The organism is Agrobacterium burrii (genome assembly GCF_017313405.1).
Taxonomy (GTDB): Bacteria; Pseudomonadota; Alphaproteobacteria; order Rhizobiales; family Rhizobiaceae; genus Agrobacterium; species Agrobacterium burrii.
This window is the reverse complement of sequence record NZ_JAFLNA010000002.1, coordinates 285621-343291: the sequence shown is the minus strand read 5'-3', so window position 1 is coordinate 343291 and position 57671 is coordinate 285621. Positions and strand designations below refer to the sequence as shown.

General features: G+C 59.6%; 49 protein-coding genes and 2 tRNA genes (2 of these 51 cut by a window edge). 12 read left to right on the top strand and 39 right to left on the bottom strand.

Annotation, left to right across the window (positions count from 1 at the left end):
- The 3 genes from JZX89_RS05090 to JZX89_RS05080 all read left to right on the top strand — a co-directional run.
- Positions 1 to 211 carry the 3' portion of an acetyl-CoA carboxylase carboxyltransferase subunit alpha gene (locus JZX89_RS05090; protein WP_142841505.1) on the top strand. Its footprint begins 743 nt before the window's first position, so only the last 211 of its 954 coding nucleotides appear in the window; its start codon lies off the left edge, out of view; the stop codon is at positions 209 to 211.
- A 293-nt stretch (positions 212 to 504) separates the two neighbouring features.
- Positions 505 to 1803 carry a L,D-transpeptidase family protein gene (locus JZX89_RS05085; RefSeq protein WP_207133286.1) on the top strand — a complete coding sequence of 433 codons (1299 nt, stop codon included), beginning with the start codon at positions 505 to 507 and terminating at the stop codon, positions 1801 to 1803.
- Positions 1800 to 2036 carry a sulfurtransferase TusA family protein gene (locus JZX89_RS05080; protein WP_174373826.1) on the top strand — a complete coding sequence of 79 codons (237 nt, stop codon included), beginning with the start codon at positions 1800 to 1802 and terminating at the stop codon, positions 2034 to 2036. The genes JZX89_RS05085 and JZX89_RS05080 overlap by 4 nt, the downstream gene beginning before the upstream one ends.
- Before the next feature lie 244 nt (positions 2037 to 2280).
- Here the strand turns inward: JZX89_RS05080 and JZX89_RS05075 are convergent, their stop codons facing one another.
- Both JZX89_RS05075 and JZX89_RS05070 read right to left on the bottom strand, forming a co-directional pair.
- Positions 2281 to 3420, bottom strand: a complete 1140-nt coding sequence (locus JZX89_RS05075) for a CobW family GTP-binding protein (protein WP_174373827.1) — start codon at positions 3418 to 3420, stop codon at positions 2281 to 2283.
- 409 nt (positions 3421 to 3829) lie between these two features.
- Positions 3830 to 4888 carry a D-alanyl-D-alanine carboxypeptidase family protein gene (locus tag JZX89_RS05070; RefSeq protein ID WP_174374015.1) on the bottom strand — a complete coding sequence of 353 codons (1059 nt, stop codon included), beginning with the start codon at positions 4886 to 4888 and terminating at the stop codon, positions 3830 to 3832.
- 223 nt (positions 4889 to 5111) lie between these two features.
- On the opposite strand from JZX89_RS05070, the gene JZX89_RS05065 reads away from it, so the two are divergent.
- Positions 5112 to 6275 carry a M20 aminoacylase family protein gene (locus JZX89_RS05065; protein WP_207133285.1) on the top strand — a complete coding sequence of 388 codons (1164 nt, stop codon included), beginning with the start codon at positions 5112 to 5114 and terminating at the stop codon, positions 6273 to 6275.
- A 533-nt stretch (positions 6276 to 6808) separates the two neighbouring features.
- On the opposite strand, the gene JZX89_RS05060 is transcribed toward JZX89_RS05065, so the two are convergent.
- The 5 genes from JZX89_RS05060 to iolD are packed head-to-tail and all read right to left on the bottom strand — an operon-like array spanning position 6809 to position 12610.
- On the bottom strand, positions 6809 to 7972 hold the full coding sequence (locus JZX89_RS05060) for a Gfo/Idh/MocA family protein (protein WP_246746661.1): 1164 nt from the start codon (positions 7970 to 7972) through the stop codon (positions 6809 to 6811).
- Complete coding sequence (locus JZX89_RS05055) at positions 7972 to 9030, bottom strand: sugar phosphate isomerase/epimerase family protein (RefSeq protein WP_207133284.1); 1059 nt, start codon at positions 9028 to 9030, stop codon at positions 7972 to 7974. Before JZX89_RS05055 ends, JZX89_RS05060 begins: the two co-directional genes overlap by 1 nt.
- 4 nt (positions 9031 to 9034) lie before the next feature.
- On the bottom strand, positions 9035 to 9847 hold the full coding sequence (locus JZX89_RS05050; RefSeq protein ID WP_207133283.1) for an SDR family oxidoreductase: 813 nt from the start codon (positions 9845 to 9847) through the stop codon (positions 9035 to 9037).
- Positions 9844 to 10737 (bottom strand): myo-inosose-2 dehydratase, encoded by an 894-nt coding sequence (gene iolE, locus JZX89_RS05045; protein WP_207133282.1) that lies wholly within the window; start codon positions 10735 to 10737, stop codon positions 9844 to 9846. The genes JZX89_RS05050 and iolE overlap by 4 nt, the downstream gene beginning before the upstream one ends.
- A 1-nt stretch (position 10738) precedes the next feature.
- Positions 10739 to 12610 carry a 3D-(3,5/4)-trihydroxycyclohexane-1,2-dione acylhydrolase (decyclizing) gene (gene iolD, locus JZX89_RS05040; protein WP_207133281.1) on the bottom strand — a complete coding sequence of 624 codons (1872 nt, stop codon included), beginning with the start codon at positions 12608 to 12610 and terminating at the stop codon, positions 10739 to 10741.
- A gap of 104 nt (positions 12611 to 12714) precedes the next feature.
- Between iolD and iolG the strand changes: the two genes are divergently transcribed.
- The 6 genes from iolG (at position 12715) to JZX89_RS05010 (ending at position 19042) form a co-directional block, all read left to right on the top strand.
- Positions 12715 to 13722, top strand: a complete 1008-nt coding sequence (iolG, locus tag JZX89_RS05035) for an inositol 2-dehydrogenase (RefSeq protein WP_207133280.1) — start codon at positions 12715 to 12717, stop codon at positions 13720 to 13722.
- Between the two features lie 3 nt (positions 13723 to 13725).
- Positions 13726 to 15156 carry an NAD-dependent succinate-semialdehyde dehydrogenase gene (locus JZX89_RS05030; protein WP_207133279.1) on the top strand — a complete coding sequence of 477 codons (1431 nt, stop codon included), beginning with the start codon at positions 13726 to 13728 and terminating at the stop codon, positions 15154 to 15156.
- 27 nt (positions 15157 to 15183) lie between these two features.
- Entirely contained in the window at positions 15184 to 15996 is an 813-nt protein-coding gene (locus JZX89_RS05025) for an HpcH/HpaI aldolase family protein (RefSeq protein WP_149899474.1), read from the top strand.
- Positions 15997 to 16965, top strand: coding sequence for a hydroxyacid dehydrogenase (locus tag JZX89_RS05020; protein ID WP_153514451.1), 969 nt, complete (start codon positions 15997 to 15999; stop codon positions 16963 to 16965).
- A complete protein-coding gene (locus tag JZX89_RS05015) occupies positions 16958 to 18082 on the top strand; it encodes a Gfo/Idh/MocA family protein (protein ID WP_207133278.1) in 1125 nt (374 codons plus the stop codon). The genes JZX89_RS05020 and JZX89_RS05015 overlap by 8 nt, the downstream gene beginning before the upstream one ends.
- A gap of 75 nt (positions 18083 to 18157) precedes the next feature.
- Positions 18158 to 19042, top strand: a complete 885-nt coding sequence (locus JZX89_RS05010) for a MurR/RpiR family transcriptional regulator (protein WP_080854335.1) — start codon at positions 18158 to 18160, stop codon at positions 19040 to 19042.
- Positions 19043 to 19055: 13 nt separating this feature from the next.
- On the opposite strand, the gene JZX89_RS05005 is transcribed toward JZX89_RS05010, so the two are convergent.
- The 11 genes from JZX89_RS05005 to JZX89_RS04955 all read right to left on the bottom strand — a co-directional run bounded on the left by JZX89_RS05005 (position 19056) and on the right by JZX89_RS04955 (position 34039).
- Positions 19056 to 19811 (bottom strand): sulfite exporter TauE/SafE family protein, encoded by a 756-nt coding sequence (locus JZX89_RS05005; RefSeq protein WP_246670551.1) that lies wholly within the window; start codon positions 19809 to 19811, stop codon positions 19056 to 19058.
- 57 nt (positions 19812 to 19868) lie between these two features.
- On the bottom strand, positions 19869 to 20882 hold the full coding sequence (locus JZX89_RS05000; RefSeq protein WP_046799878.1) for an ABC transporter permease: 1014 nt from the start codon (positions 20880 to 20882) through the stop codon (positions 19869 to 19871).
- A 35-nt stretch (positions 20883 to 20917) separates the two neighbouring features.
- Positions 20918 to 22453: a sugar ABC transporter ATP-binding protein gene (locus tag JZX89_RS04995; RefSeq protein ID WP_149899478.1), complete on the bottom strand. Its 1536-nt coding sequence runs from the start codon at positions 22451 to 22453 to the stop codon at positions 20918 to 20920.
- Between the two features lie 86 nt (positions 22454 to 22539).
- Positions 22540 to 23466 (bottom strand): substrate-binding domain-containing protein, encoded by a 927-nt coding sequence (locus JZX89_RS04990; protein ID WP_207133538.1) that lies wholly within the window; start codon positions 23464 to 23466, stop codon positions 22540 to 22542.
- Positions 23466 to 23672 (bottom strand): hypothetical protein, encoded by a 207-nt coding sequence (locus JZX89_RS04985; protein WP_110758044.1) that lies wholly within the window; start codon positions 23670 to 23672, stop codon positions 23466 to 23468. Before JZX89_RS04985 ends, JZX89_RS04990 begins: the two co-directional genes overlap by 1 nt.
- A 250-nt stretch (positions 23673 to 23922) precedes the next feature.
- Positions 23923 to 26001, bottom strand: coding sequence for a penicillin-binding protein 1C (gene pbpC / locus JZX89_RS04980; protein WP_207133277.1), 2079 nt, complete (start codon positions 25999 to 26001; stop codon positions 23923 to 23925).
- On the bottom strand, positions 25998 to 31451 hold the full coding sequence (locus tag JZX89_RS04975) for an alpha-2-macroglobulin family protein (RefSeq protein WP_207133276.1): 5454 nt from the start codon (positions 31449 to 31451) through the stop codon (positions 25998 to 26000). The genes pbpC and JZX89_RS04975 overlap by 4 nt, the downstream gene beginning before the upstream one ends.
- 118 nt (positions 31452 to 31569) lie before the next feature.
- Positions 31570 to 31758 (bottom strand): Trm112 family protein, encoded by a 189-nt coding sequence (locus tag JZX89_RS04970; protein WP_006310303.1) that lies wholly within the window; start codon positions 31756 to 31758, stop codon positions 31570 to 31572.
- Positions 31759 to 31767: 9 nt separating this feature from the next.
- Entirely contained in the window at positions 31768 to 32439 is a 672-nt protein-coding gene (locus JZX89_RS04965) for an LON peptidase substrate-binding domain-containing protein (protein WP_174373842.1), read from the bottom strand.
- A 68-nt stretch (positions 32440 to 32507) separates the two neighbouring features.
- Positions 32508 to 33476, bottom strand: coding sequence for a thioredoxin (gene trxA, locus JZX89_RS04960; RefSeq protein ID WP_207133275.1), 969 nt, complete (start codon positions 33474 to 33476; stop codon positions 32508 to 32510).
- Between the two features lie 53 nt (positions 33477 to 33529).
- Positions 33530 to 34039, bottom strand: coding sequence for a prolyl-tRNA synthetase associated domain-containing protein (locus tag JZX89_RS04955; RefSeq protein ID WP_207133274.1), 510 nt, complete (start codon positions 34037 to 34039; stop codon positions 33530 to 33532).
- 256 nt (positions 34040 to 34295) lie between these two features.
- Between JZX89_RS04955 and JZX89_RS04950 the strand changes: the two genes are divergently transcribed.
- Together JZX89_RS04950 and JZX89_RS04945 are read left to right on the top strand one after the other, a co-directional pair.
- Positions 34296 to 34370 (top strand) — tRNA-Gly (locus JZX89_RS04950).
- Between the two features lie 308 nt (positions 34371 to 34678).
- A complete protein-coding gene (locus JZX89_RS04945) occupies positions 34679 to 34975 on the top strand; it encodes a hypothetical protein (RefSeq protein ID WP_207133273.1) in 297 nt (98 codons plus the stop codon).
- Positions 34976 to 35131: 156 nt separating this feature from the next.
- Here the strand turns inward: JZX89_RS04945 and JZX89_RS04940 are convergent, their stop codons facing one another.
- The 21 genes from JZX89_RS04940 to JZX89_RS04840 form a co-directional block, all read right to left on the bottom strand.
- On the bottom strand, positions 35132 to 35962 hold the full coding sequence (locus JZX89_RS04940) for a hypothetical protein (RefSeq protein ID WP_207133272.1): 831 nt from the start codon (positions 35960 to 35962) through the stop codon (positions 35132 to 35134).
- Positions 35963 to 36086: 124 nt separating this feature from the next.
- Positions 36087 to 36163: transfer RNA gene (locus JZX89_RS04935), tRNA-Met, on the bottom strand.
- Between the two features lie 135 nt (positions 36164 to 36298).
- Positions 36299 to 37495: a tRNA 2-thiouridine(34) synthase MnmA gene (gene mnmA, locus JZX89_RS04930; protein WP_207133271.1), complete on the bottom strand. Its 1197-nt coding sequence runs from the start codon at positions 37493 to 37495 to the stop codon at positions 36299 to 36301.
- Positions 37496 to 37704: 209 nt separating this feature from the next.
- Complete coding sequence (locus tag JZX89_RS04925; protein WP_207133270.1) at positions 37705 to 38895, bottom strand: OpgC family protein; 1191 nt, start codon at positions 38893 to 38895, stop codon at positions 37705 to 37707.
- A gap of 485 nt (positions 38896 to 39380) precedes the next feature.
- Positions 39381 to 40460 (bottom strand): Tim44 domain-containing protein, encoded by a 1080-nt coding sequence (locus tag JZX89_RS04920; RefSeq protein WP_207133269.1) that lies wholly within the window; start codon positions 40458 to 40460, stop codon positions 39381 to 39383.
- 229 nt (positions 40461 to 40689) lie between these two features.
- Positions 40690 to 42285, bottom strand: coding sequence for a phosphoglycerate dehydrogenase (gene serA / locus JZX89_RS04915; protein ID WP_207133268.1), 1596 nt, complete (start codon positions 42283 to 42285; stop codon positions 40690 to 40692).
- Positions 42286 to 42366: 81 nt separating this feature from the next.
- Positions 42367 to 43545, bottom strand: a complete 1179-nt coding sequence (locus JZX89_RS04910; protein ID WP_207133267.1) for a phosphoserine transaminase — start codon at positions 43543 to 43545, stop codon at positions 42367 to 42369.
- A gap of 212 nt (positions 43546 to 43757) precedes the next feature.
- Complete coding sequence (locus tag JZX89_RS04905) at positions 43758 to 44603, bottom strand: outer membrane protein (RefSeq protein WP_149899488.1); 846 nt, start codon at positions 44601 to 44603, stop codon at positions 43758 to 43760.
- A gap of 184 nt (positions 44604 to 44787) precedes the next feature.
- Positions 44788 to 46140: a phosphoglucosamine mutase gene (gene glmM / locus JZX89_RS04900; RefSeq protein ID WP_149899489.1), complete on the bottom strand. Its 1353-nt coding sequence runs from the start codon at positions 46138 to 46140 to the stop codon at positions 44788 to 44790.
- A gap of 188 nt (positions 46141 to 46328) precedes the next feature.
- Positions 46329 to 48293 carry an ATP-dependent zinc metalloprotease FtsH gene (ftsH, locus tag JZX89_RS04895; protein ID WP_149899490.1) on the bottom strand — a complete coding sequence of 655 codons (1965 nt, stop codon included), beginning with the start codon at positions 48291 to 48293 and terminating at the stop codon, positions 46329 to 46331.
- A gap of 154 nt (positions 48294 to 48447) precedes the next feature.
- Positions 48448 to 49785 carry a tRNA lysidine(34) synthetase TilS gene (gene tilS / locus JZX89_RS04890; RefSeq protein ID WP_207133266.1) on the bottom strand — a complete coding sequence of 446 codons (1338 nt, stop codon included), beginning with the start codon at positions 49783 to 49785 and terminating at the stop codon, positions 48448 to 48450.
- Between the two features lie 30 nt (positions 49786 to 49815).
- Positions 49816 to 50820: a tol-pal system protein YbgF gene (gene ybgF, locus JZX89_RS04885; protein WP_207133265.1), complete on the bottom strand. Its 1005-nt coding sequence runs from the start codon at positions 50818 to 50820 to the stop codon at positions 49816 to 49818.
- 158 nt (positions 50821 to 50978) lie between these two features.
- Positions 50979 to 51509 (bottom strand): peptidoglycan-associated lipoprotein Pal, encoded by a 531-nt coding sequence (gene pal / locus JZX89_RS04880; RefSeq protein ID WP_153514433.1) that lies wholly within the window; start codon positions 51507 to 51509, stop codon positions 50979 to 50981.
- Between the two features lie 210 nt (positions 51510 to 51719).
- Positions 51720 to 53027 carry a Tol-Pal system beta propeller repeat protein TolB gene (tolB, locus tag JZX89_RS04875; protein WP_149899493.1) on the bottom strand — a complete coding sequence of 436 codons (1308 nt, stop codon included), beginning with the start codon at positions 53025 to 53027 and terminating at the stop codon, positions 51720 to 51722.
- 20 nt (positions 53028 to 53047) lie between these two features.
- The gene (tolA, locus tag JZX89_RS04870) at positions 53048 to 54217 is read right to left on the bottom strand and encodes a cell envelope integrity protein TolA (RefSeq protein WP_149899494.1); all 1170 of its coding nucleotides are present in this window, start codon (positions 54215 to 54217) and stop codon (positions 53048 to 53050) included.
- Between the two features lie 9 nt (positions 54218 to 54226).
- Positions 54227 to 54688, bottom strand: a complete 462-nt coding sequence (gene tolR, locus JZX89_RS04865; protein ID WP_003506238.1) for a protein TolR — start codon at positions 54686 to 54688, stop codon at positions 54227 to 54229.
- A 61-nt stretch (positions 54689 to 54749) separates the two neighbouring features.
- Complete coding sequence (tolQ, locus tag JZX89_RS04860) at positions 54750 to 55469, bottom strand: protein TolQ (protein ID WP_003497570.1); 720 nt, start codon at positions 55467 to 55469, stop codon at positions 54750 to 54752.
- 261 nt (positions 55470 to 55730) lie between these two features.
- The gene (gene ybgC, locus JZX89_RS04855; RefSeq protein WP_174373853.1) at positions 55731 to 56171 is read right to left on the bottom strand and encodes a tol-pal system-associated acyl-CoA thioesterase; all 441 of its coding nucleotides are present in this window, start codon (positions 56169 to 56171) and stop codon (positions 55731 to 55733) included.
- Positions 56168 to 56704, bottom strand: coding sequence for an NUDIX hydrolase (locus tag JZX89_RS04850; RefSeq protein WP_207133264.1), 537 nt, complete (start codon positions 56702 to 56704; stop codon positions 56168 to 56170). The genes ybgC and JZX89_RS04850 overlap by 4 nt, the downstream gene beginning before the upstream one ends.
- Positions 56701 to 57228, bottom strand: a complete 528-nt coding sequence (locus tag JZX89_RS04845; protein ID WP_174373855.1) for an NUDIX hydrolase — start codon at positions 57226 to 57228, stop codon at positions 56701 to 56703. The genes JZX89_RS04850 and JZX89_RS04845 overlap by 4 nt, the downstream gene beginning before the upstream one ends.
- Positions 57228 to 57671: the 3' portion of a DinB family protein gene (locus JZX89_RS04840; RefSeq protein ID WP_207133263.1), read on the bottom strand. Its footprint extends 135 nt past the window's final position; the window shows 444 of its 579 coding nt (coding positions 136-579); the start codon falls outside the window, past its right edge; the stop codon is at positions 57228 to 57230. The genes JZX89_RS04845 and JZX89_RS04840 overlap by 1 nt, the downstream gene beginning before the upstream one ends.

Sequence of the window (57671 nt, the reverse complement as noted above, 5' to 3'; positions counted from 1 at the left end):
GAAGATCACGTCCGAGGATCTGAAATCGCTCGGCGTTATCGACGGCATCATCCCCGAACCGATCGGCGGGGCGCATCGCGCTCCGGAGACCGTGATCAATGCGACAGGTGACGTGATCGCCAAGGCTCTGGCCGATCTTTCACAGCGCTCCGGCACGCAGCTGCGTGCTGAACGCCGCCAGAAGTTCCTGGATATCGGCCGGAACCTTTAAAGCATTTCCAGTAAAAGTGCGTAGCGGTTTTACGTCCGGAAAATGCGTAAAAAGAAAGAGTGAGATTTTTGGCGGTTCGAAGAAACGCTAAAATGATCAAACTCCCAGCCTCATTTTTCCTGAAAATCGCCCCAACTCGGCCATAGTCCGGTCACATCAACAGATGTATCGGCGGTCGTGGGGGCGGGCACCGATTTGAGTTAAGAAGATGTAAACGGTTAATACCGTATTTAAATTGCACGCGGGACGGTGTAGAACTCGGCCGCCCGTGCCATCGTCTTTCGGATCAGATCATGCGTTTGACACATTTTGCCCTGCTCGCCTGCACCGCGCTCGTTCTTACCGGTTGCAACGATACGCTCGAAACCGTTGAACGCGACGTCTCCCACGTCAAGAACAAGGTCGATTACCCGCTGTCTCCGTCCATTCTGGCCGAGATCGACAAAAAGGGCATGGATCGCACTTCGCCGATCATGATCCGCATCTTCAAGGAAGAAGGCGCGCTGGAAATCTGGAAGGCCAGACGCGACAACCGCTTCGAGAAGATCGCCGGCTACGAGATTTGCGCATGGTCCGGCAAACTCGGCCCGAAGGTGAAGGAAGGCGACCGGCAGGCGCCGGAAGGTTTCTACAACCTCACACCTGCGCATCTCAATCCGAACTCGAAATATTACCTCGCCATCAATACCGGCTTCCCGAACCGCTACGATGCCGCCAATGGCCGCAACGGCACCAACCTGATGATCCATGGCGCCTGCTCATCGTCAGGCTGTTATTCGATGACGGATGCACAGATCCTCGAAATCTACGGTTTCGCGCGTGACGCCTTCAAGGGCGGCCAGAAAACCGTGCAGCTTCAGGCTTTCCCCTTCCGTATGACGGCGGAAAACATGGCCCGCCACCGTCAGAGCGAACATCTCGAATTCTGGAAGATGCTGAAGGTCGGCTACGACAATTTCGAAGTCACCAAGCGCCCGCCGGAAGTGAATGTCTGCGAGAAGAAATACGTCTTCAACCAGCAGACGGAAGGCGGCACCTTTAACGGCTCCGCGCAGTGCCCGGCCATGAGCACACCGCCCGCACTGGTCAGCGCGCTCTCAAGCTATGAGAAGACCTACGATCTCGCCTATCAAAAGGCGATGTCGAAATATGACGGCATGGCCTGGTATGATCCAAGCGAGGCGGAGCGCAAGGCGCTGGTCGTCGAAAAGCGCAAGGGCCGCGAACCTGCCTACGCTCCCACCGGCTCGGCGCTGAAGGCCGGTAAGCTGATGAAGGAAACGGAATATGCCGCGCTGATGGAGAAGAAGGCGCAGCAGGTGACGTCGTCGTCAACGGCGACGACAGCCACTGCCTCGTCGCTGCGCGGCCCGCGCCCTTTAACGCCTCAGCCAGCCGCCCCGCAGTCGAACCCGGCGCCTGCCGCCCCGACCATGGTTGCAACGGCCACCCCCGCGCCTTCGGCCAACGGCCAGAGCGGTGCTGCCGCACAGGGCATCCCGGTTCCGGCGCTCAACCCGCTCGCCTATTCCGCACCGGCACCGGAAGCGCCGGAAAAGAAGCCGTTCTGGAAGTTCTGGGCGAAGGAATGAACGACACGGCCGAAGTGGTTTACGATTTGAGGGGGCTTAAATGCCCCCTTCCGGTTTTAAGAAGCCGCAAGAAACTTGCTGCCCTCAGGGCCGGCGATATTCTGACCGTGGAGACGACGGATCCGCTCGCCGTCATCGATATTGCCCATATGTGCAATGAGGATGGGCATAGTCTGGTTGAGACAGTGGCAGTGGGTAAGGGGCATCGGTTCAGGATTGTGAAGGGCGGGTAAACCGACGGTTTAGCTGTGCGCCCGTGGCTACCCCCCTCTGTCCTGCCGGACATCTCCCCACAAGGAGGGAGATCGGATGATGCAGCCGCTCGGTTCCTCGCAAACTTAATTACTGCGATCTCAACCGCACGATAACGATATTCGAAGCAGGCCGCTTGTCGATCTCCCTCCTTGTGGGGGAGATGCCCGGCAGGGCAGAGGGGGGTAAACCCCACGCGCAGACTTACCCGCACGGCCACTCACCTCAAAACCGCAACCCCGAAATCGCCAGCGGATTATCCGTCATCGCCTGCCTGTCCGGCCTGTCGATACCCGGTGCGCCGGTAAAAGCGGCAAACAGGTCCTGCACGAAAGCCTCTGGCAAATCCTTGGTGATCAGCACCATGCGCGTGCGCTGGTCAGACGGGTCCGGCCAGGCCGCGAGGCGCTCCGGCCGGTGGAAAATGTTCTGCACCCCATGCAGCACTAACGGTCGCTCCGGATTGTCCGAAAGCTTGACGACGGCCTTCATGCGCAACAGCTTTTCGCCATGCGCCGAACGCAGCAGATCCACGAACATATCGATCGCCATCGGATCGATCGGCTTGTCATGAATGATCGAGAAGGAACGGATCGACGCATCGTGCCGGTTCACATCGTGATGGTGATGGCCATGGTCGCCATGGTGGTGGTCTCCGTGGTCATGGCCATGACCATGATCGTCGTGATCATGGGCCGCCTCTTCGCCCAGCCAGCGGCCTACATCGGCATTTTTGCTGCCGGCATCATAAAGACCATTGTCGAGAAGCGCCGCTGCAGTCCAGTCGGCCTTGTCGCCATCCTCGATCGTTGCGCGCGGATTGAGCGCCTGCAGGCGCGCATTCAGTGCAGCAATTGTGGAAGCGTCGGCGAGCGCTCGTTTGGTCATCACCAACCGGTCGGCCACGGCCGCCTGCTTCACGGCTTCTTGGTGATTGTCGAGCGTGGAGAGGCCGTTCACGGCATCCACCACCGTAATCATCCCGTTCAGCACGAAACTTTGGGCGATCACTGGATTGCCCATGATCGACTGCATGACTGGGGCAGGATCGGCAAGGCCCGTCGTCTCGATCACCACCCGCTTTACCGGCTTCAGCTTGCCGGTCTGGATACCATCCATCAGTTCCGCCAGCGTATCCACCAGTTCCCCGCGCACCGTGCAGCAGAGGCAGCCTTCCGCCAGTTCGATGATGCCCTCGCCGGCGCTTTCGACCAGCATATGATCGATGCTGACATCGCCGAATTCATTGATGATGATCGCCGCGTCACTCATCTCGGGGTCTTTGAGGAGCCGGTTGAGCAGCGTCGATTTTCCGGCGCCGAGAAATCCGGTGATGATGGAGACCGGTATACGCTCGCGAGACATGCCTTGCCTGTATGTTGAGGGCAGCTCCGGCAGATCGTTGAACGATGTTCGACCCGGAACCGCGCGATAAAACAGAAATCGCCCAGAGCCTGAAGCCACGGGCGAGACTGTAATATCATAACAGATCAGAGCTGCGAATAGCCAATTCGTAAAGCTCTCCAGGAGAAACCGCCCGATTTAGGCCGCAACAGGCAATCGTATTAAGCTTGGCGTCGCGCCGCGTTTCTTCTCCCCGGGCGGGAAGAAGATGGCCCGAAGGGTCGGATGAGGGGGAAACGTTGCCGGATTTCAGAGAGCTTGCCCCCTCAACCCGCTGCCGCGACCTTCTCCCCGGTGGGGAGAAGGCGAAAGACGCACCCTCTCGCTTCATGTGCGACGGGGCCGCCCCTGGAGGCATACTCCCTTAAAATCAGAATGTCGGGCGTGGGATCGGGATCGGCACGTTGGCCAACTCGCCCTTGGCCGTAGCCCCCTTGGTCGTGTTGACAGCCACGGTCTCGCTGCCCGGGATCAGGCCGGCGAAGGAATATTCCGGCGGGCGGGTCATCTCCGTTACATAAGGCGAATGGATAACCATGCGGCCCGCGTCATCGCGGCCCTCGCTGCGCACTTTGGCAGCCTTCGGGTTGCAGATTTCGGCGCTGACATCGTTCACATCGCCGGTATCGCCATAGGGTGCCAGAGAAGCGAGCGAAACACCCTGGCCCGAAGGCGCCGTCAGCCCCATCTGCAGCAGGTCTGCAGACTGGTCGGTTCGTCCGGCAAGGCTGTCCGCGCCCAGCACCACGGTGATGACGGAGCGGCCATTACGCACGGCCGACGACACCTGGTTAAAACCGGAGGCACAAATGAAGCCGGTTTTCATGCCGTCAGCGCCATCGAAGCGGCCGACCAGCATGTTGAAATTGGCATAATTCTTCTTGCCGGTGGTGACGCCTTCCAGCGAGAAATAGCCGGCATATTCCGGGAATTCGCGCTTGATGATCAGCGCCAGCAGCGCCAGATCCCGCGCGGTGGTATATTGCCCCTTGCCGGGCAAGCCGTTGGCGTTCACGTAATGGGTGGAGCTCATGCCCAGCCGCTGCGCCTGCGCATTCATCTGCGCCACGAAATTATCAGACGTGCCACCGATGGTCTCGGCAATCGCCACGGCAATATCGTTGGCGGATTTGATCAGCAGCAGCTTCAGCGCGCTGTCCATCGTCAGCTTCTGGCCGGGCTTGAAATACATTTTCGAGGCCGGCTGGTCTGCTGCCTTCTTGCTCATCACCACTTCCGTCTGCGGGCTGAGCTTGCCGGCCTTCATCTGCGAAAAGGCGATATAGGCGGTCATCAGCTTGGTCAGCGAGGCCGGATACCACTTGCGGAAGGCTTCCTGATGGGAAATCACCTTGCCGGTTTTGACATCCACCACCATTTTAGGATTGGCATTGGCCACGGGTGCCGCGGCAACGAGGCCTGCGGTCATGATGGCAACGGCTGCGGAGAGCCGCCTGGCGGCGTTTGGCGATTTAACTGTCTGTGGCAAGGCTTGTCCTCGAATTCCCGTCTTCGGTCGGGGAATGGCAATATTCACCATATATGTCCTAGCAATGGCAAAGTACATTGATTACGTCAATTATGCGGCGCACTATCCACCACGGAGGATGGCTTTTACCACGCGCCGCACCGATGAACCCAGGAATGAACGAATGCCGATTTTGAACAGAGCCGCCGAACTTCAACAGGAAGTCAGCGAATGGCGGCGTCACCTGCACGAAAACCCCGAGATTTTGTATGATGTCGACCACACCGCAGCCTTCGTTGCGGACAAGCTGAAATCTTTTGGCGTTGACGAAATCGTGACCGGTCTTGGCCGCACAGGTGTGGTCGGCATCATCCGCGGCAATCTTTCGAGTGGACGCACCATCGGCTTTCGCGCGGATATGGACGCCTTGCCCATTCTTGAGGAAACTGGCAAACCCTGGGCCTCCAAAACAGCGGGCGCCATGCATGCCTGCGGCCATGACGGTCACACGGCCATGCTGCTCGGCGCGGCCAAATATCTGACCGAGACCCGCAATTTCGCCGGCTCGATCGCCGTCATCTTCCAGCCTGCTGAAGAAGGCGGCGCGGGCGCGCTTGCCATGGTCGAAGACGGCCTGATGGAGCGTTTCGGCATCGACGAGGTCTATGGCATGCACAACATGCCGGGAATTCCGCTCGGCGCCTTCGCCATCCGCAAGGGCGGCATCATGGCGGCACCGGACAAGTTCTCGATCACCGTCAAGGGCCGTGGCGGCCATGCGGCACAGCCGCACCGCACCATCGACCCGATTACCATCGGCGCGCAGATCGTCGGTAATCTGCAGATGATCGCCTCGCGCAATGCCGATCCGATCCGTTCGGTCGTCGTATCCGTCACCCGCTTTCACGCCGGCTCCAGCCACAACATCATCCCCAACGAGGCATTAATCGCCGGCACGGTGCGCAGCCTCGACGAAACGGTGCGCGATCTCGCGCAGGACCGCATCAAGCAGATGGCGGAAGGCATAGCGCTTGCCAATGGCGCGGAAGCCGAGGTCGTCTATGAGCGTTATTGCCCTGTGACCTTCAACCACGCTGCCGAGACAGACCACGCCATCCGCGTGGCCCGCGACGTGGTGGGAGACCCTAATGTCGATCCCGATGTCGACCCCTCCATGGCCGGCGAGGATTTCTCCTTCATGCTGAAGGAAAGGCCGGGTGCCTTTATCTTCCTCGGCAATGGCGATTCGGCCGGGCTTCATAATCCCGGCTACGATTTCAACGACGAGGCCATCGCCTACGGCATTTCCTACTGGGTAAAGCTGGCTGAACAGCGCCTTACGAGCTGATTGTCGGCTAACGCCAAGAAAGCCGAGGAACAGACTAACCGCGATGAAGAACGCGGTTGATCCGCAGGCATGGTCGGGTTAAAGAGCAATTCAGTGTCCACGTAGCTCAGCAGGATAGAGCACAGGATTCCTAGTTCATAATTGGGGGCTGCAGTCCGAAAGGCTGTAGTCGATCTGCTCAAATTCGGGGAACGCTTAGCTGGGCTTCCAGCATGCCAATCCCGAGCCAAGCTTCAGGCGAAAGCCTGTTGAAGGTGTAGAGACTGGTAGGGCAGCACCTAAAGGCCGAAAGGTCCATGGTGAAGGGACAGTCCAGACCACGAACGCCCTGCCCATTGGTGGCGGGACGGCGGTTAAAGCCGAAGTGGTATGAATCCTGGGGTCGGAGGTTCGAATCCTCTCGTGGACACCATTTTTTCCTGTTTTATCCGCCGTTAAGATACAGACACTGCTCTGCAACCAGAACGGCCAAAACCTTTCGGACCGACATGGCCTGTCCGAAAGGTCGATTTCCGGCACGGTCTGCCGCGCGCCTACACCGCCACCGGCGTAATCCACCGCGGATCGGCGCTTTCGGCACTATCCACAACGGCTTCCACAAAAGCCACGCCCTTCAGCCCGTCATAGGCAAGCGGAATATTGCGGCCAATCGCACCCGGCTCGCGGCTCGCCTTGCGGGCACGGATGGCTTCCGCAAAACCGGCATAGAGATTGGCAAAGGCCTCCAGATATCCCTCCGGGTGGCCGGGCGGAGTGCGGGTTCGGACCCTTGCGTCTTCGGAAAGATCATCCGCGCCCCGCTTGATGGTCTGCACACGCCCGTTAAGCGGTGTATAGACGAGTTCGTTCGGCTGCTCCTGAAACCATTGCAGGGAGCCGGTCGCGCCGAAAACCCGCAGACGCACGCCGTTGGAATTACCGAGCGCCACCTGTGACGACCACAGGAGGCCCCGCGCGCCGCCCTCATAACGCATCATCACATGAGCATTGTCATCCAGCGCCCGCCCCGCCACGAAAGTGGCAAGATCGGCGGTAAGGGACTGCAGTTTCAGCCCGGTCACGAAGCCAGCCAGATGATAGGCATGGGTGCCGATATCGCCGATGGAGCCGCCGCGGCCGTTCTTCTTCGGGTCGGTGCGCCATGCCGCCTGGGCATTGCCCTGCTGTTCGATGGCCGTCGCCATCCATTCCAGCGGATATTCCACCTGCACGGTCCGAACCTCGCCGATCTCACCGGCCGCGACGCGCACGCGGGCTTCATGCACCATCGGATAGCCGGAATAGGTATAGGTGACCCCCACAAAGCGGCCGCTTTCCCGCGACAGTTTTTCCAGCGCGATGGCGTCCGCCAGCGTCGCAGTCAGCGGTTTTTCGCAGATCACGTCAAAACCCGCCTCGATCAGCGCTTTCGCGATCGGGTAGTGGGTGAAATTCGGCGTGCAGATCGCAACAGCGTCGACACGATCCTCGCGGGAAATCTCCCTGGCGATCAGCTCCTGATAGCTGCCATAGCTGCGGGCCGGGTCGAGCCCTTCATTGATCGCAAAGGCGCGGCCCTTTTCGGGGTCGACATCGAAGGCCCCGGCAGCCAGCACCCATTTGCCATCAAGACGTGCGGCGAGACGGTGGATATTGCCGATATAAGCGCCCTGACCGCCGCCGATCATACCCAGACGAAATGGTCTTTCGATACTCATTATTCCTCCAGCCCCAACATGGCGCGGTTGGCATTGCGGTTCGCGCCGGATTTGACGAAATCGTCAAAGGCGCGGTCCGAAACGCGGATGATGTGGTCGGCGATGAAACGTGCGCCTTCAGACGCGCCGTCCTCCGGGTTTTTGACGAAACATTCCCACTCCAGCACCGCCCAGCCATCGAAGCCATACGTGGTGAGCTTGGTGAAGATCGCCCCGAAATCGACCTGCCCGTCGCCGGGGCTTCGGAAGCGGCCGGCCCTTTTGGACCACGGCTGATAACCGCCATAGGCGCCTGATTTTCCGTCTGGACGAAACTCGGCATCCTTGACGTGGAAGGTTTTGATCCGTTCGTGATAATGGTCGATGAAGGCGAGATAATCCATTCCCTGCAGAACCAGATGCGAGGGATCATACATCAGGTTCGCCCGGGGATGCTCCTTGACCTTGTCGAGAAACATCTCCCAACTGTGGCCGTCGTGCAGGTCTTCGCTGGGATGGATTTCATAGCAGACATCCACGCCATGGGCGTCGAAGTCATCGAGGATCGGCGTCCAGCGGCGGGCAAGCTCGTCAAAACCTTCCTCCACCAGCCCTTCCGGCCATTGCGGATAGGGATAAAGATAGGGCCATAAAAGCGCCCCGGGGAAGGTCACATGGCGGTCGATGCCGAGGCGCTTTGAGGCGCGGGCGGCAAAGCGCAGTTGCTCTTCGGCCCATGCGCGGCGCCTTGCGGGATTGCCGCGCACATGTTCCGGCGCAAAACTGTCCATGATCGCGTCATGGGCGGGATGCACCGCCACAAGCTGCCCGGTGATGTGGGAGGCGAGTTCGGTGATCTCCAGCCCGTGCTCGCCGAGCATGCCCTTCAGATCATCACAATAGGCATCGCTTTCCGCTGCCTGTTTCATATCGATCAGGCGCGTATCCCAGGTGGGAATCTGCACGCCCTTAAAGCCCTTGGCTGAAGCCCATTCCGCCAGCGAGGCAAGCGAATTATAGGGCGCTTCATCCGCCGCGAACTGCGCCAGAAAGACACCCGGCCCCTTGATGGTCCGCATTATCTTATTCCTCCAGCTTTTTCGCCGGCACAGGCGCGTCGTCGTAACCGCCATAGACCGATTGATCGAAGGGGATAACCGCGCCCGTCATCATGCCGCTGTCGTCGGATGCCATCCACAGGATGGAGCGGGCTACTTCGAGCGGATCGAGGATGCGCCCGAACGGCTTGGCCGCCGCCGCACGGTCGATGAAATCGGGATCACCGGTCTCGGAGAGGACGAGCTTGCGCTCGTGATCGGAATTCATCCAGCCAATATCGAGCTGGTTCACATGGATACGATGGCGCATCAGCGAAAAGCCGGCATGGCGGGTGACCGTGGCAAGCGCGCCCTTGGACGCCGCATAGGGCGCAAGGAAAGGCTGACCTGTCAGACCCGACATCGATCCGACATTGACGACCCGGCCCTCGATACCCTCGCGGATCATCACCTTTGCCGCATCCTGAATGAGAAAGAATGGCGCACGCGTGTTGACCGCGAACATCCGGTCGAAAAGCTCGGGCGTCGTGTTGAGCATGTTGCCGCGATCTGTCAGGCCTGCCGCATTGACGAGAATATCGACCCGTCCGAAGCGTTTGTCCGTCGCCGGAATGATGCTGCGGACATCATCGATATCACCGAGATCGGCCGCTACCATCTGGACGGGCACGCCCGATTTCTGCGTGATGGCATCCGCGACAGCCTGTCCCTTTTCCACGCCGCGCCCGACGATGACGATCCCCGCCGCACCCGCCTGTGCAAACACCTGCGCAACGGCTGCGCCCAGACCCTGGGTTCCGCCAGTAATAACGGCGATCTTTCCTTCAATACTGTTCATTTCACGACCTCATAACCAGCGGCATCCATGACGCGCAACAATTCCCTGTGTCCCTTGCGGGCCATGTCCAGCGGCGGGTTCTTGACCGGGTCCTGCTCCGCCTCGACCACGAACCAGCCCTCGTAACCTTTCGACGCCAGCGACTTGACGATTGCCCCGAAATCCAGGCTGCCATCGCCCGGCACGGTAAAGGCGCCCTTGATGACGGCATCAAGGAAACTCTCCCGGCTCCTGTCCAGTCCGTCGACAACCTCACGCCGGATATCCTTGGTGTGGACATGGGTAACGCGTGCATGGTGGTTTTCGATGACGCGCATGACGTCCCCGCCCGCAAAGGCCATGTGCCCGGCGTCAAACAGCAGGGGAACGGAGGAGTGCTTCATGAAGAGATCGAGTTCCGGCTCGGTCTCCACCACGGCCGCCATATGGTGATGGTAGGAAATCGGCATGCCCTTTGCCGCGCACCAGTCGGCAAAGTCGGACATCTTGCGGCCATAGGCCGCCATGCCGGCCTCGTCGAGCCTTGGCTTCGTGGCAAGCGGGGCGGAACGCACGCCCTGAATCGAGCGCGCCGTTTCGCCATAAACGATGCAGGGCGCGCCGGCGGCGATGAAAAATTCCATCTGCTGCGCGATGCGGTCTTTCTCCGTCTCGATGTCGCCATCCAGCAGCAGGCCGGAAAACCAGCCACCGCACACCGATATGCCGTAGCGGTCGAGGATCGGCCCAAGCTCCGCCATATCCATCGGAAACCGGCGTCCGGTCTCCATGCCGGTAAAGCCCGCCTCGCTTGCCTGCCGCAGGCATTCCTGAAGGCTCACATCGTCGGAAAGCTCGGCCAGATCGTCATTCCACCAGGCAATCGGCGCGATACCAAGTCTTGCTTTCATCTCAGACCCCCACTCGCTGCGCCTTGCGGATGTTTTCCTGCGCGGCGCGCGCGGCACGCACGGCCTCGAAGCTGGAAACAGTCGGAACCCCGACATCCCAGTCGGCGTCGCCCGGCACCCATTTCCACGCATCGGAAACAATGGAGATGACGGTCACGCCGTCATTGCCCTGTGCCCAGATCATCGCGCCTTCGAGATCGGCAAGGCTCTCGGCCCTGCGCGCATGGGCGCCCATGGCTTCCGCATGTTTGACGAAATCCACATGCAGCGGATTTTCCCTGTCCCTGATGCGGCAATCTGCCAGCAGATTGTTGAAACCGGGAACGCCCTTGGCCTGCTGCAGACGGTTGATGACGGCATAGCCGCCATTATCGCAGACCACCACGATCATCCGGTGCCCGGTGAGTGCGGCCGAATAAATATCCGAGTTCATCATCATGTAGGTTCCATCCCCCAGCATGACGATTGGAACGCCGCCGGCACCGCCCGGCCCTTCCTGCGCCATCGAGCAGCCCCATCCCGCAGCGATTTCATATCCCATGCAGGAAAAACCGAATTCGCAATCGAACGTATTCGGGTTCTTGACCCGCCAGCCCTTGGTCACCTCACCCGGCGTTCCACCCGCCGCCGCGATCAGCGTATCTTCGGGCCGCGCAACCCGGTTCAGCACGCCGACCACCTGCGCATAAGACGGAACCGGCGCATTGGTGATGCGCTGGTGTTCGTCGAGCAGATTATCCCATTCTGCGAACAGCGTTTTGGCCCGCTGCATATGGGTGGCATCGGCCTTGTAGGCACCAAGCACGTGGTCCAGTTCGTCAATCGCCTCGAGCGCATCGCCGACGACGGAAAGCGCCCGGTGTTTCACCGCGTCGAAGCGGGCGGCATTGACGGAAATGAACTGCGCATCGCGGGAGAACGCCGTCCAGGAACCCGTCGTGAAATCCTGAAGCCGGGTACCGATCGCCAGCACGACATCCGCCTCTTTCGCCAGCGCATTCGCCGAGGTCGATCCGACGATGCCGATCGGCCCGGCATGGACCGGATGGTGATGGGTAAGCGCGCCCTTGCCGGCGATGGTTTCAACCACTGGAATGCCGCGCTTTGCGGCAAATTCGGCAAGGCGTTCTTCCGTCAGCGAATAACGCACGCCACCGCCGGAAATGATAAGCGGCCGTTTTGCCTGCGCCAGCAGCCGCGCGGCGGCCGCCACGGCGTCACGGTCCGGACGCGGGCGCGGAATTTTCCAGATCTTCGGTTCAAAGAAGACCGCCGGATAATCGAAAGCAATTTCCTGCGTATCCTGCGCAAGCCCGATGAAGGCCGGGCCGCAATCGGCCGGATCGAGCATGGTGGCGACCGCCTGCGGCAGCGATTGCAGCAATTGTTCCGGCAGCACGATCCTGTCCCAGTAACGCACCACGGATTTGAACGCATCGTTGACGGTGAGCGTCGGATCGCCGAAATGCTCGACCTGCTGCAGAACGGGGTCCGGCAGGCGGCTTGCGAAGGTATCGCCCGCAATGAGGAGAACGGGCAGCCGGTTGGCCATGGCGACCCCTGCGGCGGTTACCATGTTCAGCGCCCCCGGCCCAATCGAAGTCGCAGCAACCATGATCTGCCTGCGCCGCTTTGCCTTGGCAAAGCCGATTGCGGCAAGCGCCATGGATTGCTCGTTCTGCCCGCGCCAGGTCGGCAACTGGTCCTGCACCGTCTCCAGCGCTTCGGAAAGGCATGTGACGTTGCCGTGCCCGAAAATGGCGAATACGCCGGCAAACAGCGGAACGCGCTCTCCGTCGATCTCGGTAAACTGGTTGCACAGGTAACGTACTAGCGCCTGAGCCATGGTCAGGCGTAAGGTCTTTGCGGTCATCTCGCCTCCTCCTGCGGATGGTTGTTGATATGTTTTGGAATACATATTGACAAATTCAGCACTTTGCAATGATTATTGCCAAATACCTCGGGAGGAAAATTTCAATGCAGAGAATTGCAGTGCTTGGCGTGGGCCGCATCGGCCGCATGCATGCGGAAAACATCGTCGCTCATCCACGTGCGACATTGGCTGGTATCTTTGATGTATACGAGCCCTCGGCGAAAGAAATTGCCGAAAAGCTTGATGTGACACGATTTGAGTCGGCGGAGGCGGTTTTCGCTTCACCCAAAGTCGATGCCGTGCTGATCGCCACCTCAACCCCCACCCATGCGGATCTGCTGGAAAAGGCGGTTGCCGCCGGAAAACCTGTGCTCTGCGAGAAGCCCATCGATCTCTCCCTCGACCGCGTCAACGCCTGTGCAACGAAAATTGCCGGCAGCGGCGTGCCGATCATGCTTGGTTTCGTCCGGCGTTTTGACAGCGGACACCGCGCCGTGCGTGAGGCGATCGAAAACGGAACGATAGGCGATCTGCATCAGGTCGTCATCACCTCGCGCGACCCCGGCATGGCGCCCGCCGCCTATATCGAAATGTCGGGCGGCATTTTCCGCGACATGACGATCCATGATTTCGACATGGCCCGCTTCATTCTGGGTGAGGAGATCAGCCAAGTCTCCGCCACCGGTTCGCGGCTGGTCGACCCGGCGCTGATGGAAAAATGCGACGACTACGACACCGTGACCGTGGTGCTGAAAACCGCTTCGGGAAAACAATGCACGATCAGCAATTCGCGGCGCGCGGTTTATGGCTACGATCAGCGGGTGGAAGCCTTCGGAAGTGCCGGCATGGCGATTTCCGAAAACCGGACGCTCAATCACCTGCGCCTCCACACCGAAAGTGGCACCGACCGGGCAGCACCGCTGATGAACTTCTTCATCGACCGTTATGCCGATGCTTTCGCAGCGGAAATCAGCGCCTTCGTCGATGCGGTGGAACAGGGCAAGGCACCGGAGGTCGGCTTCGAAGACGGCCGGCTGGCATTGCTTCTCGCCGAAGCGGCAATCCGCTCCGTCGCTGAAGGGCGCACCGTCAACACAAGCGAGATGGGGTAAACCATGTACGCGAATTTTGGACTTTTCATAGATGGCCGCTGGCTTGCCGGTGCCGCAACAGGCGAGGTCGTCTCTCCGGTCACCGGGGCGGTGCTGGGCGAGGTGACGCTTGCCAGCGCCGATCAAACCCGCAGCGCGATCGACGCGGCCGCAGCCGCCCTTCCGAAACTGCGCGCCATGGGCGGCTTCGCCCGCGCCGAAGCGCTGCACCGGGCAGCCGACGAAATGCTGCGCCGCGCCGATGAAGGCGCAACGATGATCTCGCTGGAGACCGGTAAACCGATTGCCCAGGCTGGCCGCGAATGGACGCTTTCCTGCGACCAGTTCCGCTGGTTCGCCGAAGAAGCGCGCCGCATCTATGGCCGCATCGTCGACAGCCGGGTGCCCGGCGGACGGTTTGAGGTGACCCGCGAGGCCGTGGGCATCGTCGGCGCTTTCACCGCCTGGAATTTTCCGGCCGCCCTTCCGGCCCGCAAGCTTGCCCCGGCGCTCGCCGCCGGATGCCCCGTCGTGCTGCGCCCCTCATCCCAGACGCCGGGTGTCGCGATGGTGATGGTCGACTGCCTGCGGGCAGCCGGTCTTCCGGATGGCGCTATCAATCTTGTTGTGGGTTCAACCGCCGATACTTATGGCCCGATCATGGCGGACAAGCGCGTCCGCAAGGTGTCGCTGACGGGCTCCACCCGGGTCGGCCAGCAAATGATCCGCGATGCGGCTGAGACCGTGAAGAAGGTCTCGATGGAACTGGGCGGCAATGCGCCCCTCATCATTTATGACGATGCGCATCTCGACAACGCGCTCGATCTTGCCGTGCCCACCAAATTCGCCAATTGCGGCCAGGTCTGCGTCACGCCGGATCGCATCTTCGTTCACGAGAGCCTGCATGACGCCTTTGTCGACGGTTTCGTGACCCGTGCGGCCAAGATCAGGCTCGGTGACGGGCTTGACCCCGATACCGGGATGGGGCCGCTCATCAATGCCGGTCGCCTTGAGGACATCGAGGCGGTGGTTGCCGAGGCCGTGCGCGCCGGCGCAAAAATCGCCCATGGCGGCAAGCGCCCGTCGCATCTGAACCACGGTTTCTTTTTCGAACCCACCGTGCTGACCGGCGTGACGGACACGATGAGGGTTTTTGCCGAAGAGAATTTCGGGCCGATTGCCGCAATCACCCGTTTCAGCACCGAGGAAGAGGTTCTGGAGCGGGCCAATGCCTCGGATATGGGCCTTTCCGCCTATGCATTCACCCGTTCCCCGGACAGGGCACGGCGAACCGTGGCGGCGCTGAAATCCGGCATGGTCGGCATCAACAGTTTCGCGCTCGCCGCATCCGAAGCGCCTTTTGGCGGCACGAACCATTCCGGCATGGGGCGTGAGGGTGGTATCGAGGGGATAAGCGATTATCTCGAAACCAAACTCGCCCAGATCGTCTTCTAAAAACAGACATTCTTGCAGGAGAATCCCATGCGGAAAAACAAATTGAAGGAAATCTGGGCCGAGGGACGTCCGGTGCTGCATGGCTGGCTGTCCATCGCCAGCCCGTTCAGCGCCGAAATCATGGCGGCGCAGGATTATGACGCCATCTCCATCGACATCCAGCACGGCGCGGTCGACTACAAGGACGTGCTCGGCATGTTCCAGGCGATGCGCGCTTCTGACAAGGTGCTGATGGCGCGGGTGCCCTGGCTCGACCCGGCATGGATATCCAAGGTTCTGGATGCCGGGGCTTATGGCATCATCTGCCCTATGATCAACACCCGGGCACAGGCGGAGCAATTCGTCCGATACATGCGCTATCCGCCACTTGGGGAACGCAGCTTCGGCCCCACCCGCGCCGTTTACGCCGCCGGCGGTAATTATGCCGCCGAAGCCAATGACGAAATCCTCGCCTTTGCGATGATCGAAACGGCAGAGGCGATGGACAATCTTGAAGAGATTGCCTCCACCCCCGGCCTCGACGGGATTTATGTCGGCCCCGCCGATCTCAGTTTCTCGCTCTCTAAAGGGCAATTGACACCTGCCTTCGACCGCGAGGAACCTGAAGTCATCGACGCCATCAAGCGCATCCTCGATGCCTGCCACCGCAACGGTATCAAGGCGGCCCTCCATTGCGGCACGGCGGATTACGCGGCACGCGCGGTGGAATGGGGTTTCGACATGACGACCGTATCCGGCGATTCCCGCCTGCTGGCCGCCGCAGCGACGGAATCGACCGCGACGTGGCGCAGGCTGGTGGAAAAGACCAGCAAAAAAACCGATGGCAAAGGGGGGTATTGAATGCCAAACCTTCTTGTGGCCGGAAAACTTCACCCTTCCGGCGAGGCCATGCTGCGTGATCTGCCGTCCCTCGGCTTCTCCGTCCGCTATATTGAAGATGTCTCCGAAGCCTCCTACGCACCCTTCATCGAAGAAGCGGATGCAATCGTCATCCGCACACAACCGCTCTCGGCAGCCACCATTGCCAGGGCCGGACGGCTGAAAGTGGTGTCCCGTCATGGGGTGGGTTACGATAGCGTCGATCTTGCAGAACTCAACCGCCGCAACATCGCGCTCACCATCGTCGGCGACGTCAATTCCGTCTCAGTCGCCGAACATGCGATGATGCTGCTGCTGGCGGCGGCAAAGCGGGCCATACTCGCCGACCGTGCGGTTCGCGAACCGGGGCAGTGGAGCTGGCGAAACAGGCTGGAGCAGCAGGAAATATCCGGCAAGAACCTCCTCATTCTCGGTTACGGCCGGATCGGGCGGCACCTTGCCAGAATGGCTTCGGGTTTCGGCATGCATATCCGCGCCTACGACCCCTACCTGCTGCAATCGGGATGGCCCGAAGGGCCGACAAGACCCGTATCGCTGGAAGAAGGCCTGCCCTGGGCCGACTATATTTCCGTGCACATTCCCAAGGGACCACGCCCTGCCATCGGGGCTGCCGAAATCGCACTGATGAAGCGCGGTGTCGTGCTATCCAACACGGCCCGTGGCGGTGTCGTTTGTGAAAAGGCGCTCAGCGAAGCGCTCGCCTCGGGTCATGTCGGCGCGGCCGGGCTTGATGTCTTCGACGACGAGCCGCCGGAAAGCTCCTCCCCGCTGCTGTCGCAGTTCAACACCGTGCTGTCGCCTCATATTGCCGGGCTTACGACGGAATGCGGGGAGAGGATGGCCATCGCGTCCATCCAGAACGCCGTCAATTATCTGAAAGGGACGATCGATCCCGGCCTCATCGTCAATCCGGAATTTGCCCATGTCTGAAAAACCCGTTCTACGCGTCGGCCTCATCGGCACCGGCTTCATGGGCAAGGCCCATGTCTTCGGTTTTGCCTCCGCCCAGAAGGTCTTCGACCTCCCCTACCGAATAGAATTGCACACCGTTGCCGACATCACCGAAGATGCGGCCGCACGGGCGGCGGCGGATTTTGGCTTTAGCCATTCCACGGCGGACTGGCGCAGCATCATCGCCGATCCGGATATCGACCTCGTCGACATCACCGCGCCGAACGCCCTGCATAAGGAGATGGCGCTTGCCGCCATTGCCGCCGGCAAACACGTCTATTGCGAAAAGCCGCTCGCACCGCTGGCGTCGGATGCCGGCGAGATGGCTGCAGCCGCGACGGCGCGCGGCGTCAAAACACAGGTGGGTTTCAACTATCTCTGCAATCCCATGCTGCGGCTGGCACGGGAAATGGTGGCGGCGGGCGAACTCGGCGAGATACGCGGTTATCGCGGTCTACACGCAGAAGACTACATGGCCGACGCCTCCGGCGCCTTCACCTTCCGCCACGATCCGGCCGGCGGCGGTGCGCTTGCCGATATCGGCTCTCACGCGCTTGCCACAGCCGAATTCCTGCTCGGTCCGATAACCGAAGTGATGGGGGATTGCGTGACGTTGATTGCCGAGCGGCCGGATGGCAAGGGCGGCACACGCAAGGTGGAAGCGGATGATGTGGGACGCGCTTTCCTGCGTTTCGCCAATGGCGCGCAGGGCTCGGTCGAAGGCAACTGGATCGCCACCGGCCGCAAGATGCAGCATGATTTCGAGATTTACGGCGACAAGGGTGCGCTTTATTTCACGCAGGAGCGCTTCAACGAGCTGCATTTCTATTCCGCCGCCGATCCGGCTGGCCGCCGTGGCTTCCGCAGGATCGAGGCATCTCCTGACCACGCGCCCTATGGCCGCTTCTGTGTCGCGCCCGGTCATCAACTCGGCTTCAACGACCTGAAAGCCATCGAGATCGAAGGTTATCTCAGGGCAATCGCGGGACAGGCACCAGAGCCTTTCGGCTTTGCTGCCGGCCTGCGCATCCAGCGACTGGTCGAGACGATCCAGCACTCGTCATCCGCACGGCAATGGATGGCTGTCGATGCGTAAAATCCCGGATTGAGCGACGGGCTGCGGGCCTTCATGCCTCTTGGAAAACCGCAATAAATATTGCAAGATCATGCCATGAAGCAACAACCGCAGCCCGTCGACCCTCCGAAAGATTACGAAGAACTGATCCGCCTCATCCATGATCGTCATGATCAGATGAGCAAGACCTATCAGCGGATTTCCGTCTATCTGACGCAGAACCCCAATGAAGTCGCCGTGCATTCGGTCAATACCATTGCCGAGCGGCACAACATCCACGCCTCCAGCTTCGTGCGGTTTGCGCAGTCGCTGGGCTACAAGGGTTTCAAGGAGCTGCAGGCGCTGTTCCAGAAACGGCTGGCGACGGCTGCTCCGGGCTTTGAGGCACGCGTGCGCGCGCTCGATGACGAATTGCAGAGCCGCGAGGATCGTTCTGAATACGGTTTCCTTCACGATCTTGTCGTCAGGGACATCGCCTCCTTACAGGACCTGCTGGAACGCATCAGCGCCGAACAGCTGGGCACGGCCGCCGATCTGATCGAGGCCGCCGGCACCGTCTATCTCGTCGGCCAGCTGCGCTCCGCGCCGGTGGCGGAGCTGCTGCGTTACATCCTCACCATGCTCGGCAAGCAATGTATCCTTCTTGATCCGGGCGGCGGGCTCGCTACCCACATGGCCCGGACGATGAAGACCGGTGACGTGCTGATCGCGGTGTCGTTCCGATTTTACGCGACGGAAGTAGTGAATATCGTCGAGGAGGCGGAAAAGATCGGTGTGCCGACCGTAGCGATTTCCGACAGTACCCTGTCACCGCTGGCAAAATCGGCAAAGGTCCTGTTCGCGGTTCCCGAGCATGATTACAGCTTTTCCCGGTCTCTGGCAGCGCCGATGTGTCTTGCGCAGGCTCTGGCGGTTGCGGTGGCCGCGCGCGTTCAGAAGAACGAGACCGCGCCGCGAATTCCGACGGTGACCGGCCTCTAGGCGCCAACATCCCTTAAAGCCCCGCCACACCGTCCCAGATCAGCTTCACCGCTACCAGCGCCACAGAAATATAAGTCAGGGGGTAAAAGATCGAGGCACGCATGTGGCGCACCGTCCAGGCGCCAAGCCATGTGGAGACGATAGCCAGCGGCACCATCAAGGCGGCACGGCCGAGATTTTGCGCGCCGAAACCTCCGAGCGCCGCATAGGGCACGAGTTTCAGGACATTGGTGATGGCAAAGAACATCACATTGGTGCCTGTGAAAACCTTTGGATCCATACGCAGCGGGAGCAGATAGACCTGCAGCGGTGGCGAGCCGGCATGCGCGACGAAGCTGGTGTAACCCGCAAGCAGGCTCCAGAACCGTCCCGCCATCGGCCGCTCCTTGGCTGCCATCAAAAGAACGCCTCTGGCCAGAACGACGCGCAACACGAACACGGCAGAGACCAGGCCGACGATCAGGCGCACCACGGCGTCCGAAGTGATCTCGGCTGTCATCCAACCAAGCCCGATGCCGAGAACAGCTGCCGGCAGAAGCTGTCGCATGATCCGCCAGTCGACCCATTTGCGCCAGGCCGCCACACCAACCATATCCATGACAACGAGGATCGGCAGCAGAATGGCGGCCGCCGTGACCGGCGACATCACCAGCGCCATCAGCGGCACGCCAAGCAGGCTCATGCCACCGAGCCCACCCTTGGAAAGCCCGACCAGCACAACGGCAAGCACGGTAAGACCCAGTTCCAGAGGAGAGTTGAAAAGGTTCAAGTGCATCTCCTCGGCATTGCCGCCGGCACCCCTGCAGGGGCACCACGCGCATGAATATCAGCCCTTCCGGAGCCGGGCTTTTTGACGGTAGACATCAGCAACGACCGCGCTGACGATGATCAGTCCCTTGACGATCTCCTGATAGTAAGCATCCACGCGCAGAAATGTGAAGCCCGACATCATCAACCCCAGGATCACCGTGCCGATAACGGTGCCGAAAATCCTACCCCGCCCGCCGGAAAGGGACGTGCCGCCGATGACAGCCGCGGCGATGGCGTCGAGTTCGTACATCATGCCCATGCCGGCCTGCGCCGTTTCCGCACGGGCGGCGGTGACAATGCCAGCGAGGCCCGCGAGCAGGCCGGCAATGGCATAGACCTTGACCAGATGCAGCTGGACATTGATGCCGGACACGCGGGCCGCCTGCATGTTCGCGCCAATCGCATAGGTGAACTTGCCGTAACGCGTATAGCGCAGGGCAATATGGAAGGTGACGGCGACGAGCAGGAAGATGACGACAGGCCATGCGCCCGAGCCGATCGATGCGAAGCTCTCTGTCGGGAAGGAGATCGGCTGCCCCTTCGTATACCACTTGGCGATGCCGCGTGCGGTCACCATCATGCCCAGCGTGGCGATGAAGGGCGGTATTCCCGTCACCGCGATGAGCATGCCGTTAACGATGCCGGCGATCAGGCCGAGACCGAGGCCGACGGCCAGTGGCACCACCACGGGCATATCGGTCAGTGCGGGATAGATCGCCCGCGCGAAATCGCTGCTTTGCGCAAAACTCATCGCGATCATGGCCGTCATCGCCACCACAGAGCCCGAACTGAGGTCGATGCCGCCGGTGATGATGACCTGGGTGACCCCGACGGCGATGATGCCGACGACAGAGACCTGGAGGATCATGATCGTCAGGCGCTGCGGACTGCCGAGAAAGCTCTGCCCCTGCACGAACCATCCAAGCAGTTCGAACACAAGTGCGACGCCGATCAGCACGGTCAGAATATTCAGTTCCTGCGGTAGCTTGCGCCTTTTCCGTTCGACCGGTTCGGTCTGTACACTATCCATAATTTTTCCTCCCCGGCATTGCCGCCGTCGCAGCCTCAGCGGGCCGCCAGTTCCATGATTTTGACTTGGTCCGCTTCGGCGCGATCGAGAATCCCGGTCATATGCCCCTCGTGCATGACGAGGATCCGGTCCGACATGCCGAGAACCTCCGGCAGTTCCGACGAGATCATGATGACGGCGACACCTTCCTTCGCCAGACTGGAAATCAGGCGATGGATTTCCGCCTTGGCGCCGACATCTATGCCGCGCGTCGGCTCGTCGAGAATGAGGATGGCGGGCTTGGTCAGAAGCCAGCGGGCGATCAACACCTTCTGCTGGTTGCCACCGGACAGGTTTTCGATCCGCTCATCGAGATCGGGCGTCTTGATGCGCAGCGCTTTCTTCATGTCCTCGCACAGCACCGTCAGCCCGCGCTCATCGACATAACCCATCGCCGCATGGCCATTCTGGAGGGCCGCGATCTGCATGTTCTCGAGAATCGAAAGTGGCAGAAAACAGCCGGTTGCCTTGCGGTCCTCCGTCAGCAGCGCCATGCCCCTGCGCATCGCATCCGCCGGCGAACTGATCGTGACCGGAACGCCGTCGATGCGGATCGTCCCTTCATTCGCCGGCACCACCCCGAAAATCGCCTCGGCGACGTTGGAGCGGCCGGAGCCCACCAGCCCCGCCACACCGAGGATTTCACCACGATGCAGATCGAAGGAAATATCGCGGAAAACCCCGGCCAAACCGAGATCCCGAACCTCAAGAACGACATCGCCGATCAAGGCTTCCTGCTTGGGAAACATATTGGTGATCTCGCGGCCGACCATCATTTTTATGATGTCGTCGCGCGTGACATCGGTGCTCGCATGGGTGCCGACATATCGCCCGTCGCGGAACACCGAAAACTCGTCGGCGATCTCGAACAGCTCGTTCATCTTGTGGGTGATGTAGACGATGCCGATATTGCGTGACCGCAGGTCGCGGATGATATCGAAAAGATGTGCGACTTCCGACTCCGTCAGTGCCGATGTCGGCTCATCCATGATGAGCACGCTGGACTGGTAGCTGACGGCCTTGGCGATTTCGACCATCTGCCGCTGCGCCACCGTCAGCGTGCTGACCTCCGCCGCCGGATCGATATTGATCTTCAGCTGGTTAAACAGCGCCCGCGTCTCCGCCAGCATTTTCGCATGGTCTATGAGGCCGAGACGATTTTTCGGCTCGCGGCGGATCCAGATGTTCTCCGCCACAGTCATCCAGTCCATCAGCGCCAGTTCCTGATGGATCATGGCGATGCCGCGCTCCAGCGCATCGCGGGGGCTTTTCAGGCGGACGTCTTCCCCCCGTAGCCTCACGGTGCCGGCATCCGGGCTATAAATCCCGGCAATAATCTTCATGAGTGTCGACTTGCCGGCGCCGTTTTCGCCCATCAGCGCGTGCACGGAACCCGGCCGCAGGCGGAACTGCACCTCATCCAGCGCGACGACGCCCGGAAATTCTTTGCGTACCCCCTCGATTTCAAGAAGGTAGGGGCCGGCGGCCTGCTTGAAGCGTTCAATCGCCTCTAAGGTGGTTGTGGAAATCATATCTCACCCGTCCTTTATCCGGCCAGCGGCCGGGCCGTGATCTGCTGTGCCGGCGACCGAGGCAGTGCCCGGCCGCCGGCCACAAATCAGTTGCTGGACTTGTATTGAGCGACATTGGCGGGGGTGACGAGTTCAAAGGGCACATCGACCTTGTGCTCGAATTTTTCACCACGTGCGATTTTCAGCACGGTATCGAGAGATCCCTCGCCCTGCCCCTTGGCGGACTGGTAGACTGTAACGTCGAGGTCGCCCGCTTCCATCGCGGCAAGCGCATCCTGCGTTGCGTCAACACCGGCAACAATGACATCCTTCATGCCGACGCCCGAAGATTTCAGCGCCTGGATCGCGCCGAGCGCCATCTCGTCATTGTTTCCAAGCACGATGGTCGGCTTCATGCCGGATGTGATCCAGTTCGTCATCAGGTCCATGGCCGGGGTGCGCATCCAGTTCGCGGTCTGCGCGTCCAGCACCTTGATGTCCTTGCAGGCATCGCTTTTAAGGACACGTTCGGCTGCCGCGGTGCGGCCGCGCTGACCGGTGGTGCCAAGCTGGCCCATGAGAATGACCGCATCACCCTTGCCGGCCGCAAGCCTGCAAACCTCTGTCGCCTGCAATTCGCCAGCCTGCTCCTCATTAGAGCCGACCCATGCCTGCTTGTCCGGGAATTTTTCCATATTGGCCGGAAGCATGTTCACGAAGACCAGCGGAATACCCGCTTGATCGGCGATCTTTGACATCGCCCTGCCGGAATCCGCATCCACCAGCATGGTGATGATGCCATCCACGCCAGCCGCCACGAAGTTTTCGATCTGCGACTGCTGGCGGGCAATATCGCCCTGCGCATCCTCCATCTGGACTTCCACGCCAAGATCCTTGGCATGGCGCTGAATGTTGTGGCGCAACACGGTGAGATAATTGTCGTCAAAGAGCGACATCGCCACGCCAATTTTCTCGGCGTGGGCAGCGCTTGCCATCAGGGCGCAGAATGCGGTTGTGATTACGATTTTTTTGATCACGAGATTTTCTCCTCCTCTTTTCCCCGCACGTGACGAATGTGTGCGATCACCCAAACCGGCGCCTCCCGGCCGTCTCCAGGCATGGCTTCGCCGGTGACGGATGCAGCAGCAAAATCCGCCTCAAGCGAAGTCATGTCCTGTCGATCAGTCGAAACGGCAGCACTGTTTGCGCGCAGCTTTAGTGCTGCGCCCGTCTCTCCCATGCGACCGGGTGTTTTCCGGGCGCAGTTTCAACATAGCGGGACGGAACAGGATTCGCAACAAAAATTGCAGAATTTCTATACGGCAATAAAATTTCCAGAATCTCGCTACCGGGCCATCTGCCGACATTCATCCAGAAGGTGAAAAAGGATCGACAAAACCCGCGCCCTGCGACTTTGCGCGCAGCGCGCTACAGCTATGCTTGTTTTTGGGAAGAACAGACGCAGAGAGCGGCTGGCACGCCGCAAAGATTCACTCGACAAAAACCCGCACGCTCGAAGCGCGGCCGTCGGCATCGATCACCGTGAGGGTGGAAAATCCCTGCCCTTCCGGTCGCCATTCGCTGTTGCGGCGATGAGAAGCGTCGGGCAGAGGCATGCCATTCGCGAGCCAGCGGAAGGGAGCGCGCCCGCCTTGCAGCTTCAGCACCAGCGGCGAAATGCCCGACTGGCCGGAAAGCTCGACCCTTGCTCCTTCCGGCGGATAGACGATGCGCGGGGCGCTTTCGCGTCTCGATGCCGAAAGCAGGCCGCTTGCCGTCGTGGTGAAACGCCGCTGGTTGGCGGGAAGATCGGAAACGGCAACACGCGCGACGCCGGAGGGTGGAGCAGGCATCGGCGTGATCGCCACACCGGATTTTGCGAAGGCCTCGAACAGGATCGGGGCCGCGGTCGCGTAACCGGCAATACCCGGCACCGCGCCATTATCGGCCCGGCCGACCCAGACGCCTATCACGTGTCGCCCGTCATAGCCTACCGACCAGGCATCGCGGTAGCCGTAACTCGTGCCTGTCTTGTAGGCGATGCCGCGCTGCTTCACGCCGAGCGGCGGCAGCACGCCGGAGAGTATGTCAGAGACATTCCAGATCGCAGCATCGGAAAACAGCCGGTCACTGGCAAGGCGCTCGGGGACTGAGCGGACGCCGTCGCCCAACCGCACGGGATCACCGCTACCGGCAAGCCCGGCATAAAGCTGCACCAGATCAACAAGCGAAATACCCGCGCCACCAAGCGCAATGGCAAGTCCGGGCGCCTCGTTTGACGGAAGCACCAGCCGGACGCCCGCTCGCCGGAACCGCACCATCAGCGCTGATGGGCTGACCGCATCGAGCAACTTGACGGCAGGCACATTGAGCGACAATTGCAACGCCTGCCGGATGCTGACGTCACCCTGATAATGCATGTCGAAATTGCGCGGTCGATAACCGGAAAAATCCGCCGGGCGATCCTCGATGATGGTTTCCTGTCCAACCAGACCATCTTCGAAGGCAAGACCGTAGATGAAGGGCTTGAGGGTGGAACCCGGCGAGCGCACGGCCCGGCTCATCTCGACGAAACCACGCCTTGCCGTATCGAGATAATCCGCCGAGCCGACCTCCGCGAGAATATCGCCGGTCTCTGCATCCGCCATGACGATGGCGACGGAGACCTTATCTCCAAGCTTTTCCACCGCGTGGCGTGCCACTGCTTCCAGTTCCCGCTGGATCGGCAGTTTCAGCGTAGATTGTGCCTCGGTGGCATTCGGAGATTTCGCCCGCGCCGCGACGGCCATATGCGGTGCAAAGGCCGGCAGGTCGCGCCGGCTGGCAGGCACTGCTGAAAGAGTCGCCCGCTCCGCCTCCCCTTCGCCCACCACACGTTCGACGGCAAGCCGTTGCAGCACCCGCTCCCGCGCCTGCTTTGCCGCTTCCGGAAAACGGTCCGGACGACGTTTCTCCGGCAGTTGCGGCAGCGCCACCAGAAGGGCCGCCTCCGCCGTGTCGAGCCGACCCGGTTCCTTGCCGAACCAGGCGAGGCTTGCGGCCCTGACGCCTTCGAGATTGCCGCCATAGGGGGCGATATTCAGATAGAGATCGAGGATTTCCGCCTTGTCGAGCCGTCTTTCGATCTGGAGCGCACGCATGGCCTGCAGCAATTTCGCCGAGAATGAGCGGTCGGCGCGTGGCTCGATCAGCCGCGCCACCTGCATGGAAAGAGTCGAAGCGCCCGAGACGATCCGGCCATTGCTGGCCAGTTGCCAGGCGGAGCGCAAAAGCGCCCAGGGATCGACCCCGTGATGATCGTAGAAACGTTGGTCCTCATACGCCACCAACATGCGCAGGAACTGTGGATCGACCTCGGCGGCCGTGGTTTTCAGCCGCCAGCGGCCATCCGGTGTCGCAAAGGCGCGCAGCAGCTTGCCGTCACGATCCAGCACCTCGAAGGATCGTTGCCGCGCAGCATCCAGCGGCGGCGGATAGGCCTTGTCCAGCGCATCAAGACCGAAGGCCGCGCCGCCGATAAGCAGCGCGGCCGTCATGATGCCGACAATGATCGCCTTCTTCCGTCTCATGGGGTTGCCGAGCGCACCTCCATGCGGCCGGTTGCCGTGCGTGCCGAAAATTGCGGCCGGTACATATCTTCAACCGAGGCTGCCGGATGGTCATAGGTGCCGGGGGTGACGGCGCGCACCACATAAGCGAGCGCAATCTCCGAACTGTCGCCGGCCGAGCGGTCGAAGGCCGCCACGAAACGGTCATAGCGGAATTCGGTATGTGCCGCTTCCGTTTCCGGCAACCAGTCGAAATTCGAAAGCGCAGCCGAATTGACGAGGCTCGGATTGTCGATCTCAAAACCGGAGGGCAGAAGATCGGTCACTAGAATACGTGACTGCCAGTTATTTTGCGGCACCACGTTCAGCACCACCACATAACGTTCGTTCTGCACCACCTCGCTCGGGTTCACCTCTTCACCATCCATGGAATAATAGGTGCGGGCAATGGTGAAGCCTTCCCCACCGGCGGCAAGCGGTTGGGCCGGTGGCGCCACCGTGGTGACAACAGCCGTGACCGGATCGGCCGAGGCGTTGGCGATCTTCAGGGGAGCCGCCAGCAATTCGTCGCCGCTCATCCGTTTGCCAAAACCGCCAGTCTGCAAATCGCCGTTCACGTCAAGACGGATATCCTTGTCCTCACCTTTGACGGCGCGGGCAGCCAGCAGCATCCATGCCTGTTCCTGCGTGCTGGTATAGGGCTTCTTTTCCCATTCCTTCGCCACCGCGCCGGCAAGCTGCGGCACGACGGCCGGAACCGGACGGCTTTCGGCCGCGAGCGCCAGCGTCGCCGCGCCGTCACGCAGGGCGGAGCCATAATCGGCACGCGCAAAGCTGACATTGGTGGTGCGGCTTGCCATATCGAGCGAAGCGCCGAACACGGCTTTCGAACGGGCCTGATCACCATAAAGCGAAAGGGCTGCGGCAACCTGCGCCTTGGCAAGCGGGGTCGGGAAATCGGCAAGCGCCGTATCCGCGTAATAACGCAGATCGTTGATCGCCGCCTTGCGGTTGCGCGCCAGCACATAAAGCGAATAAGCGATCTCGTTGCCGCGATCCTTGACGTTGCTGTCAGAGGAAAGGCCGTTCTGCAGGTTGTTCAGCGCCTGCACCATGGCCTCATCGGGAACATCGTAACTCTGCTCGCGCGCCCTTGTCAGGAAGTCGCTGATATAGGCATCGAGCCACAGATCGCCGTAACCCGGCGACCAGAGGCCGAAACTGCCGGAACTCGACTGGAAGGACAGCACCCGGTAGATCGCCTCCTGCACCCGCTTGCGGGTATCGGGGTCTTCGGGGAGGCCGGTATCCTTCGTCATTTCCGAGAGATAAAGCAGCGGCAAAGCGCGGCTCGTCGTCTGTTCGGCGCAGCCGTAAGGATATTTATCCAGCATCATTACCAGCGCCGGAATATCGAAGGCGGGCGAACGCGTGACATTGACGGCAACGGAGGAGCCGAGCAGCATGCTGTCGGCCAACAGATCGCCATTGATCGTCAGGCTGCTGTTCGGCGCGATCTTGATTTCACGCCGCGTCGTGACCGGCAGAACGGCCGGACGAACCGGGATGTTCAGAACCTGTTCCAGCGAGACGCCTGATGCATTGGAAACCTTGATGGTAATCGCGCCATTGCCGGGCTGTTCGCCCGTCAGCGGAACGGTCAGCGACGACTTTCCACCCTTTTGCAACGCCAATGTCTGCGACATCTCGCCCTGATCGACCGTCAAGGCCGTGTTGCTGGTCACATCCAGCCGGTAATCGCCGGCATCGCCATCGGTATTGGCGATATCGAGCCGCAATTGCGAGACATCGCCGGGGGCGAGGAATTTCGGCGCGCTGGCCGTCACCACGACCGGATCGCGAATGATGGCATCGGAGACCGCATGACCGACGCCCGTTTTCGTCCAGGCCACAGCCATGATGCGGGCCGTGCCGTTGAACTGCGGAATATCGAAGCTCACCGTCGCCTTGCCGTCCGCGTCGAGTTCGACCGGACCGGCAAAGAACGCCACCAGCTTTTCGGTGGGTGGGCTGCCCTGAAGGGCCGCCCCGCCGCCGTCACCGCCGGTGCGAAGCCGGCCGGTGGCGCCCAGCGAACCGTCGATCAGGCGGCCATAGAGGTCGCGGATTTCCAGCCCCAGCCGGCGCTGGCCGAAATACCATTCGTCCGGCTTCGGCGGCTCATAGCGGGTGAGGTTCAGGATGCCGACATCCACGGCCGCAACGATGGCATAGGCCTTTTCACCGACACCAGCGCCCGCAACCGTGATCGGAATTTCAAGCGGCTGGCGCGGCAGCGTCTTTTGCGGCGCGCCGAGGGTGACGGCAAGCTTGCGCTCGGCCGGATCGACGGCAAGCCATTTGATGCCGATGGCGCGCATCGGCATGCGGCTTTCCTGCGCATCGCCCGGCCGGAACAGCGTGGCCGTGACATACGCGCCGGCACCCCATTCCTCGGTGACGGGGATGTCGATCTCACCGCCATCCTCGCCTATCTGCGCATTCTGCACCGAAATCAGCTTTTCAGAACCGGAAGTGACCATCAGCTCGCCGGCAAAACGCGAGGAAACCTTGAGTTTCGCCGTATCGCCGATCTTGTAGCTCTGCTTGTCGAGAGCGATTTCCAGCGCATCCGGCGTTTCGGTCGAGCTTGCCTCCACATAGAAGCCGGCATCGAATTCAACGCTGGAAACCGGCGCACCATTACCGGCACCCTCTACTTCCAGCCGATAGCGTCCCCAGGTGACAGGCACGGAAATCTCGCCGCCATTGGCATCGACCGAAAGCGTGCCCGCTTCCTGCTGCTTGGTATATTCCACCGGCTCATAACGCCAGGAATTGCCCTGACGATACCATTGATAGTTCCGCTCGACCTTTATGAGCTTCCAGTTGAGGCCGCTCATCGCCTGTTTGGCGCCCTCGGCACCAACGCCGATGATGTGGAAACGGCCGACGGAATTCTGGGCGAGATCGCCGGAAAATTGCGGCTTGATGCCGATAACAGAGGTTTCCGCCTTGATAGGCAGCGTCAGCGAACGCTCCACGGCACGCCCGCCCGCCTCCTGCATGCGCACGGTGATGTTGGCGGAAAGCAGTTGCGTGGTGGACGGCAGGTCGGTCAGATCGACATTGAAGCTCGCCTTGCCCTCTTCATCCAGAACCGGCAGATCGGCAAGCGTGGTGCGGTTTTCCTCTTCGCTTTCCTCATCGGCCAGACCAAAGAAATAACCTTCGAAATCGGCGCTGGTGCGCGTTGGCTTGATCGCGACCTCGCCTTCCAGCGTCAGGCCGGCAGCCGGCGCGCCATAGAGATAACGGCCGTCGACATCGATTGCCGTTTCCGCGCCCGGATCGATCTGCTTTGCCTTGCTTGAGAGGTCGAACTCGGTGCGATCAGGCACGAAATCATCAACGAGGAAGCTCTTTTCACTGATGGCAGCTGTCTTCGGATCGGTATGAATGCGCAACGTCCAGGTGCCGCGCATGGCATTTGCCTGCAACGGCAGATCGACCGCATGACCGCCCAGCGCCTTGCCATCGCTGACGAAGCGCCGGTCCTCGACGCCATCGGGACGCGAGAAGATGAAGGTGAGCGGAAGATCCTCGATTGCCTTGCCGTCGACATCACGGGCAAGCGCTGCGGCATGCACGGTCTCGCCGGCGCGGTAGATGCCGCGTTCGGTCCAGCTGAACACATCGATGGCGCCGGGTGCGGCGCGGCCCGTCACGCCCCGGTCGGAGAGGTCGAAGCCGGCGCGTGTCATGTCGAGGAACACGTAGTCCTTGTCGCCGTTGCTCGCCGTCAGAATTGCGGGTGCCTGCGCAGCCGTGCCGCGCATCAGGCCGGCGGAAAACACCGCGCGGCCGTCCGCATCAGTCTTCGCCGTGCCCAGTACCTCATTATTTTTGGCAAGCAACTGCAAATCCACGTCTGCGAGTGGCTTGGCGCTGCCAAGGGCGCGGACAAAGACATTGAGCCCGTCGGTTCCGGCATAGGTGGTGATGCCGGTGTCGGATACGAGGAACCATTGCGTGGCGCGCGAGTCCCAGGTCTCCGGAGCGGTGCCCGGCGGCACGGCAGTCAGCACATAGATGCCGGGTTTACGTTCCGGCAAAGCTTCATCCACCGGGAAACTCGTCACCACATCCTTGTTGAGATCCGGCTGGATATCGATCGCGCCCTGCCAGACGAGTTCGCCGATTTCGTTTTCGATGCGGTCAGCGTTGTAACCGTCCATCTGCGTCAGAAACTGCGAATTGGAAAGAAGCGAGGTGATGTTGCGATCACCGACACGATAGAGCTTCAGATCAGCCTTGTCGGCATTAACAGAAACGATCGGAATGCCTCGGCGCGCAGTACCCGGCAGCACGAAATTTTCGCCCGTAAAACGCACGCTGGCGGCGCGGTCACGCACATAAATATCGAGATTGACCTGCTTTTCCAGAGGCTCTTCCACCGAAGACGGCAGGCCGGCGCGCAGCGCGATCTTGTAGCGCTGGCCATGGGTCAGGCCTTCCACGCAGATCTCGCTGCCCTTCGCTTCGATGGCCTTGGGGGCTGCCCCATCCAGCGTGATGAAGGAGGAATAATCGACACCGTTCTTTACCAACGGTTCGGAAAACTGCACGCAGGCGCGCGGGCTGACGCTATCCGTATCAACCGTGTTGTTGATGACGCGGAAACCCTGGCGCGTGCGCAGATCGGCATAGGCCGCCTTTGTCTGTGCGTTGTCGGTAAGCGCAAGGCTCTCCTTATAGGAATTGAGTGCCGCGCGATAATTCTGGGTTCGCTCAAAAGCCTTCGCCAGCCGGTTCAGGGCCTCGGTGCGGGCGCTGACCGTGCGGCTCAGCTGATAGGCGTTGATGGCGGCAGACGCCGCCTGCCCGGCAATCGAATAATTATCGGTGACCTGCGCCGCCTTTTCCGACAATTCCGCCCAGAGCGCGCCGTCATCAGGCGTGATCGCAAGAGCCTGTTTATAGGTCGTGACCGCATCGGGAACATTGCCCGCGGCGGCCTGCTGCCTCGCCGTCTGCACAAGCGCTTCCACGCCCTGTTCGTCACCGTCACTGGCAGCAAGGCCGGCTTTCAGCCGGCGGGCTTCCTGCTGCAGGCTGTCAGTCACGAAGGAAAGGCGCTGCGGCGCGCCGATATCGGCTTCCGCCGCCACTTCCACGATCTTGCCGGCAACGGCGCCGGGGAAAGCGTTCAGCTGATTGAAATCCGATTTAAGGAAGCACCATTTCACCTTGGGATTGTAGGTGAAAGCCTTGCAGGCAGCGTCGCCGATGCAAATCTCGCCGCATTGTTCCAGCGAGACATTCTGCTCCGCCCGAAGATCGAAGCCGAAATAATCGCCATTTTGCGTGGTTACCACTTTCCGCGAAGGTTCGGCCGCCGTGGCCGGGAGAGAAATCAGGGCGGTAGAGACCGCAACCCACGAAATCCGGACGAGCGCGCGCAACGACATCAGTATTCTCCCGCAACAGACATGTCGGGCGGGACTCTGGTCAAATCCACGCATGGTTGTCAACGCATCTTCGTCAATTCGCAACAGGAGGATGCGTGGAGGTCAGCAGACGGGGAGGCTAGTCTTCTATTTTACGCGCTTCGGAAATCAGCATGATCGGCACGCCGTCGCGGATCGGGTAAGCGAGCCTCGCGCTTTCGGAGATGAGCTCGTTGTGGGTCCGGTCATAAGAAAGACGTCCCTTGGTCAAAGGGCAGACCAGCAGCTCCAGGAGCTTCGGATCGACATTGCTCATCCGGTCGTCCATGGGGCGATCCTATTGCAGCACGGTGCCGCCCTCGCCCGATCCCTGGGCAAGAACGATCTCGGTGATGGCAATCAAGGTTTCGGCCCGTGTCTTCAGGTCGGGCGCTTCAAGCAGCGCCTGTTTTTCGGCAGGACCGAAGGGAGACATCATGGAAAGGGAGTTGACGAGAACACGATTGCCCGCCCTTTCAACGCTTTCCCAATCTGCCTCCAGCTGGTTTGCATCCAGAAACGCGCGGAATACCCGGAGGAGGTTTTCGCGATCCACCGCTTCCTCATTATATTCGCCGGAAAGATCGGCGATGAAGGGCGCATGGTGGAAACTGCGATAAGGCTTGCCGGCCTCCGCCTCTTCCAGCAGGCGGAAACGGCAAACACCGGTGAGGGAGATGACGTAACGGCCGTCCCCCGTTTCAGAAAAGGAAGTGATGCGGCCGAGACATCCGACGGCGCTCAAAGGCCCACCCTCAAGTCCTGACTCCATGACGTGAAGGGCCGGCTGCACCATGCCGATGAGCCGATGCCCGGCCAGCGCCATATCGATCATGGCAAGATATCGCGGCTCGAAAATATTGAGCGGAAGATGACCTTCCGGTAGCAGCAGCGCGCCCGGCAAGGGAAATACCGGCACGATTTCCGGCAGATCGTCGTTCTTCACATATCTCGCATTTCCGACATGCATGGGATCAAGCCCCCTGTTCACTGCTGCCCGGCCGGCGGATCAACCGCCGCGGCCGGGATATGCCCGCATTATGAAAACAATATTGCCGAAAGCTTCCGGCGGCCGGCGACGGTTGCCGGGTCCTTGAAGCCCCAGGCCTCGAAAAACTCCAGAAGCTGGCGGCGCGCGCCGTCATCGTCGAAGGTCCGATCCTTGCGCATGACATAGAGAAGATGGTCTGCCGCTTTATCACGCCGCCCTTGAGCGTTCAGCACCTTGGCGAGCTTTATCCGCGCCTCGTGATGATCGGGATTATGCGCCAGATCGCTTTCCAGCGCCACCGGATCGCCGATCTTGCGGGCTTCCTCATATTGCGCGATCTTTTTCAAAACGAGCTGAATGCCCGCATCTTCGTTGAGCTCCGCAGGCAGGGAGGAGAGCAGTTCGCTGGCTCGTTCATACTGACCGGCAGCGATCATGCATTCGGCGATACCCGCAATCGCCGCAGGGTTTTCCGGATCGGCCTGCATGACGGCGCCGAACAGCTGTGCTGCGCCATTAAAATCGCTATCCGCAAGAAGCTGTTTCGCCTCAGTCAGAGCCGCCTCGATTTCGGCTTTCGGATCACCCGCATCCGGGCCGGCAATCTTGTCAATGAACTGCTTGATCTGGCTTTCCGGCACCGCGCCCATGAAGCCATCCACCGGCCGGCCATCGGCAAAAGCGACGATGGCGGGAATGGACTGGATGCCGAGCTGGCCCGGAATGGACGGATGATCGTCAATGTTCAGCTTCACAAGCTTCACACGACCATTCGCCTCGTTGATGACCTTTTCGAGCACCGGCGTCAGCTGCTTGCACGGACCGCACCAGGGCGCCCAGAAATCCACCAGAACCGGCTGGCGGCGCGATTCCTCAAGAACATCCTTGGAGAAAGCAGCCGTCGTTGTGTCCTTGATGTGACCGGAGGCCGCACCATTCAGCTCGCCGTGATGATGCGCGCTCGCAGACATCTGCCCGCCATAGGAACCGCCGTAAGGATTATTGGTGTCGCTCATGCCGGTCTCCTGCAATTTCTGTCATCTGTCTCACTTGAAGCAAAGATCGTATCTCACTCGCTGACTTTCAAGACAAGCGGCGTATGTCCGGTCGCCTCAAGAAAGCGGATAAGATCCTTCGACGCGATCGTCGTCGTCTGGTCGTTGGAAAGCGGATGGCCATTGGCCAGCTCGTTTTCCAGAAGATCACTGTCGAGCACGAAGGTGACCTGCCTGCCAGTGTCGTTGATCGCCCCAAATACCGTCACCGATCCCGGCACGACGCCCAGATATTCGAGCATTTTTTCCGGCCTGCCAAAGGACACGCGGCTTGCAGCACCTATCGTCTTGTGAACGCTTTTGAGATCGACGACGGCATTTTCTTCGACAGTCAGAACAAAATATTGATCCTTCTTGTCCTTCACGAAAAGGTTTTTCGTGTGACCGCCGGGAATGAGATCGCGCAGCGACTGGGATTCGGCAACAGTAAACACCGGTTCGTGCTGTTTCGTGGTATGAGAAATGCCGAGCCCATCCAGAAACTGGAAAAGCTCCGTTGCCATCCTGGGAGAATTCTCCGCCATATTCCGCCGCCCGCCTCTGCCGATTTCGATATCACTGCATTCCTGATTAAGGGGGCAACCGGCGCTTGGCAACGCAGGAAAAAACGCAGAGATGAAAAACCGCCAATCATTTCCGTCGCTTGTCGCATTTTTCAAAGAAATTTTCGCGTTTTTGTCATTTCCCTGTTGCATTCCAAAATCGATTGAGCGATATAGCGCCCGTCGCCCCAACGTGGTGACCCACGGTTCAGCGACTACCCCGGACCGGTGGATTTGAGCGGGTGTAGCTCAGGGGTAGAGCACAACCTTGCCAAGGTTGGGGTCGAGGGTTCAAATCCCTTCGCCCGCTCCAAATTTTCCAAAAGATAGAATCTACGACTGAATACTGAATTCAGACCGGCTGAGTTATGCGGTTCGGCGCTCAAGAGTTCGTCATCCTCCCTTGTCAGAACAGCCGTGAAATTATCGGGCGAATGGAACCTCCGGCAGAAATGGCCGTTTCAGATTCGAGGCTCCTAACCTCAGTTCCGCTCTGAATTGCCCGCCATGAGCGGGCATTTTTTTTAAGGGCCACCGTCGCCAAAAAATAAATCCGCCCGTCCGGAACATCGCCCACACACGGGGCGTTTCCCTGTGTTGATCAACACCGGGGGAACACCCATGTCCGCAATTTCGAAAACTCTTTTGATTGCAGCATTCGCCGCCGTGACGATGCCGGCCGCTTCCTTCGCCGCAGACATGATCATTTATGGTCAGGATCAGCCTCCGCGGCACAGAACCAACCACGAACCGCGCGCGACTGCGAACACCTATTCGAATCACGCGGAAATGCGCTGCTCCGAGAACATCGTCTCCTATCAGGCGCCTTACCAGCGGCACACGGAACTGGTTGCGCTCTGCCATCCGCCACTAAATTGGCGAACGGAGTCGTCCACGGCAACAATATGGTCGCCATGATCTTGCCATAATTCATTCGATGTGCTTTTGTGCAGCCGCCCTTGTGGGAGGGGGTAGAGGTCGAGACCCGCTGGTTGCTTTTGGCAGCAGGCGGGTTTCCCTTTTTTTGGCGACCGCCCTTCCTATTGTAATCCTATAGTCAGGTAGATAATCAAATTAGGCGACCTGAGGCGGATATTTGTCGTGTATCCTTCTTTGGACACGATTACCCATATCGGAAAAAATTTGGAAGAGCCTTGGAAGGTGTGGCAGTGGGTCCTCTACTGACCTTCCCTTTTGAGTGATTCCGTTCCTATGTACGCAATCATGACGAATCTGCTGCATACTAAGTAAGAACTTCCTATCCTCGTCAGTGTCCGGAAAGATATCAACTTTTAATGCGGTTAGAAAAATGGACTGCACGAAAACAAAGTTATGGAAAGATACCGTTTCTATAAATTTTTCGATCTTTTCCATAACTATCGCTGGGGATTTTTCGATCTGGGCGAGAGAAAATTTTGTGTCCTTAAGACCATCCAGACGTTCGACCATTGCAAGTCTCGCCGCCGAATCACGGCTTACAAAGCTATGTAAGCTGTCAGATAACAAAGCCTCAAAATTTGAGAATGCTTGCATCAAATACATACGGTGAAGCATAGGATTGGGCTTGTGAGAAAGCCATTTTATGACTTCTTCCAAGCTAGCTTGAGCGTGATAAAATGCCTCCAATCCTCCGTTATTAGGATCGAAGTAAATGGGATATTGGACCTCATTCGCGATCGCCACTTTGTGGCCATCCGGCAATATTTTTGCAAAGAATGAAGACAGGTGCCCAGACACCTCAATAGTCGTCACTGCTCCGCAAGCTTTACATTTTTCATTCAGCGTTGTTGATGCTTCAATTTCGCTAACCCAGTCCTGCCCTGGTAATGTCGGAGCCGGACACTCAAAACGAACAATGTCTCCGCATTCCGAGCAGTTGATTGATCCAGTGACTACTGTGCGCATATGGGATCTTCTTGTAGTGAACCACTGGTAGTCGATCGGACGAACAAATTAACACTTATCACAGACCGGCAATATTTATTGTCCAGAATATAAACCAAAATCTACTTTTTTAAATTTCTAAAAATGGTAGCGGGAGAGGGACTTGAACCCCCGACACGCGGATTATGATTCCGCTGCTCTAACCACCTGAGCTACCCCGCCACAGGGGAAACGTGACAGTCATGTGACTGGCCGCTCCATCAGGATGAGCGGCTTATAAGGTGCCGCTCCCCAAAGTGTCAAGCGCAAGATGCGCAAAAAATTCGCTTTCCACCTCGCGGCAAAAAGTGAACTGTTTCAGGCCGCAACCGGCTTTTCCAAAAGTGCCTTCAACGAAGCCTCGGCTTCCACCGAGCGTTCCGAACGTTCGATGAAACCGCCGCCGTAAACGCGGGCATCGGCACCCGGCGCGGAATAGAGCACGCAGGCCTGGCCGGGGGCGACACCGGCCTCGCCGGTCGTCAGATCCACATAGATACCGTTTTCATCGGCATGCAGCACTGCCTCCATGGGCGGGCGGGTGGAGCGGACCTTGGCGAAACAGGCGAAGCCCTGACCGGCATCGTCCACCAATGCGCCATCTCCCAGCCAGTTCATGTCACGCAGATAGACACGGCGGGTTTCCAGCGCCTCACGCGGGCCAACAATGACCCTCCGGCCCCGCGCATCAAGATGCACGACGTAGAGCGGCTCTCCAGTAGCGACACCAATGCCGCGACGTTGGCCGATCGTATAATGCACGATACCGTCGTGACGGCCCAGCACACGTCCGTCCAAATGCACGATATCCCCGACCAAAGCCGCATTCGGCTTCAGCTTGTTGATGATATCGGTATATTTGCCCTGCGGCACAAAACAGATGTCCTGGCTGTCGGCCTTCTTGGCGACGACAAGCCCCATATCTTCCGCCAACTCCCGCGTTTCGGCCTTGGAGAGACCGCCGAGCGGAAAGCGCAGATAATCGATCTGCTCCTGTGTCGTTGCGAACAGAAACCAGCTCTGATCACGGTCGCTATCGATCGGGCGATAGAGCGCGCGGCGACCCGGCTGACCGGGAACGGGGTTCAGGCGTGACCGGATATAATGGCCGGTTGCCAGCGCATCAGCACCCAGTTCCTGCGCGGTGGCGAGCAGATCGGCAAATTTTACCGTCTGATTGCAGGCAACACAGGGGATCGGCGTTTCGCCCATCGCATAGGCTTCAGCAAAGGGGTTGATGACGGTTTCTCGGAACCGCGCTTCATAATCCAGCACGTAGTGCGGAATGCCGAGCGTTTCGCAAACCCGGCGCGCATCGTCAATATCCTGCCCCGCGCAACAGGAGCCGGCGCGGTGCACGGCAGCACCGTGGTCGTAAAGCTGGAGCGTAATGCCGAGGACATCGTAGCCCTCGCGCTTGAGGATACCGGCCACAACCGAAGAATCGACGCCACCGGACATGGCGACAACGATCCGGGTATCTTCCGGCCTCTTGTCAAAATCGAGCGTATTCACGTTTTTTCCCATCGTCAGTCATAACGGGGGTAAAGGCCCCGCCGCCTGTCGGTCATCCGCGGTGTGAGCATCAGCCGGAAAAACCGGACTGTCATTCCTTATCATCCTGCGGATTTAAGGGCTGCATATAGAAAAGAAAGGCCGTGCACGCAAGTACGGGGCGGAAAACCGCCCCGTAAAGCTATCAGACATGAGCCATGATGGTGGTGTTAAGCGCCAGCAGCCTTCTGACCGCTGTTGCCGGTCCACTTGTCGCGCTCCCGCCACAGGGCCGGCAGGGCGAGCAGCCCGATAGCCGTAAGAGCAATCAGCGTCTTGTTCAGCTGCGACAGTTCCACCGTGCGGCCATCCAGATAATAGACGCCGTAGACGATCGCCACATGCCAGACGTAAACCTGCAGCGAATGGCGGCCGAGCAGCTGCAGGAACTTCAGCGACAGCACCCAGATAACGCCTTCCGCAATGGAGCGCACAAGCGGGCGATGGTGCCTCGGACCAGCGATTACCAGCCATGTCAGACCGATGCCGACGGCAAGAAAGTTGATGAGATATACGGGGCCGAAATCGGCGCGGATTTCCATGGTGGAAAACTTGCCCATCATGAATTCCGGCATCAAGCCCCAGGCTGTCGCGATGCGCAGCGGCATGAAGAACAGGCAGGCGATGAGCGCAGCCTTGGGAAGCCAGGTTCTCTCAGGCGAGAAAATGGCTTTCCAAGGGATGCGGTTCTGCGCCGTCATCGCTCCCAGCACCAGCGCCGAATAAAACACCAGCTGCCAGCCGAACAGATTGAAGCTGACGCGGATGCCCTGTTCGTCAGCGCCCTTGACGAGTTCGTTCAGCGGCGCAGTGACAATCTGCTGGAGCCCGAGCTGACCAGCCATCCAAACCAGCATCGAGCCGGCCAGAACATAGGCCCACTTGCCGTCGAGGCAGAGCTTGATGAGGACCGGCGCAAACAGCATGTAGACGATATATTGCGGCAGAATATCCATGAATGTCGGCTGGAACAGGAATGTCGCGATCGCCGCCAGACGCAGCGGATCGTCGAACGAGGTCATGCCGAGCCAGTTGTACCAGATATAGGGCGCATGCGGGATGACCATGCGGAAGAACAGCACGGCGATGACGAGGCCCATCGCGTAACGATAAAGCTCCATCGCCCGGTTCCAGATCGCCTGTTTGCCAGCATCATAACCGTACTTCATCATCTTGCGGGCATAGACCATGCCGATCAGAAGACCGGACAGGAACACGAAGCCCTGTGCATCCTCGACAAAGGCAAACTGACGGTGATTGATTTCCACCAGCCAGAAGCCGCCGGCAAACACCAGGTGGTTGATCAGCATGAAGACGAGGAAGTAACCACGCATTCCGTCGATCAGGTCAAAGCGTTTCATCTCGATAGCTCTCCGTTCTCGCAGGGCCTGCGTTACCCGGCCACCTGGCCCGGCTTGCGGGAGGCTGGCCGGGGGTCGGATTGTCAACGCAGCTTTGCGCCTGTGGTTCCCTTTCCAAAGCGGTTTAGAACCGGCGCGAAAAGTCACATTGACGTGTATGCTGCGTGGTTAGGACGCGGGGACTGAATGCCGGATGAATGAAAAAAGGCCATTCCAAGAATGATCAAAGCCATGTGCGGACAAGATGCCTTGGCGATGAGCCCGCAAACCCTTGCATGGCAGCGCCAACAACCGGATCTGCTTTTGCGCGTGCGATAGATATTACCCGTAAGATTTATCACTCGGTTTTTTTGCGCCCTGCCCCGCTTCAGCCGCGGGAGGTCGTGATCCGAATCGAAGCCAAATTCGTAATTTCTTCCAAACGAAAGCCCGGAGGTCGGCAGACCTCCGGGCTATTCAATTCAAAAACGAAACCCAGTCTCAGTTCAAGCAGCAGCTTGAATGGCGGCGACCTGCCAGTTGTCGTTGCCGGCACGACGCACGAAGGTCCACATTTCCACCGCTTCGGAAGGCTTGTGCTCGTCGCCTTCGATAACCTTGCCCGAGGTGCGATCGCGCATGATGTCGATGGCGGAGTAGCGCATGGCGACAGTGGCGTAGTCCTGACCTTCTTCATGCCAGGCTTCGGCAACGTCGCCCTGCAGCAACGTCACGTCGCGGACGTCGTTCTTCACGCCGCTGGTGGCGTTGTCGCTCAGTTCCTCGGCCAAATAGGACATGGCTTCCGGCGTCGTCAGCTTGCGCAATGTGCTGTAATCCTCGGCACCATAAGCGGACTGAACGTCCTGCAGCATTTTCTGGAAGGTTTCGAGGTCGCTTGGGGTGATGCCGATCTCGTCGCCTTCAGAAACGGCGTTTTCATGCGCCACCGGCTTTGCCGTTGCGGCAGTGACCGCAGCCGCGCCGCCCGCAGCACCGGCAAGCGCGCCGATCTTCGGGATTTTGAACGAGGACGCGGAAGGACCAGCCTGTGAGCCACCGTTAAAGGAGGAGCCGGAGTTATCCGTGCGCTGCGATCCGCCTGCCGCGCCATAAGCGGGCTGGCCCTGACGGCGCGATGCGAAGAAACGCATGGCGAGCATGATGAGACCGCCGATAAGCAGCCCCTGCAACAACATGCCGAAGAAACCGGCCATGCCGCCAAAACCACCGCCCATCAGCATGCCGAACAGGCCGCCCATCAACAGGCCGCCCATCAAACCACCCATCATGCCGCCGAAGAGGCCACGGCTCTGCTGCGGTGCCGCCTGCGCGCCCGGACGGGCCGGCTGGGCAGCGCCCGGCGTTGCCTGGTTGGTATTGGGGGTCATGCTGCGATTGATCGGCGCTGTCTGGCCGGGCGCAGTGCTGGTCGAAGGCGGTGCGGAATATGTCCGCGTACCACGGCTGCCGAAGCCACCACCGGCACGGCGTGCCTCTGCCATATCAACCGCCACGAAAGACACCGCGATACCAAGTGCGGCGACTGCGAACAAACCCTTGAAGCGCCGAAAGGCAGCAAACATCACTCTCTCCTGTTGGCCGCCCTCCCATGAGCGGCATGTCAGCAGCCGATATAGCAACTCATGATCATCATTTTTAGACCACCGGGCTTAAATTTTTCGTGATATGCAACCAAAAGGAGAGACAGACGCGTATAGCCGCAAAACCAGTGGCTGGAAAAATAAAAAACCCGGCACCAGGGTCTCCCCTGCACCGGGCCTTATTGTCCCCTTGGGAGGAACGACAAGTGTATCAGTCGACGTTGAAAGTCAGCGGCTTGACCTGGCGGATTGCCGGGTTGGCGCGCAGCTTGTCCAGCACGGTTTCGGAAATCGGACCATCGACGTAAAGCAGCGCGATGGCGTCACCGGCTTCCTTTTCACGGCCGAGCTGGAAGTTGGCGATGTTGACGCCAGCCTCGCCGAGCGTGGTGCCCATGAAGCCGATCATGCCGGGAACGTCAGTGTTGGTGATGTAGATCATGTGCGATCCGACATCGGCATCCATGTTGATGTTCTTGATCTGGATGAAGCGCGGCTTGCCATCCGAGAACACCGTGCCCGCAACCGAGCGGATCTGGTTTTCCGTCTTGACCGTCACTTTGATGTAACCGTCGTAAACGCCGGTCTTGTCACGCTTGACCTCGGAAAGGATAATGCCCTTTTCCTTGATCATGACCGGCGCTGAAACCATGTTCACATCTGCAACCTGGCTGCGGATCAGGCCGGCAAGCAACGCGCTGGTCAGCGCCTTGGTGTTCATGTTGGCGGTTGCGCCATCATAAAGGATTTCGATTTCCTTGGTGGCGCTTTCCTGCACCTGGCCGACGAAGGAGCCTAGAACATCCGCGAGACGAATGAAGGGCTTCAGGCGCGGCGCTTCATCAGCCGTGATGGACGGCATGTTGATGGCGTTGGAAACGGCGCCCTTGACGAGGTAATCCGACATCTGCTCGGCAACCTGAAGCGCCACGTTTTCCTGCGCTTCCGTCGTCGAGGCACCGAGATGCGGCGTGCAGACCACGTTCGGCAGGCCGAACAAGGGGCTTGCAGTGGCTGGCTCAACTTCAAACACGTCAAAGCCAGCGCCGGCGACATGTCCGGACTTGATGGCTTCGGCAAGGGCCGCCTCATCCACCAGACCGCCACGGGCGCAGTTGACGATACGCACGCCCTTCTTGGTCTTTGCAAGGTTTTCCGCACCGAGAATACCGCGTGTCTTGTCGGTCATCGGCACATGCAGGGTGATGAAATCGGCCTGCGCTAGAAGCTCGTCCAGCTCGACCTTGGTCACGCCCATTTCCTGCGCGCGCTCCGGCGACAGGAAGGGGTCATAGGCCAGAACATGCATCTTGAGGCCAAGCGCGCGTGCGCAGACGATGCCGCCAATGTTGCCGGCACCGATGACGCCGAGCGTCTTGCCGGTGATTTCGACACCCATGAACTTCGACTTTTCCCACTTGCCAGCCTGCGTGGAGCTGTCAGCGGCAGGAAGCTGGCGAGCGACCGCGAACATCAGCGCAATCGCATGTTCCGCCGTGGTGATGGAGTTGCCGAACGGCGTGTTCATGACGATGATACCGCGGCGCGAGGCGGCCGGAATATCGACATTGTCCACACCGATGCCGGCGCGGCCGATGACCTTGAGGTTGGTCGCGGCCTCGATCAGCTTTTCGGTCGCCTTCGTGGCGGAACGGATGGCCAAGCCATCGTAATTGCCGATGATTTCGGCAAGCTTGTCCTTGTCCTTGCCGAGCTTCGGCTGGAAATCAACTTCGACGCCACGATCACGGAAAATCTGGACGGCGGTTTCCGACAGTTCGTCGGATACAAGTACGCGAGGTGCCATGGTTCACGGGCTCCTTGAAAATTGTGCAGTTTTAAAGCGGGAAATCCACGGCCCTGCATCAGCGCAGGGCCGGTATCAAAATCAGGCGGCAGCTTTGATAAGTGCTGCCTTCTGCGTCTGGTAAGCCCAGGCGAGCCAGGGCATAACGGCTTCCATATCCGCCGTTTCGATGGTCGCACCGGCCCAGATGCGCAGACCGGACGGTGCGTCGCGGTAAGCGCCGATATCGAGGGCGACATTTTCCTTTTCGAGGAGGGCGACGATGCCCTTGGCGAAGTCGGCCTGTGCTGCCGCATCCAGCGCCTGTACCTCGGGATCGACGATCTTCAGGCAGACGGAGGTGTTGGAGCGGGTTTCCGGCTTGACGGCTAGATTGGCGATCCAGTTGTTCTTCTCGATGAAGTCATAGATGACCCTGGCGTTGGCATCGGCACGGCCGATCAGGCCCTTCAGACCACCAAGGTTCTTCGCCCACAGCAGTGCGTCGATATAGTCCTCAACGCAGAGCATGGAGGGCGTATTGATCGTTTCGCCGGTGAAGATGCCTTCGATCAGCTTGCCGCCGGAAACCATGCGGAAGATTTTCGGCAGCGGCCATGCGGGCGAGTAGCTCAGCAGGCGTTCAACAGCACGCGGCGACAGAATGATCACGCCATGACCGCCCTCACCGCCCAGAACCTTCTGCCAGGAGAAGGTGACGACGTCGAGTTTCGTGAAATCCATGTCCTGCGCAAAGGCCGCCGAGGTGGCGTCGCAGATGGTCAAGCCCTTGCGGTCGGCAGGGATGAAATCGGCGTTTGGAACGCGGACGCCCGAGGTGGTGCCGTTCCAGGTGAAAACCACGTCACGGTCGAAATCGACCTCGGCAAGATTCGGCAGTAGGCCGTAATCGGCCTCGAACTTGCGAACGTCCTTCAGCTTCAGCTGCTTGACCACATCGGTGACCCAGCCGGCGCCGAAGCTTTCCCAGGCCAGCATATCGACGCCACGTTCACCGAGCAGCGACCAGAGCGCCATTTCAACAGCGCCAGTGTCGGATGCAGGAACGATGCCGATGCGATAATCGGCAGGAACATTTAGAATTTCACGGGTGAGATCGATGGCCTGCTTCAGCTTGGCTTTGCCAACCTTGGCGCGATGCGAGCGACCGAGCGGTGCATCGGAGAGAGCATCTAGCGACCAACCGGGACGCTTCGAGCAGGGACCAGAAGAAAAATGCGCATTGCCCGGACGGAGGTCCGGCTTCACTATATCTGTCATTTGACTACCCTTTCAGATAGGCGCCTCTCGTTAGGGAGAGGTGTCCTGCCGTCGTTGCTATTCCTGTCGTCGGTCTCAGTCAAGCGGAATATGTCGCTGCGCATGGGAATTTTAGTCCATATGCGTCACGCACCGTGTCAGCTGCCGCCAAAACAAAACCGCCCGCACCCGAAGGATGCGGACGGTTTGAAACTACCAGTCTGGCGTGACGTTTATTTATAAACGGCAGGCTGCAGCGGAATATCGGCAGGCGGCATGTATTGCGCCGTATCGCAACCGTTGAAGACATAACGGCCACCGACGCGCACTTCATGCGAATAGAGACCCTTGTCGCGGCCGGGGCCGCCACCGTTCTCATAACCGAACATGTCGCCCTTGTTGATATGGCGGAAACGGTAGCCGATATCGGCCTTCAGGTTACAGGTGACGTCGATCGACGCACCTGCCATCAGGGCGTAAGCGAAGCGCCACTTACCCTTGCCACCGTGCTCGGTGGTCGGGTCGCAGCCGAGGCCATTAACGCTGCACGATGTGTTGCGCAGCTTATCCCACTTGACGTAGGAGCCACCAATACCACCGCCGACATAAGGGGTGACGCGGCCATAGGTGCCGAGATCGACATAGGCGTTGGCCATCAGCGTATAGGCTCTCAGCGAGCTCAGATCAGCCGAAACACAGCGACCAGGAACGGAGCCGCAGAAACCGCTCGTGGAACCGCGGAAATCCGATTTTCCCATATAGTCGAAGGTCACGTCGCTGCGGAAATAGTTGTTGAACTGATAACCGACACCGGCGCCAATGACATAACTATCCTTGATATCAGCCGTATCGAAATCCTGCAGATAGCCGCCCGGTCCGCCCTGATAATAATTGGCGCCGCGCAGTTTATTGAAGGAATAGCCGACGTCGCCGCGCAGATACCAGCCGCTCGACTGGGTGATCGCGACTTCAGGGGCATCGACATAGGCGGGTGCTGGTTCGGCTTGATATAGGTCGGCGCCGACGGCGCTTGTGCCGGTCAGCAGAACGGCCAGAAATCCGGCCAGGGCGTTTTTCATGACTTCCACTCCAGAAGAGGCACGTGCGTTGCGGCAGCTGCCAGTGAACTGTTCAGTTCTGGAGAGTGGCGTAAAATGGTTAAGTCCCGATTAACCACGATCATTCACTATATTTATTAGCAAACACTCAAAGAAAAAGCCGGCTGGAAGGCCGGCTTTTGTCTTTCGTTACTGTCGCGATAACTCACGCGGCAGAGCGGGCGCTGGAGATAACGCCGACCAGATCATTGACGATCTTCTCCACCTTAGCGCTGTCGTCGCCCTCCGCCATGACGCGGATCAGCGGCTCGGTGCCGGAGGGCCGGATGACGAGGCGGCCATTATCGGCCAGCGCACTTTCCGCATCCGCAATTGCCTGCAGCACGATCGGGTTTTCCAGCGGCTTGCCACCGGAAATACGCACATTCTTCAAAAGCTGCGGCACCGGCTCAAACTTGCGGCAAACCTCACTGACCGTACGGCCCGAACGCTTGACCTTGGCGAGAACCTGCAATGCCGCGACGAGACCATCACCGGTCGTGCCATAATCCGACAATACGATATGGCCGGACTGCTCACCGCCGACGTTGAAATTGTGGTTGCGCATATGTTCGACGACATAACGGTCACCGACCTTCGTGCGGGCAAGGGTGAGGCCTTGATCGCCAAGAAAACGTTCCAGACCGAGATTGGACATGACGGTCGCGACAATGCCGCCGCCGCGCAGCATGTTGTCGGCGGCCCAGCTGTCAGCGATCGTCGCCATGAGCTGGTCGCCATCGACGATCTCACCGCGTTCGTCAACAATGATGACGCGGTCGGCATCGCCATCGAGCGCAATGCCGATATCGGCGCGCACTTCATGCACCTTTTTCTGCAGGGCTTCCGGGTGGGTGGAGCCGCATTCGAGATTGATATTGACGCCGTTCGGCTCGTTGCCGATGGTGACGACTTCGGCACCCAGTTCCCAGAGGGCCGCGGGAGCCACCTTGTAAGCCGCGCCATTGGCACAGTCGATGGCGATCCGCAGGCCGCTCAGCGTCACATCGCGCGGCAAAGTGCGTTTGACGAATTCGATATAGCGGTAGATGTCGCCATCCACGCGCTTGGCGCGGCCGATCTCGCTGGGCTTTGCCAGCTGCGCGTAAATATCCTTATCGAGAAGATCTTCGATCTCCAGCTCCAGCTCGTCGGAAAGCTTGTATCCGTCCGGTCCGAACAGCTTGATGCCATTGTCAGAGAAGGGATTATGCGACGCCGAGATCATCACGCCGATATCGGCGCGCAGCGACCGGGTGAGCATGGCGACGGCGGGCGTCGGAATAGGTCCGAGCAGGAAAACATCGAGGCCGGCTGCGGTGAAACCGGCAACCAGCGCGTTTTCCAGCATATAGCCCGAAAGGCGCGTATCCTTGCCGATGACGACGCGATGGCGATGATGGCCCCGGCGGAAGATCGTACCGACCGCAATGCCCACACGCATCGCCAGATCCGGCGTCATGGGGAAGACGTTCGATTGTCCGCGGATACCATCGGTTCCGAAATAACGGCGTGCCATTTGAACTCCAAATCTTTCGAGCATTCCGGCAAAGCTGAAAACAGCCGGAAGCGTTCTGGCTAGATGCCACAAACCACGATAAACAGCACGTAAATTACCGCAAAAATGGCTTATATCTTGTTACCAAACTGAAAAGGCCACCCGGAAAACCGGATGGCCTTTTACAACAGGTCAACTTGTGCAAGCGATCAATGCGGCTGCGGCTCCATGCCGCCTTCGGCTTCGCCGTCGCCCTTGGCTTCGCCATCACCCTTCACTTCACTTGGGCCGTCTTTCTTGGCGCCGGCTTTCGGCACCGCCGAACCACGGCTACCCGGAGAATCGTCACCCAGATCGCGCGCGGGCTTCTCGCCCCTCAGCAACGCCTTGATCTCCTCACCCGTCAGGGTCTCATATTCGAGAAGACCCTCGGCAATCGCAACGAAGCCATCGTGATTATCCGTCAGAATGCGTCTTGCCTCGGTGTAAGCCTCTTCGATCAGACGGCGAACTTCGGTGTCGATCGTCTGGGCAGTCGCCTCGGAGACGTTCTTCGACTGCGAAACCGAATGGCCAAGGAACACTTCCTGCTGGTTTTCACCATAGGCCACCTGCCCGAGAGCGTCCGAAAAGCCCCATTGCGTCACCATGGCGCGGGCAAGCTTCGTGGCCTGCTCGATATCCGAAGACGCACCCGATGTGATGTTTTCCTTGCCGAAGGTCAGTTCCTCGGCAACGCGGCCACCCATCATGATCACGAGGCGCGACACCATCCACTTGTAGCTCATGGAATAGCGGTCGCCTTCCGGCAGCTGCATCACCATGCCGAGCGCACGACCACGGGGAATGATCGTTGCCTTGTGCAACGGATCAGCCACGGCAACCTTCAGCGCGGTAATCGCATGGCCTGCCTCATGATAGGCGGTCAGCTTCTTTTCAGCCTCGGTCATGGCAGAGGAGCGGCGTTCCGCACCCATCATGATCTTGTCCTTGGCGTCTTCGAACTCCTGCATGGTAACCACACGCTTGTTGCGGCGGGCGGCCATCAGGGCGGCTTCGTTGACGAGGTTCATCAGGTCCGCGCCCGAAAAACCGGGCGTGCCACGGGCCAGAACCTTGAGATCGACATTCGGAGCCAGCGGCACGTTGCGAACATGCACTTTGAGGATGCGCTCGCGGCCGACAATATCCGGGTTCGGCACGACGACCTGACGGTCGAAACGGCCGGGACGCAGAAGTGCAGGGTCAAGAACATCAGGACGGTTGGTGGCGGCGATAAGGATGATGCCCTCATTCGCCTCGAAACCATCCATCTCGACCAGCAGCTGGTTCAGCGTCTGTTCGCGCTCATCGTTACCGCCGCCAAGACCGGCGCCACGATGGCGGCCGACAGCGTCGATTTCGTCGATGAAGATGATGCAGGGTGCGTTCTTCTTGGCCTGTTCGAACATGTCACGGACGCGGCTTGCGCCGACGCCGACGAACATTTCCACGAAGTCCGAACCGGAAATCGTGAAGAACGGCACATTGGCCTCACCGGCAACCGAACGCGCCAGAAGCGTCTTACCCGTACCGGGCGGACCGACAAGCAGCACACCGCGCGGGATTTTGCCGCCGAGGCGCTGGAACTTCTGCGGATCGCGCAGGAATTCAACGATTTCCTCTAGGTCCTGCTTGGCTTCGTCCACACCGGCAACATCGTCAAACGTCACGCGGCCATGGGCTTCCGTCAGGAGCTTGGCCTTGGACTTGCCAAAGCCCATAGCCCCGCGCGAGCCGCCCTGCATCTGCCGCATGAAGAACAGCCAGACGCCAAGGATGAGGAACATCGGCAAAAGCGTGCCGAGATAGCTCAGGAAGCCGGAGGAACCGTCGCTTTCGGGACGAGCCACAATGGTGACGTTCTTGCTCTGCAAGCGCTCCATCAGACTGTCATCGATCACGGGGGAATAGGTCTGAAAGGCCGTGCCGTTTTCGGTATAGGTTCCGAGAACCCGGTTACCGGTGACGGTCACGTCGCGAACTCGCCCGGAATCCACATCGCGAATAAACTGGGAATACGGAATTTCCCGCGAACCCGTTTGCGTCGGCGACGTCTGGAACATGCTGAACAACGCGATCAGCAGGAGAGCGATCACGGCCCACAAGGCGAAATTTCTGAAATTTGGGTTCATCGAACTCCCCGAACTCACACGGACATGTCTGCTGCCCGCTATTATGTGCCCCTAACATAAGGACGACATTTGCCGTTGCCAAGGCGAACGGCGTTATCTGATGCGTTTTGGTGTAAAAAGTATTCCATGGCAATTCACGAAAAAGAGGCGGGATTTAAACCGGGGGCTGTGGATATGCGGCGCGACCGAATAAAACAGCGATTGCATTCGCCAACTCAAGGTCGAAACGCGGCAGGAAAAGATCAAACGGTGCAAGCCTTGGCGTAATCTCGACGCCCCCCGCAAGGGAGGTCGCCCCGGCAACGGCTGCGGCGATTTGCGGCAGGCCCGCCATCGCCGATTTTGCTACTCCGGGCGGCACCGACGGAAAAAGCCTGGCCGCTTCCGCAGCATCACCCACTCTGCCTGCCGCAACGCAGATTGGAAATGTAGATCCGTTCTTCACAAAAAAACGATCATCCCACAGCCCCTGCTCGGAAACCTCGAGACAAAGCTCCGGCAAGTTTCGCTGCTCGCGGAAAATATAAAGCCCATCCCGCCGACGATCGAGCAGGACGCGGCCGACCGTCATCCGACCGTTTTCACCGGTTTTGAGAAATTGTAGAACCCGCCCCTTGCTGCTCCCGGCCGGAAAATAGGCCCTCCCGCCAAGCGTGGCGATGAGCGCTGCCAGCCCGTGCCGGAATTCAGGATGATCGGCCAGTTTGTTGTCCACCGGCAATCTGGCGACCGCGGCATGAAAGACATGCGCGTGCCCACGCAGGAAATCGGCGCTTTTTTCAGAAAGCGCCTGCCTTTTGGCGGCGGCCTCCACATCAGGCGGCACCTGAGAATCAGGAAGCGCTTGCCGAACGCGCACGCGCTCATATTTTGTATTCTCGTTGCTCGGATCATCAAACCAGCCCCGCGAGCGGGATGATACGAAATCGCGGATCGCCTGTCTCTCACACGAGAGAAATGGCCGCATGATCCAGTGACGCCCATCGTATAGAACAGCATCTGCCATGCCCGAGAGGCCGAGATTGTCTGCACCGCCGCTTCGGGCAGCTCGCATCGCCACGGTTTCCCGCTGGTCGCCAATCGTATGCCCCGTCACGACGAGATCGGCGCCGCCCTCTTGGGCGACCTCGGCAATCAGGCGATAGCGGGCAAGGCGGGATGCTTCGGAGATACCAGAGGCCGGCTTGTTGCCATCCCATCGGCGTGTGGCATGAGGGATGCCCAGCTCGGCGCAAAGCGCGGCAACCTTGCGGGCTTCGTCGGCGGATTCCGCTCTCAACGCATGGTCGACCGTGACGGCGGAAAGTCGCATTCCGTCGCCGCCCGCCTCCATTGTTGCTTCATGCAATGCCAGCAACAGGCCGGTGGAATCACTGCCGCCGGAGATTGCGACGAGGATATGGGCGGGTTTGCGCAGATTTTCGACGAACAACCTTGCCGCCGCAAGCGGCGGAACTGCCTTTTCGCTCAGAATGCGGGCATCAATCGGCATGGAAAGACCGCCATCATGGCAGGAGAAAAATCAGCAGCTCAGTCGCTTCTGTTCGCTCGCAACCTTGTTCAGCACGGTCTTCGACGCAGTGGGATAACGCTTAGGCACCTCACGCAACGTGGCGCAGGCGGTTTCGGTATTGTCGAGAGCTGCAAGCGACATGCCGAGCTTCATCAGCATTTCCGGGGCTTTCGGAGATTTGCCATAGGTCTGATGGCCGTTGAGGAAGGTTTTCGCCGCCTCGTTGAACTTGCCCTGTGAATATTGCGCCTCGCCCAGCCAGAAGCTTGCATCCGCGGCCTTGGTGCCTTTGGGGTAACCCTGCAGGTACTGCTGGAAACCCTGCTCCGCCAGCCGGTAATCGCCGGAAAGAACATGGCCATAAGCGGCCTGATAGATATCGCTTTCGCTGGTCAGCGCCGCCGTATTGACCGGATCGGTCGTCTTGCGCGGCGTATTGCCGGTCGTCACACCGGGAAGGTTGCCGGAAGAATTGTTGGCGCCCTGATTAAGCGTACCACCGACAGGCATTCCCTTGGAATCAAGCTCGATGGAACCGAGCGTGGTCTCTCCCGGTGCATTTGTCGGGGCAGACGGAGAAACGGAAGCGCCACCCTGGGGTGGCGTTTCGATGATCGTTGCAACGTCGTCGGTCGGCGGCGTGGCCGGACTTACCGGACTGGCCTCCGCCTTCTTTTTCGGCGCCGTCGGGCTTGCGCTTTTGCCGCCGGCATTGCCGCTTTCCAGTTCCTGGAAGCGGAATTCGTTATCTTCCTGCGCCTTGCGGATCGTTTCCTGCATCTGCAGAAGCTGGAAGCTCATTTCTTCGATACGGCCGTTGAGCTGCCGGATCTGTTCTTCAAGCTGTTGAACCTTATAGGCTTCGTTGGCCTGAACCCGCACAATCGGAGCCTGCTGAGAGTTGATCGTGCCGAAGCTACCCCCCGCACCGAACAGCGGACCCGAAACGGCGATGCCGCTCAGACCGGTGCAGGCTGCAAGCCCCAGCATTCCCGCCACGACAAGTTTCTTCATCTCATTCGTCCTGCCTTAACTGATTTGCACCGGAATGATGCAAGCCGGATTTTTTCCATATCAACCAAAAAAGCAACTTAACTTCGGCCAAACTATGAAAAAAACGAAAGGCGGCCCGAAGACCGCCTTCCATTCGAGATCACAATAACGTCAGGCAATCACATGCCCGCGCCACCGAGAACCGTCACGGCGCGGCGGTTCTGCGACCAGCAGGAAATGTCGTCGCAAACTGCGACCGGCTTTTCCTTGCCGTAGGAGATCGTCTTCATGCGGTTAGCCGGAACGCCCTGGGAAGCCAGGAAGTCACGGGTCGAAGCGGCACGACGGGCGCCGAGCGCCAGGTTGTATTCGCGCGTACCGCGTTCGTCGGCATGGCCTTCGACCGTGATCGCGTAGTTGGGGTAACGGGCAAGCCACTGTGCCTGGCGCTGCAGGGTCTGCTGCGCGTCGGCGCGGATCGAGGTCGAGTCCGTATCGAAGAAGATGCGGTCGCCGACATTGACCGTGAAGTCCTGCTGGGAGCCCGGCGTTGCGGAACCCGCGCCACCGAGACCGAGTTCACCGGCGTTGTTCGGCATGTTCTTCTTCGCGCAGCCTGCGAGAGCAAGCGCGAGAGTCATGGCGATAACAGCCGGGTTACGGGCCAGTTTCTGCATCGGGCTGAGTGCCGAAATGTTTGTACGGCTCATCGCCGGTCTCTCCTTGGAAATTTCAATAACGTTGCCGGACACTAACTGATCGCGGTTAATAGCCGGCAAACGCTTATGGTTAACAGAAAGGAAACGTCCCACTTTTTTGCTCCCTCACAACACTTTGCGGCAAGAAAGAGGCATTTTCCCGTGTGGCATGCGTAAAACATGACGGCGCCGGAGTTGCCGGCGCCGTCATGGCAGTCAATATCAGTCCAGAAGCGGCGACCATGCCGGGTCTGAAGCAAAGGTCGGCGTCTTGATGAGCTGTTCATTGTAGCCCGTCAGATCGATCGAATAGAGCTGCGGGCCGCCGGCACCAGCGTTCTGGCGGAAGAACATCAGCACGCGGCCGTTCGGCGCCCAGGTGGGGCCTTCATTGTGGAAACCGCTGGTCAGAATGCGCTCACCCGAACCGTCGGTCTTCATCACACCGATCGAGAACTTGCCGCCCGACTGCTTGGTGAAGGCGATCAGATCGCCGCGCGGCGACCATACCGGGGTGGAATAAGAACCGTCGCCGAAAGAAAGGCGCTGCTGGCCGGAACCATCCGCATTCATCACGTAAATCTGCTGACGACCGCCACGGTCGCTTTCAAAGGCGACGCGCTGGCCGTCCGGCGAAAATGACGGCGCCGTATCGATCGCCGACGTGTTCGTCAGGCGGGTCGTGGTGCGCGAGCGCAGATCCATGGTGTAGATATTGGCGTTACCATCCTGCTGCAGGCTCATGATGACCTTCTGTCCATCCGGCGAGAAGCGCGGCGAGAACGTCATGCCGGGGAAGTTGCCGACCACTTCGCGCTGTCCGGTTTCCAGCTGCAGCAGGTAAACGCGCGGCTGCTGGCCTTCGAAGGACATGTAAGTCACTTCCTGGCGGTTCGGCGAGAAACGCGGCGTCAGAACGATGTCGTTCGAATTGGTGAGGTTGCGGACGTTGAAACCGTCCTGATCCATGATTGACAGCTGGCGCTTACGGGCCGTCTTCGGGCCGCTTTCGGAGACGAAAACGACGCGGGTGTCGAAATAACCCTTTTCACCGGTAATGCTTTCATAGATCGCATCCGCGATGATATGAGCGACACGCCGCCAGTTTTCCGGCTGGGTGAAGAATTGCTGGCCCGCGATCTGCTTGCCCTCGAACGAATCCCAGAGACGGAATTCGGCACGCAGACGACCATCGCTTTCACGCGTTACACGGCCAGTCACAAGCGCCTGTGCATTGATGACCTTCCAGTCCTCGAAACGCGGCTGCTGATCCGGATTGGTGATCTTTTCGATAAAGGCGCTCTTGTTGACCGGTGTGAACAGGCCGGAGCGCTGCAAGTCGGCCGCGATCACCGCGGAAACCTGCGCACCGATGCCATCTCCGGATATGAAATCGGTAATGGCGATGGGCAAGGGCTCGACGTTACCCTTGTTGATGTTGATTTCCACCCGCGCAAAAGCCGGTGCGGAGAAAACCGACATGAGGGCCGCAACAGCGAGCACCAGCCGGATCGGCGAAAATATCTTCATGTTGCCAGGCCTTTCAGCATTCATAGCAATTCACTGGGATCGAAGTTCACAACGACTTCGTTCCATGCGTCATATTTGTCGGCAGGAAGGTTCGTGAACGGAGCAGAACGCATGATGGCGCGATAAGCTCCGCCGGAAAGAGCACGGCGCGTTCCTTCGGAACCACCCGTCGCCTCGATCTCGGGCCGACCGATGATGGTTCCATCACGGTCGAGCTTCATGGTGACCCGAACGCGAACGTCCGAGGCATCCGCCATGCCGGGAATGATCTGCCAGTTCTTCTGGATTGCACCACGCAGCGCATCCATTTCCGTCTGGCTGAGCGTAGAACCGCCCGTCGTTTTCTTGCCACCAAGCGAAGCGGTTTGCGTCGACCGCTTCGCTCCGCCACCGGAAGGCGCCTGCTTGTTCAACAGGGCGGCAACGTCGTCGGCGTTGAAATCACTTTCCTTGGATGAGGCGGATTTCGCAGTTTCCTGCTTCTTCTCGCCCGGCTTCTTGTCGGAAGGTTTGTCGGTGGACTTTGCCTGATCGGGCTTGGTCTCGGCCGGTTTTTCAGCAGGCTTCTGCTCGGCAGGCTTGGTTTCTGCCTGCTTCGGCTCTTCCGGCTTTGGCGGTTCGGGGCGGGAATTCGGGCGCGGCACGTTCTGCGGCACGGGAATCTCGGCCGGCTCCTGCGTGGCCGGCGGCGGTTCTTCCGCCTTGGTTTCCTGCGGCGGCGGTTCCGTCTTCGGCTGCGGCGTAATTTCCGGCTTGGTCTGCGGCAAGGCGGCCATTTCCTGCGGCTTCGGAGCCGAGGTTTCTTCCTTGACGATTTCCTTTACTTCATTCGCCTTGGTATCGACGACCGGCTGCGGCTTTTCCTGCTTGGGCGGAGCAGCGGCGGCCATATTGTCATTCGGCTTGGTCGTCGGCGTCGGCGGCGCTTCGATATCGGCCGTGTTATTGCCGATATTCTGGGCGTTTTCGACGATGTCAGGACGTGTAGTCGGAACAGGAGCCGATTTTTCAGCTTTCGGCGCGTTCTTGTCGCCCTGCTGGATCTGCGTCAATTCCTCGATGGGCACCAGTTCCACCGGCAAGGCCTCGGCCTGCGACACGTCAAGGGGCTCCGGCGAGCCCAGGGAAACCAGGGCGAAAGCCAGAAGCGACGCATGCACGATCGCGGATGTGGTGATGCTGCCCTTCATCGTTTTACGTCAATTGTCCTGTTTCTGCTGGGTCACAAGGCCGATATTCTTGAAGCCCGCCGCCTGGATACGCGCCATCACATCGGCGACGACGCCATAAGCGGCAACGGAATCCGCGCGCACGAAGATACGTTCGTTATAACCTGTCGTGGCGATTGCCTGCAGCTTGTCGGCCACCTCGGCCGCCTGAATTTCGGTCTCCTGCAAATGGATCTGGCCATTGGCATTGACGGAAATCGTGATCGGCTGCGTGTCCGAATTCAGCGCATTGGCGGATGTCTGCGGCAGATCGATCGGCACGCCGACCGTCATCATCGGTGCCGCCACCATGAAGATGATGAGCAGCACGAGCATGACGTCGACCAGCGGCGTCACGTTGATCTCGCTGATCGCGCCGCCTTTGCGCCGTCCGCCGCGCCCACCCCGGCGTCCACCGGAACCGCCACCGCTGCCACCTGCTGACATACCCATACTATTTACTCCATTTTGCCTTGCGGCAAATTACTGCACGGCATGCAAGTTGCGCGGCCGCTTACTGGGCGGCCTGCCGTGTCTGAAGTTTTTCATCGATCTGGCGCGACAGGATCGCGGAGAACTCGTCGGCGAAACCTTCCATGCGGGCGGAAAGCTTATGCGCATCGGCCGTGAACTTATTATAGGCGATAACCGCCGGAATAGCCGCGACAAGGCCGATGGCCGTTGCGAGAAGCGCTTCAGCGATACCGGGCGCCACAACCGCAAGGTTGGTGGACTTCGAACCGGCAATCGCCTGGAACGAGGTCATGATACCCACAACCGTACCGAAGAGACCGATGAAGGGGCCTGCCGAACCGATGGTCGCCAGCGAACCGAGGCGGGCCTCGTATTGTTCGCCTTCACGCGCAATCGTCACGTCCATCGCCCGGTCGATGCGCATCTGCAGACCGATGGGCGAACGCGCGCCGCGTTCGAATGATTTTTTCCATTCCCGCATGGCGGAAACGAAAATTGCCGCAAGACCGCCATTCTGGCGTTCCGCCAGCGTGCGATAAAGCTCCTCAAGCGACTGGCCCGACCAGAACACCTGTTCGAACTGGTCGAACTGGCGCTTTGCCTTGCCGAAGCTCACATATTTGTCGAAGACGATCGCCCACGTCCAGACCGAGGCGGCGATCAGTCCGATCATCACGAGCTTCACGATGAGGCCCGCCTGCATAAACAGTGCCCAGAGACTTACATCGTGCGTCGCCGCTGCCAAACCTGCCTGTTCCATAAATATCCAATCCCCGAATCCAAACGCCCGGTACGGGACCGGGCGATTCAAACGCGTGTTAACGCTCGAAGTCATGCGGCCGCAGCCGTCAACCCCTTTGCCATACCCCGATACTTGCCAGTAAGCCTTACTTGCCAATAAATTTGGTGAAAGGAAGGCGTGCGCCGCACAAATGCCAGTTGCTAAAGTAAGACACCATTATGGTTAAAGGAGTGTTACAACCGCGCCACGCTGCATGGATTTACTGGACCGGCCCCTCAATTACTTCAGGAATTTTTCCGCCACCGTCTCCGGAAGACGCCTTGGCCGGCCATTGGCATTGATGACGGCGATGATGACCTTGGCGGCGACCAGCAGCGTTTCGCCACGCCGGATTTCCTGATTGAGCACCATTTTCGCGCCGCCGGCCTTTTCGGTCACGGTGGTGATCGTCAACACGTCGTCCATGCGCGCCGGGGTCTTGAAATCGATCTCCATGCGATGAACGACGAAGACCAGACCTTCCTCGTCAGCGGTCAGCAGCGTGCTTTGCTCACAACCGAGGCAACGCAGGTAATCGGTGCGTCCGCGCTCGAGGAAATGCAGATAACGCGCATGATAAACGAGACCGGAGAAATCCGTGTCCTCATAATAGACCCGCTGCGTCAGGCGGTGCCCATGTTCGATGAGTTCGCCGGAAAGCGAAACCACAAGCTCGCTCATAATGTCTCCCTGGTAAATTCGTCCGTGTCGATATCGCCTTCGCGGATAATAAGATGCTCGTGGCGCGGCGGCAGCCCCTCGATACGTTCTGCGATAAACCGAGGTCGGAGATCATTTTCCAGCAAGGCGGCGGGCTTGGCGGCAAGCCAGCGGAACTCCACTTCGACGCCATCCAGCACCCGATGCACGATGTCGCTCCCGTGGAACGGCAAAGGCTGGCGAAGCGAAATCAGATAATAAAATCCCAGCTCATGCGCTGCGTAATCACCATAGGTGAAAAAATTCTCGACGGACCACAAAAGACGCTCGACTGAACAGTCCCGCTCAAGTTCCTCGCCGATTTCGCGGATGATGGTTTCTTGCGAGCTTTCGCCGATTTCCGCCCGTCCGCCCGGCAAGGCCCAATAGCTGTCGCCAGCACCGCGCTGAACGAGAACATGATCATTCTGGAAAATCAGTGCCGCCACGCGCATGCTGAAAAGCTGCGGCTTCCGGTCCAGCCGGATCATGTGGCGTTCAGAGGCAGAAGTCATTTGTCATCCAGATCGCCGTCATGCCAGACGAGATGTCTCGTGGTCTGCGGCAGGTGCTCGATTTCGTCGGCGATGAAATAGGGCGGAATATCGAGTTCCGTCAATGCCTCACGGGTTGCCGCGACCCAGCGGAATTCCAGTTCATTGTCGCCATCCTGAACGCGGTGAATAATGTCGGTCGGATGAAAGGCCAGTGTCTCCGGCAGTTCCATCAGGTAGTAAAAACCGAGTTCGTGCCAGTCCCTGCCTTCATAATGGAAGAAATTCTCAACCGCCCAGAGAAGCCGCCCGACCTTGGCCTCGACGCCTAGCTCTTCAACCATTTCGCGCGCAAGCGTTTCGTCAGAACGCTCGCCCATCTCGGCACGACCACCCGGAAAGGTCCAGAATTTTTCGTGCGATGCGCGATGCACCAGCACATGGCCATCGCGAAACGCAAGTCCCGCAACGCGCATCTGGAAGATGCGCTTCGGCTTGAACTTCATGCGGATGCGGGTGTCTTGGCTTTTGCTGTCATGCGTCATTATCTGGACCTGCCGGCTGGAAACATCAAATCGGTTTCCGTCCATCCTAACGCATCCATTTCGTCTTTTCTTGCCTTCGCATCGTCTCCCACAATGAATTCGTCGAGCTGAGGCGGTTTGATCCCGGTGCCGGACAACATCGCATGCGCCTGTCCGCGATGATGCGTCTGGTGCTGAAAAAGATGAGAGAGGACATCATCGCACCGATCCTGCTGGATGCGTGCGCCACGATGGATATTAACGGAGGTGGCGAGGCCGTCTTCATCCAAACCATCGACAAATGCGATCAGCGTTTCATCAAGCTCCGCCTGGGCAATGCGCAGTTCCGCCACCGTGGCGAAGGGCTCCACTTGCGCAAAGGCGGCCGGACCGAGCGTCCCGCCTTGCAGGGCATCGATATAAAAGCGGTCTACGATGTAGATGTGGTTCAGCGTTGCCCTCAG

Bases quoted from the DNA above. Each gene is read 5' to 3' on its own strand.
- JZX89_RS05085 (WP_207133286.1), top strand. From the start codon at position 505: ATGCGTTTGACACATTTTGCCCTGCTCGCCTGCACCGCGCTCGTTCTT.
- JZX89_RS05080 (WP_174373826.1), top strand. From the start codon at position 1,800: ATGAACGACACGGCCGAAGTGGTTTACGATTTGAGGGGGCTTAAATGC.
- JZX89_RS05075 (WP_174373827.1), bottom strand. From the start codon at position 3,420: ATGTCTCGCGAGCGTATACCGGTCTCCATCATCACCGGATTTCTCGGC.
- JZX89_RS05070 (WP_174374015.1), bottom strand. From the start codon at position 4,888: ATGACCGCAGGCCTCGTTGCCGCGGCACCCGTGGCCAATGCCAATCCT.
- JZX89_RS05065 (WP_207133285.1), top strand. From the start codon at position 5,112: ATGCCGATTTTGAACAGAGCCGCCGAACTTCAACAGGAAGTCAGCGAA.
- JZX89_RS05060 (WP_246746661.1), bottom strand. From the start codon at position 7,972: ATGAGTATCGAAAGACCATTTCGTCTGGGTATGATCGGCGGCGGTCAG.
- JZX89_RS05055 (WP_207133284.1), bottom strand. From the start codon at position 9,030: ATGCGGACCATCAAGGGGCCGGGTGTCTTTCTGGCGCAGTTCGCGGCG.
- JZX89_RS05050 (WP_207133283.1), bottom strand. From the start codon at position 9,847: ATGAACAGTATTGAAGGAAAGATCGCCGTTATTACTGGCGGAACCCAG.
- iolE (WP_207133282.1), bottom strand. From the start codon at position 10,737: ATGAAAGCAAGACTTGGTATCGCGCCGATTGCCTGGTGGAATGACGAT.
- iolD (WP_207133281.1), bottom strand. From the start codon at position 12,610: ATGACCGCAAAGACCTTACGCCTGACCATGGCTCAGGCGCTAGTACGT.
- iolG (WP_207133280.1), top strand. From the start codon at position 12,715: ATGCAGAGAATTGCAGTGCTTGGCGTGGGCCGCATCGGCCGCATGCAT.
- JZX89_RS05030 (WP_207133279.1), top strand. From the start codon at position 13,726: ATGTACGCGAATTTTGGACTTTTCATAGATGGCCGCTGGCTTGCCGGT.
- JZX89_RS05025 (WP_149899474.1), top strand. From the start codon at position 15,184: ATGCGGAAAAACAAATTGAAGGAAATCTGGGCCGAGGGACGTCCGGTG.
- JZX89_RS05020 (WP_153514451.1), top strand. From the start codon at position 15,997: ATGCCAAACCTTCTTGTGGCCGGAAAACTTCACCCTTCCGGCGAGGCC.
- JZX89_RS05015 (WP_207133278.1), top strand. From the start codon at position 16,958: ATGTCTGAAAAACCCGTTCTACGCGTCGGCCTCATCGGCACCGGCTTC.
- JZX89_RS05010 (WP_080854335.1), top strand. From the start codon at position 18,158: ATGAAGCAACAACCGCAGCCCGTCGACCCTCCGAAAGATTACGAAGAA.
- JZX89_RS05000 (WP_046799878.1), bottom strand. From the start codon at position 20,882: ATGGATAGTGTACAGACCGAACCGGTCGAACGGAAAAGGCGCAAGCTA.
- JZX89_RS04995 (WP_149899478.1), bottom strand. From the start codon at position 22,453: ATGATTTCCACAACCACCTTAGAGGCGATTGAACGCTTCAAGCAGGCC.
- JZX89_RS04985 (WP_110758044.1), bottom strand. From the start codon at position 23,672: ATGGGAGAGACGGGCGCAGCACTAAAGCTGCGCGCAAACAGTGCTGCC.
- pbpC (WP_207133277.1), bottom strand. From the start codon at position 26,001: ATGAGACGGAAGAAGGCGATCATTGTCGGCATCATGACGGCCGCGCTG.
- JZX89_RS04975 (WP_207133276.1), bottom strand. From the start codon at position 31,451: ATGTCGTTGCGCGCGCTCGTCCGGATTTCGTGGGTTGCGGTCTCTACC.
- JZX89_RS04970 (WP_006310303.1), bottom strand. From the start codon at position 31,758: ATGGACGACCGGATGAGCAATGTCGATCCGAAGCTCCTGGAGCTGCTG.
- JZX89_RS04965 (WP_174373842.1), bottom strand. From the start codon at position 32,439: ATGCATGTCGGAAATGCGAGATATGTGAAGAACGACGATCTGCCGGAA.
- trxA (WP_207133275.1), bottom strand. From the start codon at position 33,476: ATGAGCGACACCAATAATCCTTACGGCGGTTCCTATGGCGGGCAGATG.
- JZX89_RS04955 (WP_207133274.1), bottom strand. From the start codon at position 34,039: ATGGCGGAGAATTCTCCCAGGATGGCAACGGAGCTTTTCCAGTTTCTG.
- JZX89_RS04945 (WP_207133273.1), top strand. From the start codon at position 34,679: ATGTCCGCAATTTCGAAAACTCTTTTGATTGCAGCATTCGCCGCCGTG.
- JZX89_RS04940 (WP_207133272.1), bottom strand. From the start codon at position 35,962: ATGCGCACAGTAGTCACTGGATCAATCAACTGCTCGGAATGCGGAGAC.
- JZX89_RS04925 (WP_207133270.1), bottom strand. From the start codon at position 38,895: ATGAAACGCTTTGACCTGATCGACGGAATGCGTGGTTACTTCCTCGTC.
- JZX89_RS04920 (WP_207133269.1), bottom strand. From the start codon at position 40,460: ATGTTTGCTGCCTTTCGGCGCTTCAAGGGTTTGTTCGCAGTCGCCGCA.
- serA (WP_207133268.1), bottom strand. From the start codon at position 42,285: ATGGCACCTCGCGTACTTGTATCCGACGAACTGTCGGAAACCGCCGTC.
- JZX89_RS04910 (WP_207133267.1), bottom strand. From the start codon at position 43,545: ATGACAGATATAGTGAAGCCGGACCTCCGTCCGGGCAATGCGCATTTT.
- JZX89_RS04905 (WP_149899488.1), bottom strand. From the start codon at position 44,603: ATGAAAAACGCCCTGGCCGGATTTCTGGCCGTTCTGCTGACCGGCACA.
- glmM (WP_149899489.1), bottom strand. From the start codon at position 46,140: ATGGCACGCCGTTATTTCGGAACCGATGGTATCCGCGGACAATCGAAC.
- ftsH (WP_149899490.1), bottom strand. From the start codon at position 48,293: ATGAACCCAAATTTCAGAAATTTCGCCTTGTGGGCCGTGATCGCTCTC.
- tilS (WP_207133266.1), bottom strand. From the start codon at position 49,785: ATGCCGATTGATGCCCGCATTCTGAGCGAAAAGGCAGTTCCGCCGCTT.
- ybgF (WP_207133265.1), bottom strand. From the start codon at position 50,820: ATGAAGAAACTTGTCGTGGCGGGAATGCTGGGGCTTGCAGCCTGCACC.
- pal (WP_153514433.1), bottom strand. From the start codon at position 51,509: ATGAGCCGTACAAACATTTCGGCACTCAGCCCGATGCAGAAACTGGCC.
- tolB (WP_149899493.1), bottom strand. From the start codon at position 53,027: ATGAAGATATTTTCGCCGATCCGGCTGGTGCTCGCTGTTGCGGCCCTC.
- tolA (WP_149899494.1), bottom strand. From the start codon at position 54,217: ATGAAGGGCAGCATCACCACATCCGCGATCGTGCATGCGTCGCTTCTG.
- tolR (WP_003506238.1), bottom strand. From the start codon at position 54,688: ATGGGTATGTCAGCAGGTGGCAGCGGTGGCGGTTCCGGTGGACGCCGG.
- tolQ (WP_003497570.1), bottom strand. From the start codon at position 55,469: ATGGAACAGGCAGGTTTGGCAGCGGCGACGCACGATGTAAGTCTCTGG.
- ybgC (WP_174373853.1), bottom strand. From the start codon at position 56,171: ATGAGCGAGCTTGTGGTTTCGCTTTCCGGCGAACTCATCGAACATGGG.
- JZX89_RS04850 (WP_207133264.1), bottom strand. From the start codon at position 56,704: ATGACTTCTGCCTCTGAACGCCACATGATCCGGCTGGACCGGAAGCCG.
- JZX89_RS04845 (WP_174373855.1), bottom strand. From the start codon at position 57,228: ATGACGCATGACAGCAAAAGCCAAGACACCCGCATCCGCATGAAGTTC.